Genomic DNA, 57,671 nt, shown 5'->3' on the forward strand with positions numbered 1-57,671 from the left:
TGTCTGTAGCTTCTTACCGAATACGATAGCGTAAGACCCACCCGCTTTGATGAATTCCATCTTTTGTGGTGTGAAAGACTTCGTAAGGTCGATAAGCTCTTTATCTCCGTTATATAATTTCTTTTCTTTTGTATTAATTGTTAAAACAGTTCCTGTAGCTACTGAATAAGCTTCTTCAAGAACTACATCACCATTTTCGTTACGAATAGGGTTTCCGTTTTCGTCTACTTTCTTCACCCAGTTTTTAAGATCGATACCAATACCTCCGGTAACGTCAACTGTTGTAAGAAAAATTGGAGAAATACCATTTGTTCCTGCTACAATTGGAGCAATGTTTACAAAAGGTACATATGGGCTTGCCTGCTTACCTGTCCAAAGAGCAACATTATTTACTCCTGACATTCTAGAAGAACCTACTCCCATTGTTCCTTTTTCTGCGATAAGCATTACGCTTGCATCAGGATGCTGTGCCTGTAAAGCTTTAATTTCTTCCTGAGCCTGAGGCGTAATCATACATTTACCGTGAAGTTCACGGTCAGAACGGGAGTGAGCCTGGTTACCCGGAGAAAGTAAATCGGTTGAGATATCTCCTTCACCAGCGATAAAAGTAACTACTTTTATTTCTTCTGCAGCTTCTGGCAGTTTTGTGAAAAATTCAGCCTGTGCATAGCTTTCAAGAATTTCTTTTGCGATTTCATTACCGCTTTCGAATGCTTCTTTCAAACGGGTAGTGTCTGCCTCATAAAGGAAAACCTGTGTCTTAAGGACATTTGCTGCTTCTTTTGAAGTAGCAGGATTGTTACCCAAAGCTAGATCAAGCAATACTTCAATGGAAGGACCTCCTTTCATGTGAGATAATAACTCAAATGCATAAGCCGGAGAGATTTCTTCTACTACGGATTCACCAAGGATGATTTCCTTTAAAAATTTAGCTTTTACCCCCGCAGCACTTGTCGTTCCAGGCAGTGTATTGTAAATAAAAAAGTTAAGAGAATCTGCTCGATATTCGTTACCTGAATCTTTAATTTGCGTAATGATTTCGCTTAGTAATTCAGCACCATCGATTGGCTTTGGATGAAGCCCTTGGGTTTTTCTTTCTTCAATTTCTTTGATGTAATCCTTATAAATATTCATAATAGAAGTCTTTCAATATTAAAGGTAGATTAAAATATTTGTTTATAAGGTGACTTCTTTACCGGCTTGTATAAAAAATACAATAATAACATTTTGATTTCTTGCATCTTAATGGGCAACATGAACCGGGGCTAAAGTCAAAATAATCTACGCTTTTTTAAAAGTTTTAAAATTATTAAACAATTCAAAATGTTCCCCAAAATTACGAAATTTTACTATTTTATAAGAATGAAATTATTTAGATTCTTTATAAATATGAATTTTATAATATCTATTTTTGGGCGTATTTTTGTAAACGATATGGTGAATATGAAAAATATCCTGAATGTTTTGTGCTTTTTTGTTTCGGTTTTCGTTTTCTCACAGGCCAAATCTGTGAAGAAAACACCCGTGGGAAAAGGGACTAAGACCACGATGAAAAAAGGGATTACAACGAATAAACCTAATCCTGATTTGGTAATTATCAATAAAGATATCCCTGTTTTGATTCCTAAAAAGAAAGGGGTTAGTTTTGGATATGTGAATCAAAATGGAAAATTTATCATTCAGCCGGAATATCATATTGCTGTATTTTTTTATGAAGACTGCAATCTTTTGAACTCTCCAAATGAAAAAATCAGAAAATTTGGGACAAAAGACTATGCGACAGTAGAAAAAGAGATGATCTCTTACCGTGTAGATCAATCAGGAAAGAGAGTTTACCAGTTCAAAGAAGCAGATTTTGGAAAATGTAAATTTGAAGAATATAAACAGCAGTTATTTCAGGCCTATATTCTGAATGGCTTTTATGGGATCATTGAAAAGTCAAAGTTTGTCAATGCTGCAGATTACAGACAGTTTCAGATCTATCCTCAATATCAGTACCTGTTCATACTGGAAGGGGATGATGTATCCAATCCAATGATTATCGCTTCCAATAATGATAAATTTGGAGTGATTGATGTTCATAATAAAGTCATTATTCCTTTTGAATATGCCAATATTAAAAGAAATTTCAGCTGGAAACTGGGTAAAATGTTTGAAGTGACAAAAGATGGGTCAAATTACTACTACATTGATGCAAATAACAAAACCTACTAAAGAATTATAAATGATGAATGATGAATGATGAATGATTCATTTGATAACTCCTATTTTCCAGAATGTTTTTCAGTCTCAGAAACCCAATATCACCAAGCTGACAGCCTGAATCTTATCGTTGATATCCATTCGTCCATATCTCATATATTTTTTGTAATTTTGCGGCTGAAATAAAGGGGTGCTTTAACAGGCTGAGATTATACCCAATGAACCTGGAACAGGTAATGCTGTTTAGGGACGTAGACTTTACTAAAGGTCTAATCTGTATAATATCTTATTGATCCCCTTTTATTCATTAAATGTTAAAGATTTATAGAATGAAAGGATTATTTTTTTTAGGGCTCACTGTAGGCTCTGTAGCCTTTATACAGGCTCAACAAAAGGACTCCCTGAAAATCAGGGAAATTGAAGCGGTCAGTTTTACCAAGAGACTTCCTGTTGCTAAGGAAATTATCAATGTTCAGAAAGATTTAGATGGAAGAAACTTGGGGCAGGATCTTCCTATCCTTTTAAAAAATCAAACTTCCATCATTTCCACTTCAGATGCGGGAAATGGAGTAGGATATACTGGTTTTAGAATTCGTGGAGTATCAGGATCAGCAATTAATGTAATGATGAACGGTGTTCCTTACAATGATTCTGAAAGCCAGGGAACGTTTTTCGTCAATGTTCCGGACTTAACAAGTTCTGCATCACAGATTGTTATTCAAAGAGGAGTAGGGACTTCCAATAATGGGGTTTCTGCCTTTGGGGCAAGTATCAATGTGATTTCAAGAGAGCCGGAAGAAAAGTTTTATTTTAAAACTGATGATAGCTATGGTTCTTTTAATACCTATAAATATTCAGCAGAGGCGGGTTCTGGTAAATTCTGGAAGAATCGTCTTTCTGTAATGGGAAGATATACCCGTATTCACTCTGATGGATATATAGACAGAGCTTCATCAGATTTGCATTCTTATAATTTTACAGCTTTGTTTGAAGAAGGGAAAACGAAATTACGTTTAATGGCTTTTGGAGGAAAAGAAAAAACCTATCAGGCCTGGAACGGGATCAGTAGAGAAGTCTGGGAAACAAATCCAAGATTCAACAATTCTGGGGCAATTAAGGATATCAATGGGAACGTTACAGGTTTCTATGATAACGAAACAGATAACTACAGACAGAATCATTATCAGTTGCTTTGGGAACAAAAATTTGATGACCGTTGGAACTTAGAAACTACTTTTCATTACACCAAAGGAAAAGGATATTACGAAAATTACAAACAGAGAAGTTCTTTCTCAAAATATAATCTGCCTGACATTATAGAGGGCGGGCAGACCATTAAAAAATCAGATTTTATCAGAAAAAAATGGCTGAATAATGATTTTTACGGTGTTGTTTCAACGCTTTACGGTAAGTTTGAAAACCTTGATTTAAACTTTGGAGCAGTTGCTAATCAGTACTATGGAAGGCATTACGGAAACGTTACCGGAGTGTTTTATCCGCAGATTGACGAAAGTGAATATTACAGAAATCGTTCTGTGAAGAATGAAGTTTCTGGTTTTGCTAAAGCGTTGTTCAGAATGGAAAATTTTGAATTCTTCGGTGATGTACAGCTTAGAAGCATCAATTATAACACTAAGATTCTAATGGCAGGAGATGGGGAAGGAGCCGATTTGGATAAAAACTGGCTGTTCTTTAATCCAAAAGCTGGGGTGAATTATAAAATCAACGGTGGAAAGATATTCTTATCCTATGCCCATGCCCATAGAGAACCAAACAGAGATGACATCATGGCCAACAATGATGTTAAGCCCGAAAAGCTTCATGATTTTGAAGCCGGTCTGGAAAAACAGTTTGGATTTTTATCCTTAACAGCGAATGTCTATTATATGTACTATGCTAATCAATTGGTTTTGAATGGCCAACTTAATAATGTGGGGGCATTTATCAGGACCAATTCAGGAAAGAGCTACAGAAGAGGAGTTGAAATAGGAGCACTGGCAAAACTATCCAAACAATGGGAAGTTTCAGGAAATCTAACGGTAAGCCAGAACAGAAATCAGGATTTTAATATCGAAGTTGGGGATGCACCGGTAAGTTTGGGAAATACTCAGATTTCATTTTCTCCGAATATGATTGCTAATTTGGGCGTGAAGTTTAATCCAACCCGAAATTTCCAGTTTGCTTTAATGAACCAATATGTTGGAAAACAGTATATAGATAATACGGAAGATAAAAACTTAGAGCTTAAAGATTATTTTCTTACCGACTTTAATGCGCAGTACCAGTTTAAAATTGGTAACAATGATATTGCATTAAAATTGTTGGTGAATAACCTGTTCAATAAAAAATATGTGAACAATGGTTCTATTAATGATGAAGGGAATCCTTTATACTTTTCACAGGCAGGAACTAACTTTATGTTCGGAATAAGCTGGAAAATTCAATAGTATTTCATGAAATTTTTAACTTGTTTTTTTAAAATAATGATATATAATAAATTGAAGACCACAAATGTGGTCTTTTTTTTCATTATGTAGAGATTTATGTTTTGATCTGATCTCCAAAATAATATATTTGTAGACTTAATATTAAAAAAACAAGATGAAAAAAATTTATTCATTGGTAGTGCTATTTCTTTTTACCACTATCGTCATGGCGCAGGTACAGGTTACTGTAGAAAGTCCGGGAGTTTGCAAAATAACATACGGAAGTACAAATGATTTTTCCCTGTACGATCCGGGATTTGGAACTCCTACGTTTTACGTCCATTTATGGGTTGATCAGAATAATAATTCACAGAACATTTTATTTGAAGACTCGTGGAGCAATTCAAATGTGACTATGAATTGGGATTCTTCAGCTAATGCTTATGTAGGATTTGTAAACCTTAATAACAAACTGTTTACAAATACCAATAATGTGATGGCGCCGGGAACAACAGTGTCTCAGATCAGTTTTGTCTTTAAAGACCAGCAAAACGGTGCTACAAAGCAATCTGGTAATACCTCAGTATTTGTCAATACAACAACTCTGGGAACGCTTGCAGTTTTAGATGCTAAAGCTGATAAGATAAAATCTTTCGTTGCAGAAGGGAAATTATATACTTCTGAAAAAGGAAATCTTCAGCTCATTATTTATGACTTTAGTGGTAAACTTATTAAAAAAGAGAATGTAAGGTCTTATGGAAGTCCAATAGATTTGAGTATTTTCCAGAAAGGGAATTATATTTTACATCTTTCTGATATCAATGTGAAAGAGATAATTAAGTTCAAATACTAAATCATTAATAACTCAAAAAATTAAGACTGCTCCGGCAGTCTTTTTTATATCCGTTAAATATCTTAAAAAGTCATGAAAAAGTTATAAATTTGCTGCCAAATGAATATTTCAGCATACATTTTAGAATATTTAAAACAATTTGGAACTGCCACGGTTCCAGGCTTTGGGGTATTTTCACTGAAAAATTCTAAGGCAATTATCAATTCCGAAAATGGGAGTATCCTACCTCCAGCCAGTCAGATTGAATTGACAATAGACTACGAAGTACAGACTGAAGATCTTACTGCCTTTATTGCAGAACAAAAACAGATGTCCCTGGAAGCTTCCAGAAGTGACCTGAAAATTCAGACAGATTTTTGGAAGAAAAAACTTCAGGCTGAGCAGGTTCTTGAAATTCAAAACCTCGGGACAGTCTTCATTGAAGAAGGACATACCCATTTCAAAGGAAAAAGGATAGAATCCGGACACCCGGACTTCTATGGATTGGAAGAAATTAGATTTTCAGATATCAATAACGGGGAAAAGGTAAATACTTCCGTCAACCGCGAAAAAGATTTTAAGTTCAAGAAAACGATTCTATGGATTTTCCTTCTGATAATTCCGGTTCTGGGAATTCTATATCTGGCATTTACCCAGCAGGAACTTCTTTTTGGGAAGAAATCTTTCGATAAGGTTTCTGTGCAGACTTCTACCCACAGAATTGTAAAAGATACCATTAAGATAATGGCTCATACTCCTGAAGCACCTGTTTCAGATTCTTTGAAAAAAGATTCACTTGTAAAACCTGCCGCAAAAGCAATACAATCTGCTCCGGCTGTTCCAAACAACACTAAGACTAAATGGCAAAAATAAAAAAAGCGTCAGAATCTCTGACCATTATGACCAATATCGTTCTTCCGAACGAAACCAATTCTTTAAGAAATCTTTTTGGTGGTGAGCTTTTAGCAAAAATGGACCGTTGTGCGTCTATTTCTGCAGCAAGACACTGCGAAAGAAGAGTAGTAACAGCATCTGTAAACCACGTATCTTTCAACCATCCGATTCCTGAAGGAGGAGTAGTGGTGTTGGAATCCAAAGTTTCCAGAGCATTCTCTACTTCTATGGAAGTGTATGTAGATGTATGGTTGGATGACCCAATCAATCAGAAGAAAATTCATACCAATGCCGGTATTTATACTTTCGTGGCTGTAGATGAATTCAACCGTCCAATTCCTATTCCAGAAATGATTCCTGAAACAGAAGAGGAAAAAGAAAGATTTGCTGCGGCATTCCGTAGAAAAGAACTTTCATTGATTCTTTCCGGAAGAATGAAACCTCTGGAATCTGTAGAGCTTAAGAAATTATTCCAGGAGCCACAGGAGTCTAAGAAAGACAAGAAATAAGAATCTTGTAAACACAAAAAACACAAATGTTTGGCACGAATTTTCACAAATGGTTTCTGCCACATAAAATGAAAAAATAATTAAATGGATATTTCAGAAAATGATATATCAAAAATTGTTTATGAATCAGGATATTTGGTTCATAAAGTTTTAGGGCCGGGACTTTTGGAAAGTGCTTATGAAGAATGCCTGTTTTATGAATTAAATAAGCATGATCTTCTTGTAGAAAGGCAAAAGCCAATGCCATTAATCTATGATGAGGTGAAGTTAGATGTTGGTTATAGGCTTGACTTTCTGATTGATAAAAAATTTGTACTGGAAATAAAATCTGTGGAGTCATTACATGATATTCACCTGGCACAAATACTTACCTATCTCCGCTTAAGCCATTGTAAGCTTGGAATGTTGATCAACTTCAATACAATTCAATTTAAAAATGGTGTAAAAAGAGTTATCAATGGAATATTATAACTTGTGTTATTTGTGAAATAAATTAGTGTCATTTGTGTTTGAACTATGAAAATACTTCTTTTAGATAAAAATCATCCTCTTATTACCGAGCAGCTTTTGGCTCAAAATTTTATTTTGGAAGAGGATTTTACTTCGTCCTATGATGAGGTTTGTGGTAAAATTGAGAATTACGATGGGATTATCATCAGAAGCCGTATTCCATTAGACAAAAACTTTCTGGAAAAAGGGAAGAACCTGAAGTTTATTGCAAGAGTAGGCGCCGGTATGGAAAATATTGATATTCCTGTTGCTGAAAAGCTGGGCATCCAATTGATCAATTCTCCGGAAGGAAACAGAGATTCCGTGGCAGAACATGTGGTAGGAATGCTGCTTGTCATCATGAACAGGCTTTTTATTGCTTCTCAGGAAGTGAAAAATGGTATCTGGCAGCGTGAAGAAAACAGGGGAGATGAGTTACTGGGAAAAACAATAGGATTGATAGGATATGGAAATATGGGGAAAGCAACTGCCAAAAGACTTTCCGGATTCGGATGTAAAGTGGTCTTCCATGATATACTTCCCGGTCTTTCAGATGAATATGGAACACAGGTTTCTCTGGAGGAGCTGAAGCAGTCTGCAGAGGTTATAAGTTTGCATATTCCTTTGACTTCGGAAACTCATTATCTTATTGATGAAACATTCATCGCAGAAATGAAAAACGACTTTTATTTTGTGAATACAGCAAGAGGAAAGAATGTGAAAACTAAAAGTTTAGTAGAAGCATTGAAATCAGGAAAAGTAAAAGGCACCTGTCTGGATGTATTGGAATACGAAAAGTCTTCTTTCGAGAATATTGAAGTAGAAAATGAAGACTTAAAATACCTTCTTGAATCTGAAAAAGCAATCGTAACGCCTCATATTGCTGGCTGGACTCATCAGAGTAAAGAAAAGCTGGCTCAGTTTATTGTAGACAAAATTGTAGCTTCATATTGTTAGACTAACGAGCTAAGAAAGCTGAGGAGGTAAATTGGTAAGTTTACTTATTTGCTTCCTTTGCCCTCTTTTTTATTTCACATTTTAGCCGTTTCACCTTTTCAAAATTTTACTTTTCCGCTTATTTATGTTAAATAATTCATAATGTCCCTCTCTTATTTATTATTTATTTTCGAGTTTTATTAAATTGCCGCTCATTTTGAATCTCATGACGACGCGTAATTTTATACTTATCTTAACTGTTCTTTTATCAATATTTTCTTGTAAAAAAAAGACTGAAGCTAAAGATGTTTCAGCTGAAAATACGACCAATCTTCCTAACTATGGAGATGTGGACCTCGGAAGTGTTTTCACAAAAGGCGATGGCCAGCTTTTGAATAGACAGACAACAGTAAATTATATAGATCAGTATTATAAGAAAATTTGGGAAGGAAGCGACCTTAGCGGTGGAATTCTTGTGGCTAAAGGAGATGAAATTCTCTATGAAAATTACAGAGGTTTCGGAAGAGAAGGAAACCAGATGCCGATTGATAAAAATACCCCTTTGCACGTAGCGTCAGTTTCAAAAACTTTGACGGCAATGGCGATGATGAAGCTGGTAGAGGCTGGAAAAATAAAACTTACCGATCACCTTACCCAGTTTTTTCCAGGATTCCCTTATCCGAATGTTACCGTTCAGACTTTACTGGATCAAAGAAGCGGTCTTCCGAAATACGAATATTTTATTACTAAAATACAGCCTGCTCCGGCAGAAATATCCAAGCCGTTTATTACCAATCAGGATGTATTGGACATGATTATCAAATATAAACCTGATCTGGCGAGAGATACAGATACAGGATTTATGTATTGCAATACAAACTTTGCTTTATTGGCTTTGTTGATTGAAAAAGTGACCAAAACTCCTTTTCCGCAAGCGATGAAAGAAATGGTTTTCACTCCGTTGAAAATGACTCATACTTACATCTTCCAGGAAAAAGATATTCCTACGGCTTCGCAGTCTTTCTACTATGGAGCAAACAAGCTTTACCCTCTGGATAGACTTGATCTTATTTATGGTGATAAAAATGTATACACAACACCAAGAGACTTATATAATTTTTCAAAAGCAATGTTTTCAAAAAACTTCCTGAAACCCGAATTGATGCAGATGGTATTTACCCCTTATAGCAATGAAAAGATGGGAATGAATAATTATGGACTCGGATTCAGAATGAAAATATTTGATAACGGAGAAAAGCTGACGTATCACAATGGATGGTGGCATGGGACCAACTCGGTATTTGCCCACCTTTTAAAATCGAAAGTGACCATTGTTGCGATTGGAAATAAATATTCAAACAAAGTATATACAGCCCTTGCATTGTCAGGATTATTCGAGGATTTCCCTTTACAAAAGGAGAAGCTTCATACAGTTATGAACGACAATAAAGATACTTTGAATTCCGGACAGGAAGTTTTTGGAGAATAATGTTTACTTTTGCTTAAACATTTTCATGAAAAGGTTTCTTTTATTATTCGTTATCTGTTTTCTTGTACACTCATGTGCAAGAGTAGGATCTCCTGTCGGAGGGCCTAAAGATACTCTGGCACCCAAATTTTTAAGCGCAAACATTGATACCACAAGAATTAATGTTAAAAAAGATATTCACGAACTCCGTCTGGATTTTGATGAGTATGTGACATTGAAGGATATCAATAAAAACCTGATTATTTCGCCGCCTATTAAAAATATAACAAGGATTCTTCCTTCCAATATTGCCAATAAATTTGTACTGATCCAATGGACAGATACGCTTCAGGCCAATACAACTTATAATTTCAATTTCGGAAATTCAATTGTAGATAATAACGAGTCGAACATATTGAGGTATTTCAATTTTGCTTTTTCTACAGGAGATAAACTGGATGATCTTTATATCAGCGGTGAGGTAAGAGATGCGTTCGATATCAAAAAGAAGACGACAACAACAACTGAAAATAAGCTGGTAGTTGGGCTGTATCAGGTAAAAGATACGATGGATTATAAGAAAAAGCCTTACTATATCACCAAGGTAGATGAAGATGGATATTATGAATTAAACTATCTGACCCCTGGAAAGTATAAAATCATAGCTTTTGATGACGAGAACGGGAATTCTATGTATGATCCTGGAAAAGAAAAGGTTGGATTTCAAAAAGATCCTGTAGATATTGAAAAGTCTATTTCTGGGTTGAACTTAAAGGTATATCCTTCCAAAAAGCCTGTGAAGTATGCAGAGATGAAAGAAATTGCAGGAGGTATTTTAATGACATTTGAAGGTCATCCGGATGAAGTAAAAGTTCAGTCGTTGAATGAAAAATTAAAGGACATCAAAATAATGCACAATCCAAAATCCGACTCTGTGAGAATATGGTTTGATGCGGTAAAAGATGATGTGGGGCAGACAGCCAACGAAAAACTCACATTTACTCATAATAAAGGGATAAAAAAAGACAGTGCCTACAGCGTTTCTTTATTTTACAAATACAATAAGAAAAATGCGATGGATGTCTTTAGTGATAACGACGGAACTTCACTGGCTCCAAAAGCAGACTTAAAAATTGCATCAAACTATATCGTAGATAAAATTGATCCTTCAAAATGGACATTAAAAATTAAAGGAGACAGCTTAACAACGTTACCATTCACCGCTAAAATTTCAGAAACTAACCCTTACCAAATCCATGTTCAATCGGATTTTGTGATGGGGAAAAGTTATGAACTTACTGTTCCTAAGGAAACCGTATCTTCATTCTACGCAAAAAATACCCAATCAAAACGTTTCGATTTTGATATTGCTAAAGTAGATCAGTTTGGAAGTGTTGAATTCACTATTCAGAATGCTCCGGCTACCAGTTACTGGATCCAGCTGGTAGATTCTTCCGATAAAATAGCATATCAGAAATACTTAAAAGGAAATAATGTAAAGTTTGATATTCTAAAACCGGGAGAATACATTGTAAGAATACTGGTTGATAACAATGAAAACAAATATTGGGACGAAGCTGATTTTGCGAATGATATTTTCGCCGAAGATGCATATATTTTCTATAAAAAATTAATCGTCAGAGGATTGTGGGAAACAAGAGAAGATTGGGATTTGAAGGATACCAGAACTCTTGATAGTCCTAAAGGAACAACAACCAATTCAGCACCGTCTTCTACTTCTACTTCAGTGCCAGAAACTTCTGTACCTGCTGCGCCTGCTGAAGTGAAGCAACCGCTGAAAAAAGAATTTAAATCCGGTAATGCCGTTCTAACTCCGGCAAAGTAAGCAAAAAAGATGGCTAAGAAAATCATATTTTGGATATTGGTGGGCTTTGCCCTTATTCAGTTTGTTCCTATTGACAGGACTAATCAACCTGTTGATTCTGCCAAGAACTTCGTCGTTGCAAAGAAAACCCCCGAAAAGATAGCAACACTGCTTAAAAATGCATGCTATGACTGTCATTCCAATGAAACAGTCTATCCGAAATATGCTTTTATTGCCCCTGTGTCATGGTCGGTAAAAAGCCATGTGAATGAAGGCCGCGAACATATTAATTTTTCTACCTGGGAAACATATAATAAGGATTTAAAGGAAAGTATGCTTACTAAGGTTGTTCAGACTATCCAAAACAAGACTATGCCAATGCCGGGATATATTGTCTATCATAAAGAAGCCAACCTTTCAGAGGCGGAAAGAGCATTGCTGATTCAGTATTTTGAAGAAATGCTGAAGAATAAAACCTATTAATTTACATCATAAAAAAACTCTCGCAGATTTTACAGATCCAGCAGATGATTGTGTTTTCCAATCTGCTCAATTTGCAAAATCTACGAGAGAATATATTACAAAAATTATTTCTTTAAATACCTCTCAAAAAATCTCTTCTGAGAATCAAAAGCAATATCTTCAAGATTGAGATCCTGTAAAGGAATCCAAACCGCTTCTGAGATCTCAGAGAGCTCAAGATTTACCTCAAACTTTTCCGAAACAGTATACTCATAAAAGAGATCGATTGTATTGTAGTCAATTTCTTTGTATTCATAAATATTCGGAAGGCTGGTAAGGTATTTCAGTTTTGAAATATCAATATCAAGCTGAAGTTCTTCAAAAAGTTCTCTTTTACAGGTTTCTTCTGCACTTTCTTTAGGGTCAACAAATCCTCCGGCAAGATCAAGTTTCCCCTTCTTAGGGTCTCTGTTTCTTCTGGTAAGATAAATTTCGTCACCACATCTGATGACAACCGCTACAGCGCCTGCCACGTTGTTATACAGGGTAAAACCACATTCCGGACAGCTCCATTTTTTTTCGCCGTCCCAATGTAGAGTTTCTTTGCCACAGCTTGGACAATATTTCAATAGTTTCATTGAGCAATATTAATATTTCTCGGGTGATAACTTAAAATAACATCCCTTAATTCTTCTGTTTTCAGATGCGTATAGATTTCCGTTGTGGTAATACTGGAATGTCCCAGCATTTCCTGAATATAACGTAAATCTGCCCCATTCTGTAATAAATGGGTGGCAAAAGAATGTCTGAAGGTGTGTGGAGATATTTTTTGTTAACCCCAGCTTTATCTGTAAGTTCTTTAATAATAAGAAATACGATTACTCTGGACATCGATGTTCCACGGCTGTTCAAAAACAGGGTGTCTTCATATTTCTTATTGATTTTACCTTTTGAACGTACCTCCTTGATATAATTTTCAAGCAAATCAGCGGTATAATCGGCCAAAGGAACAAAACGGGTTTTGTTTCCTTTTCCGTGTACCTTGATGTATTGCTCTTTAAAGTTGATATTGGAGATCTTCAGATCAATCAGTTCGGAAACACGAAGCCCGCAGCCATATAGAACCTCTATAATGGAGTGGTTTCTTTTTCCGAGATCGGTATTCATCTCAATAGCAGCAATAATTTTGTTGATATCAGTAAGGCTTAAGGTATCAGGTAGATATAGTCCCAATTTAGGACCTTCAAGTAGCGTTGCAGGGTTGTCTTCTCGATACTCATCCTCTAGCAGAAATTTGAAAAACGCTTTGATGGAAGATATCCATCTTGCTTGCGATCTCTCACTGAATTTCTGTTTGGAAAGATTGAAAATGTATTCCTGCAGGTTCTCGTAACCGATAGAATCTGGACCGACGTTTGCCAGATCTTCTTCTGCGTAATCTTTTAATTTCTTAATGTCCCGAACATAGGCGTCGAGTGTGTTTTCTGAAAAATTTCTTTCGAAACGAAGAAATATTTCAAAATCTTTGATCTTTTCATCCCAAGTCATTTGTGCTTATTTTTTTAGTTCACAGTCAGATATTTGTTCTATTTCAATATTATGGTTTCTCAGGAACGATATTCCATCGTCATCCGAATACTCATTTATATACACCAGTCTCGCAATTCCTGCCTGCAGAATCAGTTTACTACATTCTTTGCAGGGAGACAGCGTCAGATATAACGTTGCCCCTTTTGCAGATTGAGTAGAAGCGGCCAGCTTTAATATAGCGTTCGCTTCAGCATGCAATACGTACCAGTGTGTTCTCCCTTCTCCATCTTCACAGCAGTTTTCGAATCCCGAAGGAGTCCCGTTGTAACCATCTGAAATAATCATCCTATCTTTTACGATAAGAGCTCCCACCTGTTTTCTCTTACAGTAGGAGAGTTTTGCCCATTCCTGAGCCATTTTTAGATAAGCTTTATCAAACTTATTCATACCGCAGCATTGTTTTTTTTTCGAAATAATTTGGATTAAAATCTTTTGAAAGATTAAAAGTTAGGCTTTCTCTTCTCTAGAAACGCAGTAACTCCTTCTTTCTTATCTTCCATTTCAAAAAGTTCTCCGAAATATTTGATTTCAGTTTCAAAACCTTTATCCGTATCAGATAAATTTACGGCATTTATAGCCTTAGATATTGCCATAGGTGAATTGTGGGCAATGGTGTTCGCTAATTCTTTCGTTTTAGTTAATAATTCTTCGATAGGGTATACTTCGTTTACCAGTCCGATTTCTTTTGCTTTTTGAGCAGGAATCATTTTGGCAGAGAAGATCATTTCGTTGGCAATACCTTTTCCGACAAGCTTTGGAAGCCTTTGTGTTCCTCCATATCCCGGAATTAATCCAAGAGTTACTTCAGGAAGCCCTAGTCTGGCGTTTTCCGATGCATATCTGATGTGGCATGCCATGGCAAGCTCTAAACCTCCCCCTAATGCAAATCCGTTTACGGCTGCAATGACAGGTTTGGACATGTTTTCAATTTTATTGAACAATATATTTTGTCCGTTTCTCGCTAATTCTTCAGCTTTTTCCTGTCCGAAATCACTGAATTCCTTGATGTCAGCTCCGGCAACGAAAGACTTTTCTCCACTTCCGGTAAGAATAATTACCCTGCAGGAAGTATCAGCATTAAGCTCATCCATTGCGGCACTGATTTCCTGAATTGTTTTTGCATTTAAAGCATTTAAACTTTCAGGTCTATTTATGGTAATAATAGATAATTTATCTTCTTTTTTTAATAATATATTTTCGTAACTCATTTTTCCACTTTAAAATATCATCCTTTGCAAATTATGAATTTTTTACAAAAAAAGGAAAAATCTTATTTTTTTTCCTTTTTTTTAATTTATTGTTCAATATGATTATTTGGAATGATTCATCATATTTGCATCAATATTGACGTTTAGTTGAGAAGCTACTTTCATGCCAAGCTCAATATTGGCACGGAAAAAGTGACATAATTGTCGGTTAATGATCTCATCTTTTTTAAGTCCGCTTATTCCCTTCATGCTCCCTATGATATTTTTGATCAGATGATCTCTGTCTTCTGCATTCATTGCTTTTGAATAAAGAAGTCCCGGCTGAGTATAATGATCACTGTCGTTATCATTTCTGTTATAACTTGCAACATGAGCACTATCCAGCTCATATTCGTAGTTTTTATAATCAGAATCCGGTTGGATGTCATCAAAGCTGTTAGGATGGTAATTCGGTTTATCCTGATATTGGCTTGAGTCTGCCATATAGCCGTCTCTCTGGTAATTGTTGACTTCAAAAGGACATCTGTTTACCTCCAGCTGATGCGAATTCACTCCAACTCTGTATCGGTGTGCATCAGGATAAGAGAACAATCTTCCCTGCAGCATTTTGTCTGGTGAGAAGCTGATTCCGTTAATCAGGCTACTTGGTGAGAAAGTAGATTGCTCCACATGGGCAAAATAATTAACAGGAACTTCATTAAGCTCCATTTCTCCTACTTCGATCAAAGGGAAATCATCATGGAACCATACTTTTGTCACATCAAAAGGATTCCATCTGAAATCTTTTGCCTGTTCCTCAGTCATTACCTGGATGTATAAGGTCCATTTTGGGAAATCTCCATTTTCAATGGCATTGCAAAGATCTTCCTGTGCAAAGTCTGGATTTTCACCAGCCATTTTTCCTGCCTCTTCATCTGTGAAATTTTTTACTCCCTGTTTTGTTTTGAAGTGGAATTTCACCCATACTCTTTCATTTTTATCATTGATCATAGAGAAAGTATGAGATCCGAAGCCATGCATATGTCGGTATCCGTAAGGTGTACCTCTGTCTGACATTAATATAAGGACCTGATGAAGAGATTCAGGATTTAAACTCCAGAAATCCCACATCATGGTGGCGCTTTTCAAATTGGTTTTTGGAAGTCTTTTTTGAGTATGAATAAAATCCGGGAATTTTTTTGCATCCTTAATAAAGAATACCGGCGTATTATTTCCTACAAGATCCCAGTTTCCGTCTTCTGTATAAAATTTTAAGGCAAACCCTCTTGGGTCTCTTGCGGTATCTGCGCTTCCTTTTTCTCCTCCTACAGTAGAAAATCGGGCAAACATTCTGCATGAATTTCCAACTTGTGAGAATAATTTTGCTTTCGTATACTGGCTGATATCATGAGTTACGGTAAAAGTCCCGTATGCTCCGCTTCCTTTGGCATGCACAATCCTTTCAGGAATTCTTTCCCTAACGAAATGGGCAAGATTTTCCTGAAGAATAAAATCTTGCAGCAATACCGGGCCTCTTGGTCCTACCGTCTGTGAATCCTGATGCTCAAAATAAGGTGTGCCGTTGCTTAACGTTAATTTTTTAGAATCCATATCATTGATGATTTGTATAAATGTTTTTTGTTTTTCTAAATCGAAGTGTAAAGGTAATGAATGTCAAATTTACTTGAATTTTTAATTGCTAATAGCAAAAACGTTATATCTTTGTAATAGATAATATTAATCAAATGAACATTCAGCAACTGGAGTATCTTATCGCTGTTGATAAGTATAAACATTTTGGTAAAGCCGCTCAGGCGTGTTTTATTACCCAACCTACGTTAAGTGCCATGATACAGAAATTTGAGGATGAACTGGATGTGAAGGTTTTCGACAGGACTACCCACCCAATTCGTACTACGGATGTAGGGCTGCAGATTATTGATCAGGCTAAGGTTATTATAGAATCTGTCAATGAGCTGAAAAACAAAGCCAATCTTTTGAATAATATTCTGGGCGGAACCATCAACCTGGGAATCATTCCTACTGTTTCATCTTTTATCCTGCCTACGGAAATTTTCAAATTCCTTGAGGATAATCCAAAGATTCAGATGAATGTAAAAGAAATGACTACTGATAATATTATTAAAGCTTTGAAAGCCGGAGAACTGGATGCGGGAATTATCTCTACTCCTTATGATACAGCGGATGAGTTTTATCAGGATTTCTTATTCAATGAAGAACTGATGATCTACAGTTCCAATACTGAAGCCAACAAAAAGAACGCTTACATCATTCCGGAAGATTTGAATGTAGAAAAAGTTTGGTTGCTTGAAGAAGGAAACTGTCTTAGAAATCAGTTTGAAAATATCTGTCATCTGAAAGAAAATACGCTGAAACCTAAAAATTTAGACTTCCTGGCTTCCAATATCCAGACTTTGGTACATATGGTAGATAAAGTAGGAGGGATCAGTATACTGCCGGAACTTGCATTGAGCCAGCTTTCTGAAGAGCAGAAGAAAAATGTCTTCAGATTTAAAAAGCCTTTCCCATACAGAGAAATCAGTATTATTTACTACAAGCCTACCTTTAAGCAAAAAATTATTGATGAATTGTCACATTCTATCAAAACTGCTTTGGAACTTAAGCTGAATTATCATGCAAGTCCTAAAGAATTTGTAAGCATAAAGCCTCAGTAGTGAAAATGCTTTAAAGTGATAGAAATCATTAATTTAAATAATATCATAATTAATAAACAAAATTTTTGAGTATTACGAAAATAGTACTTAACTTTGCTGACGTTTATTACGAGGAAAAATTTGACCTGATTGCAACCTCTATAAAAAAATGCTAAAACAGTATAGTATTCTTTTTTCTGGGCAATTTTATTTCATATTTTTCTACAAAATTATTTTTTTTAAATCTTTAAAAACAAAAGAATTATATGTCTTATTTATTTACATCTGAATCAGTTTCAGAAGGACATCCGGATAAAATCGCCGATCAAATTTCCGATGCACTTATCGATCATTTTTTAGCATACGATAAAAATTCTAAAGTAGCATGTGAAACTCTTGTAACTACCGGACAGGTGGTATTGGCAGGAGAAGTAAAATCTGATGCTTACCTTGATGTACAGACGATTGCCAGAGAAGTAATTAATGGAATAGGGTATACAAAAGGAGAATATATGTTCAATGGAGATTCATGTGGGGTTATTTCCGCAATCCATGAGCAGTCACCTGATATCAACCAGGGAGTTGACAGAGTAGTAAGTGACGAATCTTTCGAAGCTAAAGCAAATGCACAGGGAGCAGGAGACCAAGGAATGATGTTCGGGTATGCTACCAATGAAACGGCAAACTATATGCCTCTTGCATTGGATCTTGCCCATACAATCCTTAAAGAGCTTTCTGCAATAAGAAGAGAAAATAAGGAAATCACTTATCTTCGTCCGGATGCAAAGAGCCAGGTAACGATTGAGTATTCTGATGATCACAAACCTGTTAGAATTGATTCTATCGTGGTTTCTACTCAGCATGATGACTTCGGAAATGAAGAAGAAATGTTGAACAAGATCCGTGAAGACATTAAAAATATTTTGGTTCCTAGAGTAGTTGCACAACAAACTGAGGAAATCAAGGCTTTATTCAACGATCAAATCAAATATCACATCAACCCTACAGGTAAATTCGTTATTGGAGGACCTCACGGAGATACTGGTCTTACAGGTAGAAAAATCATTGTTGATACCTATGGAGGTAAAGGAGCTCACGGTGGTGGTGCTTTCTCTGGAAAAGATCCTTCTAAAGTAGACAGAAGTGCTGCTTATGCAACAAGACATATTGCTAAAAACTTAGTGGCAGCAGGAATTGCTGATGAAGTTTTGGTACAGGTTTCTTATGCAATCGGTGTAGCTGAGCCTTGTGGTTTATACATCAATACTTACGGAACGGCAAAAGTAGATCTTCATGATGGTGATATCGCTAAAAAAGTTTCTACAATTTTCGATTTAAGACCTTATGCTATTGAGCAGAACTTAAAATTAAGAAATCCTATTTATCAGGAAACAGCTTCTTACGGACATATGGGTAAAGAGCACTATATAGCTGATAAAACGTTCAATAAAGGACATAAAAAGAACTTACATTGAAAGATCTTGAGTTCTTTACTTGGGAAAAACTAGACAAAGTAGAGGAAATTAAAACCGCTTTCGGAATTTAATTTTCCCTTTAGAGAATAATAAATAAGCTGCTTTATCTTTGGGTAAGGCAGTTTTTTTTAATTTTACACCTTAATAATATAGAAAGATGATGAATTTTCGAACTGTAATTGCTGTTCTGTCCCTATTTTTACTAAGTACACTGGTAAAAGCACAATACACCATGCATAAGATGATCAGTGTGGGATATACTTACCAGAATCAAAGTTTTGGTGAAGTAGGAGGTAAATTGCTTTTCCTTAAAAATGATGATGTGGTTTACAGATTAGGAGGATCTGCCATGATGGGAGTTGCAGACTCTAAGTTTGCGATTATGCCCAAATTACAAGCTGACATTCTCCTTAATTTTGCAAAAAATGTAGACTTTTATCACTCTTATTACTTTTTAGCAGGTGCTGAAGGAACCAATAAATACATTGCTCCCAAAATAGGAGTAACCCTATTCGGGATGCTGGACCTTACAGGAGGCTATGCTTTTCCTATCGGAGATGCCCGATTGAACGGAAAAGAGATGAAAGGGCTAAATATTAATTTTACATTAAATATCCCTACTGTATTCATTCATGACATGTTTAAGTGATTTTTTTTAAATTTTTCTTTTGAAAATTTAATAATAGGTTAACAGTTATTAAAAAATTATTATATTTACATCATAATAATTGTACTACCGCCTATAGAAGAGACTCTACTCTACACTGTTTTGTTTATGCAGCAAAGGCCAGATAAAATATCTGGAGGAATGTCTGTCTGCAAATATTTATATTGAGAAGAGTTATGAAATCAGAATCGGATAGTTTACTAATTTCCCTTTACCAGAAAGGAGACGAGGAGGCGTTGTCAATCCTCATTCACCGACACCAGAGAGAACTGTTTACATTCATTTTTTACAAAATTAATGATGAAGATTTGGCCAACGATATCTTTCAGGATACATTCATGAAGATCATTGTCATGCTGAAAGAAGGGCGCTATAACGAAGAAGGTAAATTTATTCTTTGGGCGAAAAGAATTTCCCACAACCTAATTATCGATCATTTCAGATCAAAAGCGAAAAACATTAAAGTTTCAGAAACTACTTTTGAAACCGATGAGTATTCTATTTTTGATTTGATCAGAGAGCCTTCGGAAAATATTGAAGATCAGCTTGTCACCAACCAGATTCAGGAAGACCTGTTGAGGATGTTACTGTTTTTACCGCAAAACCAGCAGGAGGTAATCAAACTGAGGTTTTTTGATGGTCTGAGTTTCAAGGAAATTGCGGACCACACGGATATGAGCATTAATACTACTCTGGGAAGAGTACGGTATGCGCTGATAAACCTGAGAAAAATCATGGATGAAAACAACATAATATTAACCAGATAAATAATATTTCGGAAAATTTCACGTTTTAAGGAAAACATACTTCGCTTATGAAAAAAAATGACTCCTTAAAAGTGAAAACTTTGAAACCTAAGAAACAAACCATTGATTTTTTGCTTAATTTTTCCAAAGGTCTTGAAATTGTGAAAAGCAAGAGCAAAAATTACCCTATTTTAAAAAATTAAAATGACTAACTTTGTGCTGTATGAAAATGCAGCATGTTTTTTTTGACCTGGATAATACACTCTGGGATCACCGCAGGAATGCCTATCTTACCATCAAAGACCTTTTTGAAAAACAGGAAATTACTTCAAAGTATCATATTGACTTTGAAGAGTTTCATTCTGTTTACCACGATATCAACGAAGAGTTGTGGGAAAAGATCAGAGACGGAATTATTGGCAAAGAGTATTTGAGAGAACACCGTTTTTATGATTCATTTAAACATTTTGGAATAGATAATAAAGAGCTTGCCCTTTATTTTGAAGAAAATTTCCTTGACAATATTGTGGGTTATAACGAATTGGTGGAGGGAGCAGAAGATGTCCTGGAATATCTGAAAGCTAAGAATTATACATTACACATTATTTCCAATGGATTTCAGGATGTAACGGAAAGAAAATGTACGCTGTCCGGGATCGCTCCTTATTTTAAGACGATTACCAGTGCAGATGCAGTGGGGGTGAGAAAACCCAACCCAAGGATTTTTGAATACTCTCTAGGGCTTTCTGAAGCTAAAAAAGAAGAAAGTATCCTCATTGGAGATGACTGGATCGCTGATGCTATGGGAGCAACAGACTTTGGAATGGATGCCATCTTTTTTGATGTCTATAAAGAAGACAAGAAGAAAGAAGGTTTAAAAGCCATTACCCATCTTCAGCAAATTAAAGAATACTTGTAAAATATCAATACAGTATATACAAGCCATTAAGTTCATCTTAATGGCTTTTTCGTTTTTAAAAGACGTAATACAAAATACAAACTCTGTGATAAGCCCATTTTTTTGCTGAAATCATTTTTCCTAATTCTTTCCTAAATTGATTATGACCTTTGCTTTATAATAATGACAATAAAACTTAATGTTATGAAAAATGTAAAGAAAATCACAGGAGTATTGATGATCATGTTTTTATTAATGGGAGGATTAATTTCCGCACAGGACAGAGCAATCAATGCCAATCAGTTACCCAAAACAGCCAAAACCTTTCTTGCTTCCCATTTTAAAGGAATAGCCGTAAGCTCAGCAATAGAAGACAGAGAAATCTATGGAGTAGACGAGTACAAAGTATATCTGACCAATGGAATGAAAATAGAGTTCGACAGCAATGGAAACTGGAAAGAAATTGATGGTAAACATCAGAAAGTACCTTATGGCTTCATTCCTGTATCGATCAGAAATTACAGTACGAAGAATTTCCCGAATACTTATATCGTTAAGATCGAAAAGAAAAGATGGTCTTATAAAACAGAACTTTCCAACGGGCTTGAACTTGAATTTGACAGAAACGGGAATTTTAAAAGAATTGACGATTAAATCAGAATTAAAAATTAACACTAAATCTTAATAGTATGGTCAACTGGAATTTAATAAACAGCAGCGGAAGAAAGATTTCTTCTACACAGATTAGAAAAAATATGGTTTCATTTATGACAAGGAATCATCCTTGCAGTGTGATAGATTGTATTGAAAGAAAGTATAATGCTTATAAAATTCACCTGATGAACGGTTTATGTCTCGTTTTTGATGCTGACGGCCGTTATGTGAAATCGAATTAATTATTGATGAAAATGAACATGAGAGAAGAGAGCAGAGATTATTGGTGTATGCTGGATATAGTATCAGTGATATATCATAGTACACTTATATTGGTAATCCTTTCGTAGGCTTTCGAAGTCGGCTTCCCTCCTTATAATTTCATATATTTGATATACCTTAATGATGCAGCAGAATATATAGATCCAGAAAGTATGAAGATTTTAATAGTAGAAGATGAGCCGGAATTGAAAGATACTGTACAGAAATTTCTGGAAGCAGAACATTTCATTGTAGAATATGCGGAAAATTACAGTGATGGGCTGGAGAAAATTATTTCTTATGAATACGACTGTATTTTGCTTGATATTATGCTGCCTGACGGAAACGGTATAGATCTGCTGAGGGAAATCAAAAAAATGCATAAGAAAGATCCGGTGATCATTCTTTCTGCCAAAGATTCAGTAGATGATAAGGTAACCGGATTGGAAATAGGAGCTGATGATTATCTTGCAAAACCTTTTCACCTTGCTGAACTGATGGCAAGGATCAGATCTGTCATAAGGAGAAAGAACCAGGATGGTGAGAATATCATCAGATATAAAAATATAAGCATTGATCCGGAAAATAGAATCGTAAAAATAGGCAACGAAGAGCTGGTGCTTAATCGGAAAGAATATGATCTTTTATATTATTTTGTCATTCATCCGGAAAAGACCTTACAGAAAACGACATTAGCAGAAGCGATCTGGGGAGATTATATAGATCAGGCAGACAGTCTGGATTTTATTTATTCACAGATTAAAAACCTTCGCAAAAAACTGAAAACCCTCCATGCGGACGCTGATTTCCAGGCTGTCTATGGTATAGGATATAAATTTATCTGATGAAAAGTTCATTAAAATACTACACCATAAAATACCTTATCATGGTCCTTCTGCTCATTATCGCAGTGTGGGCAGGGCTGTTTTATGCGTATATCCTGGATGAAGTACATGATAATGTGGATGATGGACTGAGGAACCGTAAAATACAGATTATCAAGGCTGTTTATCTTAATCCTCAGCTGTTGAATAATAATGACTTCGGATTCAATGAATTTAAAATCAATGCCATTAAAGCTGAAGAGTATCAAAATAAAAGCAGACTCTACAATAAGATGTACTACATGGAGTATGATGATAAAGACCAGCCTTACAGAGTTCTTGAGGCGGATTTTATCGATCAGTTCAAAAATCAGCAGAGGCTTGTCATCAGAACCTCTACTGTAGAAGAAGACGAGCTGATTTACGATCTTACGACTGCCTTGATCGTGCTTTATATCCTTTTGGTAGTAAGTATTGTGGCGGTGAACGGATATCTACTTAACAAAGCCATGAGGCCGTTCTACTTAATCCTGGATAAACTTAAAAGATATCAGTTTGGAATTCCTTTTTCTCAGGAAGAACAAAACTACAAGATCACTGAATTTGAAGAACTGAATGTGGAAATCAATGAAATGATTGAGCGTAATGAACTTGTTTTCTACCAGCAGAAACAGTTTATAGAAAATGCTTCCCATGAACTTCAGACTCCCTTGGCTATTGTTATCAATAAAATTGATCTTCTGATCCAGAATGATGATCTTGATAAAAAGAATCTTACTTTTCTTACTGAGGTTAAAAATGATCTGAGAAGAATGGTAGGCTTAAACAAATCTTTATTAATGCTGTCCAAAATTGAAAACAGCCAGTTTAATAAAACATCAGATGTTGATTTTAATCATCTGATTAGTCAATTGGTTCAGAATTACGAAGATTTTATTGCCTTTAAAAAAGTAGAAGTCAGCATTATTGAGAAAGGACGATTTATTGCAGATTTTAATCAGGATCTTGCTGATATTCTATTGTCTAACCTTCTTAAAAATGCAGTTAAATATAACAATGAAGAAAGAACTTTGAATATCATCGTTGAAAATAATAGAATAACATTCCAAAACAGTGGATCATCTTTACCTTTGGATAAATCCAGGATCTTCAACCGTTTCTATAAACAAGGATCAGATCATACTTCCTCCGGATTGGGACTGTCTATCATTAAAACCATTATAAAGCAATATCCAGGCTGGGATATTACTTATGAATACGGAGACAAGATGCATTATTTTATCCTTACAAAGAATAACAACAACTTTAATAAATAGAAAAAGCCTTTCAGATGAAAGGCTTTCTTATGTTGATCACTCAGAATTAAAATCCTAAGCTTGTTCTTACTCTTTTAAGAGTTTCCAGAGCAATAGGTCTGGTTTTCTCAGCACCTTGCTGTAGTTTTGCTTCCAGTTCGTCAAGATTGCTCATGTAATAAGCGAACGTTTCTCTTTCTTTGGCAAAACGAGCCAGGATAAGATCAAGCAATTCTTTTTTAGCATGTCCGTATCCGAAGTTTCCGGCAAGATATTTTGCTCTCAACTCTTCAGTTTGCTCAGGAGTTGCAATAAGCTCATAAATCTGGAAGGTTTTATCCGTTTCAGGATCCTTAGGTTCTTCCAAAGATTTAGAATCAGACTCAATACTCATGATCTGTTTTTTCAGCTCTTTTTCAGGTAAGAAAATATTAATGATATTTCCCATCGATTTAGACATTTTGCGCCCATCGGTTCCGGGAACATATTTGGTGTCCTGCTGAAGTTCTGCCTGAGGTAATACAAGAATCTCACCCATCTGGTTATTAAACCTCGAAGCAACATCTCTTGCGATTTCCAAATGCTGAAGCTGGTCTTTTCCTACAGGAACAATCTCAGCACCATACAGCAAAATATCCGCAGCCATCAAAATAGGGTAGGTAAACAAACCTGCATTCACATCCTGAAGACGATCAGCTTTATCCTTGAATGAATGGGCTAATGTTAATCTTTGATAAGGAAAAAAACATGATAAATGCCAAGATAGTTCACAGGTTTCAGCGATATCACTTTGTCTGTAGAAGAATGTTTTTTCAGTATCTAATCCACAAGCAAGCCAAGCCGCAGCAATCTCGTAGGTATTCTGTCTTAAAATCTGCGCATCTTTAATCTGCGTAAGCGTATGAAGATTCGCGATAAATAAAAATGATTCATTTCCTTCCTGCTTGGATAGTTCAATAGCAGGAATAATTGCACCCAATAAATTTCCAAGATGGGGTGTTCCGGTGGCTTGTATGCCGGTAAGAATTCTTGACATTTGTTTAAAATTTATATTTAAAAATTAATGAATAGCAAATTTACGAGGTTTGCCGGGAATAATGAATTAAAAAAGATAAAAGATATTGTCATTTAAAATTCAATAGCGGTGAGCTTTAGCCCAGCCAGATTAAATGAATAACCCATCCATTGGCTTTAGCCAAAACCTATCAACTCACCAACCTTCTGTAAAAACTTGTGTAATCTGTGTTTAAAAACAATTAAGGAATTACAATCTTTTCTCCTCCGAATTTCGGTTCTACTCCGAAAAGAAGATCCCAGTATGCTTTAGCTTTGGCAAGATACTCTCTCATATTAGTCTTTAAGCCTGCGTATTTATTCACGTCGGCTGCATTATACCCAAAGGCTTCCATCCCATTTTTTCTGGCAAGGAAAACGGCTCTTTCATTATGGAATTTTTGAGAAATAATGATCACTTTTGTCTGGCTGAAAATATCTTTTGCCCTTACCACAGAATCCAGCGTTCGGAATCCGGCATGATCCATAATGATTTTATCCTGTGGAACTCCACTATCTATTAATGCCAGCTGCATATCTTCAGGTTCATTATAATCTTTGGTGCTGTTGTCACCACTGACGATGATGTACTGTATTTTTCCGCTTTTAAATAAGTCTGCAGCAGCTTTAATTCTGTTGTAGAAATAAGCGTTTGGTGTTCCGTTGCTTAATGTTTTTCCAGTGCCCAGTAACAGTCCGGTTTTTGCTTCCGGTACATCAGCAATAGTATAAGAAACGAAGGATTCGCTATCCTTTTTAATGCTGTAATTGGCCCAGGCAATAAAAATAATTCCTGCAACCAGAAGAAGCAGGAAAATTTTAAAAATATTTTTGATTATTTTTTTCATCCGAAAATAGATCTTTTAAAACTCAAGCCCATTCGGGAATGCTTTTTTTCTGAAGATTAATAGGAATGCTGCTCCTACAGTAATAGCAGAATCTGCTACATTGAAAATATATTTGAAGAATTCAAAATGCTTTCCTCCTATTAGCGGCCAGCTTTCAGGAACAGTCCAATCTACCAATGGGAAGTGAAGCATATCTACCACACAGCCTTTCATAAAAGTAGAATATCCATGTCCGAAAGGAGCCATCTTAGAAATCCCGCCATAGCCTATCCATCGGTCAATGCTTGGATCATAAAGGGTTCCGCTGTCGAAGATCATTCCGTAGAACATTCCGTCGATAAGGTTTCCGATAGCTCCTGCAAAGATGATAGCCATGGGAATCAAAAGATAATTGGAAGCTCCTTCTTTTAACCATTTTTTAAACATGTACACCATTCCTCCGATAAGGAAAACTCTTAGGATAACCAGGAAATATTTTCCGATAATTCCTCCAAAGTGAAATCCATAGGCCATTCCCGGGTTTTCCACAAAGGTTAGCTTAAAGCCTGGTAAAACAGTTACACTATCATCCAGATTAAAATGGGTTTTAATGTAAATTTTTGAAGCCTGGTCAATTAACAACACTAAAAATGTTATCGCTAATATCTTTTTCATTACTGTTGTCCTTTAGGTTTTGAAGGTTTTACAGCAGCAGGTTTTACATTTTTATTATCGCTTGCTTTCTTGATCACTTTCTGTCCGTTATACGAACTTTTGACGTGAGCTTTTTCAAACTTAATGTTCATTTCTTTCAGAACAGTTTTCAGTGCGCTAAGCTCCATTGCATTTTTTGGATGTACTATAATAGATTCCATTTCTTATATTTAATTTTTACATTTTGGACAATTCGTCGAGCCGTTTTCTTTCTTTTTCTGACAAATCATTGACTCCGTTTTTGCCCATTTTGCTCAAAAGTTTGTCGATTTCTCTTTCCCTGTCACGCTTATCAGAATTGAATTGATCATCAATAGTATAGTTCTTCTTCTGATCAGGGAAGAATCTGTTTTTGATCCATTCTCTGTTGAAAAACAACAATACTACTGCAACAATAGCTCCCAAAATTAATAATCCGCTCATGGGTATACATTAAAAATTAGGTCTATAAAGTATCCGTGAATACAATATAAACCCAATATTATTTTACAAACCTTACGGCTATTTCTGCATATTTTTCGCTTCGATGCTCAGCGTAGCGTGAGGAACGGCTAAAAGTCTTTCCTTTGGAATCAATTTTCCTGTTACTCTGCAAACACCATACGTTTTGTTTTCGATTCTGATCAAAGCATTTTTAAGGTCACGCACGAATTTTTCCTGTCTTCCTGCCAAAATAGAGTTTTGCTCTTTGCTCAGCGTTTCTGCTCCTTCTTCAAAAGCTTTGAAGGTAGGAGAGGTATCATCAGTTCCATTATTCTGGTCATTGATGAAACTTTCTCTGATAAGCTGAAGATCTTTTTCTGCTTTTTCTATTTTTTCTTTTATGATCCCTTTAAATTCCTGTAAATCAGCATCGCTGTATCTAACTCTTTCGTCTGACATATTCTTTCTCTTTTTTAATAAAATTATGAAATGGAATTTGAAATATAATAACTATATGTTAATTTTTTTCAACATTTATCTTAAAATTAACCTCATCTATTTCTATTTCGTTAAAATTTGAAAGTGAAGATACAATTTCTATTTTATTTGACAAGACTTCAGAAGAAATATATTCCTCATTTTTCTTAATATCATCAAGGAATGGAGAGTTTTCTTCAATGGAGATATTAATCCTGTCTGTCAGTTCAAAGTCCTTATCTTTTCGCAGATTTTGAATTCTATTAATGAACTCCCTTGCGATCCCTTCAGATTTTAATTCATCGGTTAACGTCAAATCTAATGCCACAGTTGTTTTTCCGTCGGAAGTAACTGTCCATCCCGGGATGTCTTTAGTTGAGATTTCCACATCATCAAGAGTGATCTCATATCCCTGAATATCAAGTTTTCCTTCTTTTTCAAGACCGGCAATCTGTTCTGTGCTAAGATTGGCAATCTCTGCACCTACTACCTTCATGTCTTTTCCTAATTTAGGACCAAGAGCTTTGAAGTTAGGCTTTATCTGTTTTACAATTAAGTGAGATGCTTCTTCAGCATTGATTAACTGTAGTTCTTTTACATTCACTTCCTGTTTGATCAGATCAGCTACAGCAAGAATCTGCTCTTCTGTTTTCTTATCCAATACAGGAACCAATACTTTTTGTAATGGCTGACGAACTTTTACATTTTCTTTCTTTCTCAATGAGAAAACCATACTGGTAATATTCTGAGCCAAATGCGTTTTTTCAACCAGATCCTGATCTATTAAGCTTTCATCAGCTATTGGGAAGTCCGTTAAGTGTATTGATTCAAAACTTTCTTTTCCAGTTACTTTATTTAAATCCTGGTATAATTGATCCATAAAGAACGGAGCAATAGGAGCAGATAGCTTTGCAACTGTCTCAAGACAAGTGTATAAAGTCTGGTAAGCAGAGATCTTGTCATCAGAATAATCTCCTTTCCAGAAACGTCTTCTGCATAATCTTACATACCAGTTACTTAGATTGTCATTCACGAAGTTACTGATCGCTCTTGCTACTCTTGTAGGCTCATAATCTTCATAGAATGCTTTCACATCCTTGATCAAAAGATTCAGTTCGGAAAGAACCCATCTGTCGATTTCAGGGCGGTTTTCCACCTCTTTTTCTGAATAGTTGAAGCCGTCCACATTCGCATACAAAGCAAAGAATGAATAGGTGTTATAAAGTGTTCCGAAGAACTTTCTTCTTACCTCGTCAATTCCTTCAATATCAAACTTCAGGTTTTCCCATGGGTTCGCATTGGAGATCATATACCAACGTGTAGCATCCGGTCCGTATACAGAAAGTGTTTCGAACGGATCTACTGCATTTCCTAAACGTTTTGACATCTTTTGTCCGTTCTTATCCAGAACAAGACCGTTACTCATTACATTTTTATAAGCAACAGAATCAAAAACAGCCGTTCCGATTGCGTGAAGCGTATAGAACCACCCACGAGTCTGGTCAACACCTTCTGCGATGAAATCAGCAGGGAATGCTTTATTGTTATCAATTAATTCCTTGTTTTCAAAAGGATAGTGCAATTGAGCATAAGGCATAGAACCTGAATCGAACCAAACGTCGATCAAGTCGCTCTCACGTCTCATTGCTTTTCCTGAATCGGAAACCAATACTATTTTGTCTACTACATTTTTGTGAAGATCCACAAGATCATAGTTAGATTCAGCCATATTTCCGATGATGAAACCTTTGAACGGGTTTTCCGTCATCAATCCAGCTGCAATTGATTTTTCAATTTCGTTGTAAAGTTCTTCTACAGAACCGATGATCTTTTCTTCTTTCAGGTCATCTGTTCTCCAGATTGGCAACGGAATACCCCAATATCTTGAACGGGAAAGGTTCCAGTCGTTTACATTTTCCAACCAGTTGGCAAAACGTCCCTCTCCGGTAGCTTTCGGCTTCCAGTTGATTTCTTTGTTTAAATTAACCAGTCTGTCTTTTACAGCAGTCATTTTCACAAACCATGAATCCAACGGATAGTACAATACCGGTTTGTCTGTTCTCCAGCAATGTGGATAAGAGTGGACATATTTCTCTACTTTGAAAGCCTTGTTTTCTGTTTTCAGCAGGATCGCAAGTTCTACATCCCAAGATTTCTCAGGAGCAGTTCCTTCATCGTAATATTCGTTTTTGATATAAGTCCCGGAGAATATCTCAGGAACATTTTCTCCTTTGATGAATTTACCTTGTAAATCTACCAATGGTACAAGATTGTCATTTTCATCTTTTACCAACATTGGCGGGATCTCAGGCTGAGCCATTTTAGCAACTCTCGCATCATCAGCACCGAAAGTAGGCGCTGTGTGAACGATACCTGTACCGTCCTCAGTTGTTACGAAATCTCCCAAGATTACTCTGAATGCATTCTCAGGATTGTCATTAGGTGTAAACCAAGGAACCAATTGCTCATACCTTGTGTCAACAAGTTTTTCTCCTGTAAATTCTTTTACTATCTTGAAAGGAATTACTTTAGTCTCCGGAGTATAATTCGCAAAATCCTCATCTGTACCTTCTGTAAACTTTTTACCGAAAACCTTAGGTAAAAGAACGCTCGATAAAACAACCGTTACAGGTTCAAATGTATATTGATTGAAGGTTTTCACTACAACATATTCAATATCTCTACCTACGGTAAGAGCGGTATTGGATGGCAGCGTCCAAGGAGTCGTCGTCCATGCAAGGATATGTACATCTCCCTCAACATCATTGAATAATGCTGAAGAGTCTTTCTTCACTTTAAACTGGGCCACAACCGTTGTGTCTGAAACATCACGATAGGTCCCGGGCTGATTCAGCTCGTGAGAAGAAAGTCCTGTTCCTGCTTTTGGAGAGTAAGGCTGGATTGTGTAGCCTTTGTACAACAAGTCTTTGCTATACAACTGCTTCAATAACCACCAAACGGTTTCCATATATTTTGACTTGTACGTGATGTATGGATCATCAAGGTCTACCCAATACCCGATTTTCTCGGTAAGGGTATTCCATACATCCGTATAACGCATTACTGCTTCACGGCAAGCTTTGTTATAATCTTCAATAGAAATTTTTTTGCCAATATCTTCTTTAGTGATTCCTAATTCTTTTTCTACGCCTAGCTCTACAGGAAGTCCGTGTGTATCCCAACCCGCTTTACGGAAAACCTGTTTCCCGTTTTGGGTCTGATAACGACAGAAAATATCCTTTAATGCTCTAGCCATAACGTGGTGAATTCCGGGCATACCGTTTGCTGAAGGTGGACCTTCATAAAAAACAAACTCAGGATTTCCCTGACGAATCTCAACACTCTTATTGAAAGTTTTATTTTGTTTCCAAAATTCCGCTACATTCTCTGCTACGTCAATAAGGTTGAGGTTTTTGTATTCTTTAAATTGGCTCATTGTAAATATCTCAATATCGTTGATTAATTAAGTCTGCAAATTTACTAAAATTTGTCGGTTTATAATATATGTTTTATTTAGGTAATTTCTATTAAAAAGTTCAATCTCAGAAATATAAATGAAGAAAGTGTTGAAAAGTGAATGATGAGTAGCGAATAAGTAAGTTTTTTTGGTGTTTTTAGATGAACTTTAGGGTGTTTGATTCAATAGAAGCGGGCTTTAGCTTGTTTAAAAATAAGATCATAATCCATTGGCTTTAGCCCAAACTTGAAAATAACTTGTCACCACTATTTCATTCAGGCTCATCTGTGAGAATTTGCAGGAAAAAATAAAAGCTAATACTTAAAAATTCGTATATTTAAGTAGACGTAAACCCAAATGCTGTATGAAAATCTTTTATCAAGTGATGCTTTTTGTTTGTTGTATCAACATCAGCATTATACAAGCTCAAAATAATTATCCTCAGAATTATTTTCGAAACCCTTTAAACATCCCCATGCAGCTGGCAGCTAACTTCGGAGCTGTCCGAACCAATCACTTTCATATGGGACTGGATCTGAGAACCAACAGTCAGGAAAATTTACCGGTTCTTGCTGCGGCAGAAGGCTATGTAAGCAGAATAAAAGTGGAACGATATGGTTTTGGAAATGCCGTGTACATTACGCATCCTAACGGGTATACCACAGTGTATGCCCATTTGAACAAATACTTTGACAAGCTTGATGAATATGTGAAAGAAAGACAGTATAAAGACGAAAAGTGGGAACAGGATATCAATTTTCAGTCCGGGCAGTTTCCTGTAGAAAAAGGGCAACAAATTGCTTTGAGTGGAAATACCGGAGGCTCGGCAGGGCCACATCTACATTTTGAGATAAGAGATACAAAAACAGAAGAATGCCTTAACCCGTTACTTTTTGGCTTTATTATTCCCGATACGATAGCACCTGTTATCAGCGGGCTTTACTGGTATGACAGACGTTTCAGTACTTATGAACCAGGAGCAAATGGAATTGCAGTGAAAAAAGCGGGGAATGTTTATACTTCTAATCTTGTACAGGTTAATTCTCCGGAAATAAGTTTTGCCATTAAAGCAGTAGATAAAGCCAATCAAGGGTTTAATCTAGGCATTTATAATGCAGAACTATTGATGGATGGCAAGCTGATTTACAGCTTTAAAATTAATAAGATACACTATGATGATACCCGATACATCAACGGTTGTATAGATTATACGAAATTCATCAGGGATAAAATGGGAATTCAGCATTTATCTGATTTGCCGGGAATGAAGCTTCAGAATTACAGTCTTCCAAATTTAACAGGCATTATCAATCTTCAGGATGAGAATGTTCATACTATTGAAATTATTCTGAAAGATGTCAAAGGAAACACGAGCCGTTTAACAACAAAACTTCAGTTCAATAGATCCTCAGAAAAAATATCTTCTACAGGAAAAACTGTAATGCCTAACGAAGGAAAAACAGTTGCTACCGAAAATGCAGAAATTAATTTCAGCAAAAATGCAGTTTATGATGCTGTAAATTTCAACGCCTATGAAAAAGCGGATACTGATCTGAGTGCCGTTTCAAATAGTATTGTTTTACATAGCCCATACATTCCCGTTCAGGATGAATATACTTTAAAGATAAAAGCTAATCGAAAATTGTCCAGTACAGAAAAAGATAAAGCTGTTATTCTCCTTGATTATGGCAGTGATAATAATGTTGTCAAGGTAAAATGGAATGGTGATTGGGCAGAAGGAAAATTCAATAGATTAGGTACTGCAAAATTGTTGATTGACAATAACCTGCCATCAGTTTCATCAGGCTGGGCTGAAGGGGCTTTGGTCAACAGCAGTTCTTTACGGCTAAGAGGAACAACGAAGATAGGAGATATTATTTCATTCCGTGCCGAACTGGATGGGAAATGGCTGCGCTTTGCTCGTATAAAAGATGATTTTGTTTACACATTTGATGAAAAATGCCCCAAAGGATCAGGCTCTCATAATTTAAAAGTGACAACTATTAATACCGCTGGAAATACCAATACGCAAACTTTTACGTTTCAGAGATAAATAGCCCCTTAATACTTTAATCTTTTAATTTTAATTAAATAAATTTGCTCTTTAAAAATTAAAATCATTGGAATTTCATCCGTCAATCGAGAAAGCAGATATTCAGGAAATAAAAAAGTTTCAGGAAGGAAAACTTCATGAGCTTTTGGCTTATCTTGAAAATCATTCACCCTTTTATCAGAAACTGTTCAAAGAAAATACTATCAATATTGCTGACATTCGTACGTTGGAAGATCTTCAGAAGATCCCTACCACCACAAAGAATGATCTCCAGCAGTATAATCATGATTTTTTCTGCATAACACCGGATAAAATTGTTGATTACAGTACCACTTCCGGAACCTTAGGAGATCCGGTTACTTTCGGGCTTTCTGACGGTGACCTTGAAAGACTTGCTTACAATGAAGCGATCTCTTTTGCCTGTGCGGGAATTCAGAAAGGAGACGTTGTTCAGATGATTACCACCATAGACAAGCGGTTTATGGCGGGTCTTGCTTATTTTTTAGGCTTAAGAAAAATGGGGGCAAGTGTGGTGAGAATGGGTCCCGGAATTCCTGAGCTGCAATGGGATTCTATTTTCAGATACAAACCTAAATACTTGATTACCGTTCCTTCTTTTCTGCTGAAAATGATTGATTATGCTGAAAAACATGGATTGGATTATAAAAATTCAAGTGTTTATGGGGCAGTATGCATTGGGGAAAGTATCAAAAACCAGGATTTTACAGATAATATTCTTTCGCAGAAGATCAAAGAAAAGTGGAGTATAAAGCTATTTTCAACCTATGCTTCTACGGAAATGAGTACCGCTTTTACAGAATGTGAATTTCAGATCGGAGGACACCATCACCCGGAATTAATCATTACGGAAATTCTGGATGATAACGGCAATCCGGTGAAAGAAGGAGAAAGCGGTGAACTGACGATTACTACTTTAGGAGTGGAAGCGATTCCTCTGTTAAGATTTAAAACCGGAGATATTGTAAAAGCCCACTATGAGCCGTGCGCGTGTGGAAGAAATACGATGAGGTTAGGTCCTGTAGTAGGAAGGAAACAGCAGATGATCAAATACAAAGGGACAACCTTGTATCCGCCTGCCATGAATGATATTTTGAATGATTTCAACACTATTCTGTGCTATCAGATTGTCATTCAGGCTAATGAAATTGGACTTGACGAAATTATTATTAAACTGAGTACAAACGAAGAACACGATAGTTTTGTAAGTGAGGTCAGAGATCACTTCAGAGCAAAATTAAGGGTAAGCCCTAAAATTGAAATCATTGATTTTGATATCTTGTCTAAAACTGTTTTTAATCCAAACAGCAGAAAACCCATTACTTTTATTGATTTAAGATAAAATTAAATATAAAAGATATGTAAAAACGTCCTTTTTAAATATCTTTGGCCACTTAAATAGTAAAACTAATACACTATGAAAAAATTATTATTGCTGCTTTTCGCAGTAATTGCAACAACAACATTTGCACAAGATAAAATCAACTTTGAACAGGGAAATTTTGACTTTTTAAAAGATCAGAAAGAAGTGAATGTTAAGTTTGTATTTGACAATGTAGCCTTTCACGAAAAGAATCTTACAGAAGCTCAGTATCTCGAAAACAGAAAAGCAGACATCACTGCTAAAAAAGGTCAGAATACCTGGGATAGCTGGAATACTCAATGGGAAAAATATAAAGCATCAGAATTTCTGGATTTCTTTATTAAAGGAATCAACGGAAAATCAAAAAAGGTATACTTCAGAAGTGATGTAAAAACGAAATATACTTTAATTATTGATACAAAATGGCTATATGCAGGCTGGTATGGTGGATTTATGGGAACTCAGCCAGCAAAATTAACTGCAAATCTGATATTTGTAGAAACAGATAATCCTTCAAATGTAGTAATGAAGCTAATCGCAGATAAAATAGAAGGGAATAAAGGAAATGATGATCTTAACTGGGAATACGGAAGAATGGGTGCAGCCTACGAAATTACCGGGAAAAAATTAGCAAAAGAAATTAACACAGTTGTAAAATAAAATAAAAACGGTCTGAAAGTTCAGACCGTTTTTTTATGCTTGATTTTGCTGTTCCTGTTTTTCTAATTTGATCAGGTTGGCAAGATTTTTAATCACTGTATCATGCTTTTTCACAAAAGGATTGTCTTTGTTCCAGACATAGCCTGCTAAAACAGCACAGATCTTTTTCTTTACGTCTGGGTTTTCCGGCTGATGGAAAAATAATTCCTGAAGATTTCCGGTATACCATTCTTTTACATATGTGGTAAAAACATCTACTCCGTATAAAATATAATCCGAGTATTCTGTTTGCCAGTCGATTTTTTCTCCGTTTAGCTGTCTTAACGCAAGTTTTGCAGCCAGCATTCCGGATTCTGTGGCAAAAGCCATTCCTGAAGAAAATACCGGATCAAGGAATTCTGAAGCATTCCCCGTTAAAGCAAATCCGTCCCCGAATAAACTTTTAACCGAACATGAGTAATCTTTCAGATGTTTGGGTTCAAAAAGAAAATCTACATCCCCAAAACGCTTTACATAATAATCAGAAAGAGAAATCGCTTTTTTCAACGCTTCAGCGGTATCTCCGTTTTCAGATAATTTATCAATATATTCAGTAGGACCTACAATTCCCACACTCGTATTTCCGTTGGAAAAAGGAATTACCCAAAGCCATACTTCTGTTTCAATGATGTCGAAAGAAATTAAAGTACCTTCTTCTCCCGGCTCTCTGTTAATATCGTTTACATGAGAGAAAATGGCAGAGTGAGGAGATAATTTTGAAGGCTTTTCAAGATCGAGAAGACGAGGCAGTACCCTTCCGTAACCGCTGGAATCAATAACAAACTTAGCATGGATCTCTTTTGTTTCCCCATCCTTATTTCTTACTGTAGTCACAGAATTTGTCCCATCAAATTGTATGTCAATAACTTCGGTCTCAAATTCAAGATCAATACCTTTGCTAATGACCTCCTGAGCAAGAGTATTATCAAAATCAGCTCTCGGAACCTGCCAGGTCCAGTCCCAGCCTTCCCCAAATTTGTTGCTGAAATCAAAGATGCAGACTTCGTCGCCGCGAAGGAAGCGTGCTCCCAGCTTTTTTTCAAAGCCCATTTTGTCTAATGCAGGGAAAAGTCCGGCCTCCTCAAAGTGGTCCATTACCCTTGGAATTAAGCTTTCTCCGACTACCAATCTTGGGAATTGTGTCTTTTCGACCACTTTTACGCTGACGTTATTGTTCTTCAGGTAAGAAGAAGAGACGCATCCGGAAGGTCCAGCTCCGATTACAAGAACGTCAACAAATTCTTTGCTCATCTTTGATTTTTTATTTTAATAATAACTTTTATCTTTGCCGCAAAATTAGTGACAAATAATTAATATTTTACAAAATTATCAACTATTACTTTTAATTGATGAAAATAAATAACTTTTTAGAACTGAAAGACTTTCAAAAAATTATCATTGAGAATGAAAAAATAGAACTGGATGAATCACTTTTATCAAGAGTGGATAAGAGTTTTCAGTTTTTAAAGGAATTTTCGAAAAATAAAGTAATATATGGTGTAAACACCGGTTTTGGGCCTATGGCTCAGTTTAAAATCAGTGACGAAGATACCCACCAGCTACAATATAACCTGATACGAAGCCATTCTTCAGGAATAGGAAATCCTTTACCCGCAGACGAAGTGAAAGCATGTATGCTGGCAAGACTGAATACCTTATCATTAGGAAATTCAGGAGTACACCAGTCTGTTGTTTATCTTCTTCAGGAGCTTATCAACAGAGATATTACCCCATTGATATTTGAACATGGAGGAGTAGGAGCAAGCGGCGACCTTGTTCAGTTGGCTCACCTTGCTTTGGTGCTGATAGGAGAAGGAGAAGTCTTTTATAAAGGAGAAAGAAAATCTACAAAAGAAGTTTTTGAAATTGAAGGCTTAGAACCGATAAAGGTTGAGATCCGTGAAGGTCTTGCTTTGATGAACGGAACTTCCGTGATGTCAGGAATCGGTATTGTGAATGCCTATAAAGCCAATCAGCTTACAGATATCTCTCTTAGACTTTCTTGTGCCATCAATGAAATTGTACAGGCTTATGATGACCATTTATCAGAAGCTCTTAATGGAACGAAAAAACATTACGGTCAGCAGAAAGTGGCAGAAAGAATGCGTGCCCATCTGGCAGACAGTAAACTGATCAGAAAAAGAGAAGATCACCTTTATACCCATTTTGAAGAACAGGAAAAAGTATTCAAGGAAAAAGTTCAGGAATATTATTCATTGAGATGTGTTCCTCAGATTTTAGGTCCGGTATTGGATACTTTGGAATATACAGAGAAAGTTCTTGAAAATGAGATCAATTCCGCCAATGATAACCCGATTATCAATGTTGAAGATCAACACGTTTATCACGGAGGAAACTTCCACGGAGACTATATCTCTCTGGAAATGGACAAACTTAAAATTGTTGTAACCAAATTGACGATGCTTGCAGAAAGACAGTTGAACTATCTTCTGAATGCTAAAATCAATGAAATTTTACCTCCTTTTGTAAATTTAGGTAAATTAGGTTTCAATTTCGGGATGCAGGGCGTGCAGTTTACGGCGACTTCTACTACCGCAGAAAGCCAAATGCTGTCGAATTCTATGTATGTTCACAGTATTCCAAACAATAATGATAACCAGGATATCGTTAGCATGGGAACCAATGCTGCGGTGATCTGCAGAAAAGTCATTGAAAATGCTTTTGAAGTATTGGCCATTGAAGCCATTACAATTATTCAGGCTGTTGAATATCTTGGGTTCCAGGATAAAGTTTCATCCTCTACAAAAGAATTGTATGATGACATCAGAAAAATAATTCCTGCTTTCTCAGATGATATGGTCATGTATCCGTATCTGGAGGAAGTAAAGAAATATCTGAAAGGAATGTAACTATTCACGGTTATGAATTGTCTTTAAAGAAAGACATGATACTCAACTTAAAAAAACTAAAAACGATATAAACACTAACGCATGAAATGTGCAATTGTAACAGGTGGCTCCAGAGGAATCGGGAGGGCAATCTGTATAAAACTGGCTGAAGAGAAAAACTATCACATCCTCATCAACTACGCTTCAAATGAAACGGCAGCAAAAGAAACATTGGCTAAAGTGAAAGAATTGGGTGCTACAGGAGAAATTCTTAAATTTGATGTAGGAAATACCGAAGAGACACAATCTGTTTTAACGGATTGGCAGGAGAGAAACCCTGATGCATTGGTAGAAGTTATTGTCAATAATGCCGGAATCACGAGGGATGGTCTTTTTATGTGGATGCAGAAAGAAGACTGGAATAGTGTGATCAATACAAGTCTGGATGGATTTTTCAATGTAACCAATTTCTTTATCCAAAAGCTGCTTCGTAACAAATACGGACGAATCATCAATATGGTTTCTGTATCCGGAGTAAAAGGAACAGCTGGTCAGACGAATTATTCTGCTGCAAAAGGAGCTTTGATAGGAGCTACAAAGGCTCTTGCTCAGGAAGTTGCCAAAAGAAATGTCACTGTAAATGCAGTAGCTCCAGGTTTCATCAGAACTGATATGACCCAGGAATTCAATGAAGAAGAATTAAAAGCAATGATTCCTGCCAACAGATTCGGGGAAGCAGAAGAAGTGGCTGATCTTGTCGCATTTTTAGCATCTAAAAAATCTTCCTACATTACAGGAGAAGTGATTAATATTAACGGAGGAATTTATTCATAATATGGAAAATAGGGTTGTAATTACCGGAATGGGAATTTATTCCTGCATCGGGACGTCTTTAGAAGAGGTCAGGGAATCCCTATATCAAGGAAAATCCGGTATTGTTTTAGATCAGGACAGAAAAGAATTTGGCTTCAGATCAGGTCTTACAGGCGTTGTTCCGAAACCGGATCTGAAAAATCTCTTAAATAGACGCCAACGTATCAGTATGGGTGAAGAAAGCGAATATGCTTATCTTGCTACCATAGATGCACTGAAGCAGGCAAATCTGGATGAAGAGTTCTTAGATTCTCATGAAGTGGGAATCTTATATGGAAATGACAGTGTTTCTCAGGCAGTCGTAGAATCTATCGATATTGCAAGAGAAAAGAAAGATACAACATTGATGGGGTCGGGAGCGATCTTCAAATCAATGAACTCTACAGTAACCATGAACCTTTCCACAATCTTTAAGCTGAAAGGGATCAACCTTACCATAAGTGCAGCATGCGCAAGCGGCTCACACTCATTGGGACTGGCTTATGTGATGATCAAGAATGGTTTTCAGGATATGATTATTTGTGGAGGAGCTCAGGAAACCAACAAATATTCTATGGCGAGCTTTGACGGATTGGGCGTTTTCTCAGCAAGAGAAGATGAACCTACAAAAGCATCCAGACCTTTCGATGCAGAAAGAGACGGATTAATTCCAAGTGGAGGTGCCGCTACTTTGATCGTGGAAAGCTTAGAATCTGCCCAAAAAAGAGGAGCGCCTATTATTGCTGAAATTATCGGATATGGTTTCTCTTCAAACGGAGGACATATTTCAACTCCGAATGTGGATGGACCGGCTCTTGCGATGGGAAGAGCTTTAAAACAGTCAGGATTAAAAGCTTCAGATATTGATTATATCAATGCTCATGCGACTTCTACTCCGATTGGGGATGCCAATGAAGCAAAAGCAATTTATGAGATTTTCGGCAGTGAAGTTCCTGTAAGTTCTACCAAATCTATGACCGGACACGAGTGCTGGATGGCAGGCGCAAGTGAAGTTATCTACTCAATTTTGATGATGCAGAACGATTTCGTTGCTCCAAATATTAATCTGGAAAACCCTGATAATGAAGCACAAAGGATAAATTTGGTCGCAAAAACAAAAAATCAAAAAATTGATGTATTTTTGTCGAATTCTTTTGGGTTTGGGGGAACCAATTCTGCACTAATAGTTAAAAAATTTGATTAAAAACATGGAAAGGGAAAAAATTGTTGCCATTGTTAATGATTTTCTGATAAATGAATTCGAGGTAGACGGAGACGAAATCAGTAACGATGCCAACCTTAAAAATACACTGGGCCTAGACAGCCTGGATTATATCGACATGGTAGTCGTGATCGAATCCAATTTCGGAGTGAAATTAGGAGAAGCAGATTTCAAGAAAATGATAACATTTGACGATTTCTATACAACGATTGAACATAAGATTGCTGAAAAAAACGCTTAGTTATTGAGTAAATCTTTATTCTATAAAATGTGCCAATGTAATAATATCACAGTGTTTCGGTAACGATCACTTTTAAAAAAGGTATTATTACATTGGTTTTCTGTTATATTAAATTCTATCTATGAACAAGTGGAAAGGTAAATCTAAAGGAACAGTACTCGGATACAGAATATTCGTCTGGTGTATTAGAAATATCGGAATCAGAAGTTCATATGGTGTGCTTTACTTTGTGGCAGCTTATTACTCGCTGTTTCAGAAGAAAAGTAACCAGTATATTCTTTATTATTTCCAAAAAAGACTGAACTACGGATACTGGAAATCCAAAGTATCTATATTTAAAAGCTATTTTACGTTCGGAAAAGTTCTGATTGATAAAACTGCTATTTCTGCCGGGCTCAGAGGGAAATACACCTATGAATTTGATGGGATTGAAAACCTCAGAAATCTTTTAGCCGCTAAAAAAGGAGGAGTCCTGATTAGCGCTCATATCGGTAATTTTGAAATTGCAGAGCATTTTTTTGCCGATATCGACTTCGACTGCCAGATCAATCTGGTGACTACAGATCAGGAAGTGACCGTGATTAAGGAGTATCTGGAAAGCGTTGCTGTAAAAGAGAGTAATATCAAATTCATTTATGTAAAAGAAGACATGTCCCATATCTTCGAGATCAACAAAGCTTTGTCAGACAATGAATTGATCTGCTTTACCGGAGACCGCTATTTTGAAGGATCCAAATATCTGGAAGCAGAACTCTTAGGAAAAAGTGCAAAATTTCCGGCGGGTCCGTTTTTGATCGCCTCAAGACTGGGAGTTCCCGTTGTCTATGTATATGTGATGAAGGAGAATAATCTTCATTATCATCTGTATGCAAGAGTAGCCCAGAATATCAAAAACCGTGATTCACAAGGACTTTTACAATCTTATGTCCAGAATCTTGAAACAATGGTCAAAAAATATCCGCTTCAGTGGTTTAATTATTTCGATTTTTGGGACGATGTTGATTAATTTTTCTATTTTTATCCCTTAAAACTAACAAAAAAACTAACAACCATTAAGATTTACCGAGATTTAAGATTGTCAAATAACAGTATCGAAATAGAATTTCTTTGCTTACTGTACCAAAGTAAGCTTTAATTATCTTAAATTCCCTGTTTCTTAATTATTAAAAGCACATTCTCTTTTGAAGAAAGAATACGACATACTTGTAATCGGAAGCGGATTGGGAGGTCTTGTTTCAGCTCTTGTTTTGGCGAAAGAAGGCCTGAAAGTATGCGTTCTGGAGAAGAATAACCAATACGGAGGAAATCTGCAGACTTTTTCACGGGAAAAACTGATTTTTGATACAGGAGTGCATTATTTGGGTGGTCTCACGAAAGGGCAGAACCTGAACCAATTCTTTTCCTATCTGGAAATTATGGATGATCTTGAGCTTCAGCTGATGGATGAAGATGGATATGACAGGATCAGTTTTGGAGATGATGAAATAGAATATCCACACGCGCAGGGCTACCAGAATTTCGTTGAACAGCTTTCTAAATATTTTCCGGAAGAAAAAGGAAACCTTGAAAACTACTGCGAAGAGATTCAATATGTCTGCAGCCAGTTTCCAAGATATCATGTAGTGGGAAAAGACAATTACAACGAGGAAATCCTGCATCTCAATACCAAAAGATTTATAGAATCTGTTACCCAAAATAAAAAGCTTCAGGCTGTTTTACTAGGGTCCAACTTTTTATATGCCGGAGATTCTGAAAATGTGCCTTTTTATGTACATGCTTTAACGGTAAATTCTTATATTCAAAGTGCTTACAAATGCGTGAACGGAGGAAGCCAGATCTCTAAACTTCTTATCCGGAAACTTCGGGAATATGGAGCAGAGGTCCACAAGCGTTCAGAAGTTTCTGAATTTATTTTTAATGAAAATAATGTCTTGTCATCTGTAAAAACGAAAGAAGGAAGAGAGTATGCTGCAAAACAGTTTATTTCAAATATAGAGATTCGTTCCACCATTAAGCTGGTAGGAGAGGAAAAGCTTAAGAAATCTTTTCTGAACAGAGTTTTAAGCTGGAAGCCGGTTTCATCATGCTTTAGTATTTATCTGGTTTTAAAACCTCAAAGCCTGCCGAACTTTAATTACAACAAATATCACTATTCATCAGAAGAGCAGGTTTGGAATGCATTCCGTTACCGGAAAGAAGCATGGCCGGAAACTTTTATGCTTTCATCCACCCCTTCAAAGCATCATCCTGAATTTGCAGAAAGCCTTACAGCCATTTCCTATATGGATTTTGATGAGGTTAAAGAATGGGAGAATACATTCAATACGGTAGCATATGAAGATGAAAGAGGGGAAGCTTATGAAAAATTTAAGCTTGAGAAAATCGAGAAAATGCTGGATGCCCTGGAAAAGAAAATTCCTAATGTAAGGCATGCTATCAAAACCATTTATACTTCTTCTCCATTGTCTTACAGGGACTATATCGGAAATTATGAAGGGAATATGTACGGATACATGAAAAGTTCGGAGAATCCTCTTAAAACAATGGTTTCTCCCCGTACCAAAATAGATAATCTTTTTCTGACAGGGCAATCGGTCAATATGCATGGGATTTTGGGAGTTACCATCGGTGCTTTTAATACCTGCGCTGAGATTTTGGGAAAGGAAACGATCGACATGCGGTTGACACAAATGATTAATAAAAACTAAAAGTGAAAAAGACTAATACTATTTATCCATCTTATAAAAGGGCTCTTCTTTATTTCACTTTTTGCTTTTTTCTGGCTTCCTGTGGGATCTCAAAGTCACTCCATCATATTCCTGAGATAAAACAGTATTCACTGGAAATTCCAAAAGTAGCCAAGATGAATGACAGTACTTTCCGTTATAATCAAAACTACCTCACAAAAAATAAACAGCAGCTCTGGGAACTTTATATCAAAGGGAATCCTTTGCAGCTGGGATATAATAATGGGGCATTGACGCAAAGCTTAATGCAGAAACAGGAAGGAATCTTCTTTTCAAAAGTTGAAGGATTTGTACCCTCAAAATTCAAACAGAGACTGCTAAGAGGTTTTCTAAAATGGTACAACAGAAAAATGTACCTCAACGTAAGAGAAGACTACCAGGCAGAATTATATGGGTTGTCACAATACTCATCTAATCAGTACGATTTTATTGCTCCGAAATATTTAAGAAACCTTTATCTGCACGGGGCTCATGATATTGGGCATGCCATGCAGGATCTGGCGATGGTAGGCTGTACTTCCCTTGCGGTATGGAACGAAAATACAGAAGATGGAGACCTGCTGATCGGAAGAAATTTTGATTTTTATGTTGGTGATGATTTTGCAAAAAACAAGCTGGTAGAATTTGTTCAGCCGGAAGAGGGAATTCCCTACATGTCAGTAAGCTGGCCGGGAATGATTGGGGTGGTTTCCGGAATGAATAAAGAAGGAATTACCGTAACGATCAACGCAGGAAAATCAAAAATTCCTTTGACGGCAAAAACCCCTATCTCCCTTGTTACAAGAGAGATTTTGCAGTATGCTAAAAATATTGATGAAGCGATTGCGATTGCTAAGAAAAGAAAAGTTTTTGTATCAGAATCCATTCTGGTGGGGAGTGCTGCAGATAAAAATGCTGTAATCATTGAAGTGTCACCTGAAAATTTCGGTGTGTATAAAGTAAAGAATACCAGCAGGGTTCTTTGTACCAACCATTTCCAGTCAGATGCCTATAAAAATGATAAAAGAAATCAGAAACATATCGAAGAAAGCCACTCAGAATACCGGTATGAAAGACTTCAGGAGCTTTTGAAGGAAGAGAAAAAGATGACTCCGGAAAAGATAGCTACTGTATTAAGAGACAGATCCGGTTTGAAAGGTGAAAAGATCGGTTATGGCAATGAAAAAGCACTCAATCAGCTTCTGGCGCACCATGCCATTATATTTTCACCTCAGAAAAAATTGGTTTGGGTTTCTTCAAATCCTTATCAGCTGGGAGAATTTGTATGTTATGATCTGAACGAAATCTTCTCAGACAAAGGGCTGCAGCCTGATGACTTTTCAAAATCAACATTGAATATTGCCCGTGATCCCTTCGCAGACTCTGAAGAATTCGAAAAATATGAGCAGTCTAAAATGTTGAGTAAAGAACTCAATGCGGCAGCGGACAGTAAAGACATATTATTGACAGATGACCTTATCCCTTATTACCAGTCCATGAACCCGGATTTTTGGCTGGTGTATTATCAATCAGGGAAATATTATTTCAACAAAAAAGAATATTCAAAGGCAAAAACTGAGTTTGAAAAAGCTTTAACGAAAGAAATTACAACCGTTCCGGACAGAAAAAATGTAGAAAAATATCTGAAGAAAACTTTAAACAAACTGAAATGATCCCTAAATATATAAAATTGCTGTTCTGCATTCCTTTTGTCATTATTATCTGCTATTCGGTGTATCTGTGTACGGTATACAGTTCCATCCCTGACGTCATACCCATTCACGGCTATGGAAATATGAAAGATAATTATGGAAGTAAAATATTTGTTGTGTTCCCGGTACTCATGAATCTGGCCGTTCTTATATTTATCTGGTTGATTATAAGAAGACCGGATAAGATAAAATTTACTTTCGAAATAAATGAAAACGAAAGAGAAAAAATATACCATATAACACAGTTGGCCCTTGTAATTATTGCGATATTTGTCACCATCATGATGACGCCATTAGCATTTTCTGATATTGTTTATAAATAATTGATTATGAAAAAACTTTTAACCCTTTTCCTTACCACATGGTTTCTATTATCATTTTCTCAGGACAGAAAAGAAATAGGAAAAACTTTTATCAAAACTTTATTAGTCGATAAAAACATAGAAAAAGCACATTCTTATTTTGATCCTTCTATAGCGGGACAGATCCCGGTAGATCAGCTTAAAGCCATTACAGAACAACTTCAGGGGCAGATTGGAAGTTTTAAAAATATTCTTGAAGTAAACAACGAAGGAAATATTTACTATTACTATACTGAATTTGAAAAGACCAAGCTGGATGTTCAGCTTACCTTTGGAGATAACAATAAAATGCTGGGCTTCTTTTTAGTTCCCCACAAAACAGTGGAAAAGCCGGACGAAAAAACTACCTTAAAAATAAAAAGTGATGCCATTGAATTGGATGGAACGCTGCTGGTTCCTCCTTCGAATGACAAAAAGAAACTGGTTATTTTTGTTCATGGCTCCGGAGCTCATGACAGAGACGAAACGATTGGCGAAAACAAACCGTTTAAAGATATTGCAGAATATCTTCTCAACAACGAAATTGCTTCTTACCGATATGATAAAAGAACCTATTCTTACCCTGAAACATTCACTGAGAAATCTACTGTAGAAGAGGAGACTATCAATGATGCAGTAAACGCAGCTTTATATTTTAAAAACAACGCAGACTATAAAGGATATCAGATCATTATCCTGGGACACAGTCAGGGAGCTTATATGATGCCTAAAATTGCAGAAAGGGCTCAGGTTTCAAAATATATTTTTATGGCTGGAAATGCAAGACCGCTACAGGATCTGCTGGTGGAGCAGTATGAATATCTTCATTCTTTAGATGCAGCTAAAGTTCCTGCTGAAGCTGTTGAAGAGGTGAAAAAACAGGTTGCATTTTTAAACTCATCTCAATTCAACTTAAATTCACCGGCATCAGAACTTCCTTTGGGACAATCTGCTCCGTATTGGAAGTATTTAAAGGATTATAACCAACTTAATGAGGTTAAAAAAATAAAAGCTCCGATGTTTTTTGCACAGGGAGGAAGAGATTACCAGGTAACGGAGAAAGATTTCAATCTTTGGAAAGGAACATTGAAAAATGATAAAACAGCTGAATTTAAATTTTACCCAACATTAAGTCACTTATTCATGGCTGGTTCCGGAAAACCATCTCCAAAAGATTATGAAACAAAAGGAAAGGTTGATGAACAGTTTTTAAAAGATCTTACCCAGTTTATTCTGAAATAATTTTCATTCTTTTTTTTTGCGAAATTGATATCAAATGAATCATTTCGTTTGGTATAATTTATTTTTTTAAATAAATATTATTCAATTGTGTAACATTTTAGATTATTCCCTACTAACTGAAATATTCACGTATTAATATTATTTAAAAGTAATCTAAATGAAAAAAATTCGACTTAGTGTTAAACTGTTGTTGTTTTGTTCCCTTTTCGGTGCAGGTATAGTATCTGCTCAAAAATATGAACAAACAATTAAGAATTACGTTAATTCCGCTCAGGGATCATTTCAGAGAGTTAATCCGGAACTGAAAGCATTTAAAATTATTAATGTAGACCATTCAAATAGCTTAAATGGAGAGGTTGTAGGGATACAACAAACAATTAATGGGATTCCGGTTTTTGGAAGTTCTGCCAATGTTTTAATCAGAGATGGTAAAGTTTTAAACTTTGCAGATTCTTTTATTAAGAACTATCCTTCTGCCATTAAAGGAAAAGAAACTGGTGGAAAAGAGGCTTTAGTAGCAAGCACAATTCAAAAACTGAACGGATTGCCTTCTGTAAAGAATATCGAGGGGAAACAACAGCCAATACCAGTTAATACTGTCTATTTTGCAAAAGGAGGAGAATTGACATTGGGGTATCAGTTTTATGTTGAAGAAAAAGGAACAGGTAATGTATGGAACACTATCGTTAGTACAGATGATGGTACTATTTTGTATCAGGAAAATACAACACTCTCTTGTAGTTTCCATGATGAAGCCTATGATCATCACTCCGGATCGTTTGTACAAAATATTCCAATCTCTTTACCCGCAAATATAGCCGCTGCAAACCTACAGAATCCCGCAAATTTTGTTTTAGCACCTGACAATGCTTCTTATAACGTATTTGCATTCCCTACGGAAGCGCCTACATTTGGCGCAAGAACATTGCTTACAAATCCATGGGATTTAACGGCTTCACCGGAAGGCTGGCATTCTGACGGGACAAATCATTACACAATAACAAGGGGAAATAATGCATTTGCCTATACAGATGAGAATGCTACCGATACACCACAATTCTCTCCTGATGGTGGTGCAGGCAGAGCCTTTGACTTTCCTTTAGATTTAGCTGCAGCCCAGACAACTTATACTTCTGCAGCAGTAACCAATTTATTCTACACAACGAATAAAATGCATGATGTGTTTTATAAATTCGGATTTACAGAATCTGCAAGAAATTATCAGACAAACAATTTTGGAAACGGTGGAACGGGAAATGATCCTGTTCTGGCTGAGTCAAGAGATGGAAGCGGGCTTAACAATGCTAACTTTAATCCGGGTGTTGACGGAACAAGCGGAAGAATGCAGATGTTTCTTTTCGTACCTAACGGAGCACGTTACTTATATTATAATGCACCATCAAATTATGTTGCAAGAATACCCGCAACCGCAACCGCTAATTTTGGGCCGTCAATTATTGGAAATCCTCCTGTAACGGGAGACCTGGCTCTTCCAATACCGGCAGATGCATGTACCACAGTTGCTGCGGGCAGTCTTACAGGAAAAATCGCTGTAGTAACTGCAGCTACGTGTGGTTTTGCTGTTAAAACAAAGAATTTGCAAAATGCTGGTGCCATTGGCGTTATACAATACCATCCGGCAAGTGATACACCAGTAGGAATGGGAGGAACGGATGCTACTATTACTATTCCCACAGTGATGGTAGGAAAATCAGAAGGTGAATTCTTAGTGAATGATTTGACCAATGGTATTGTAGGAAATGCTTCATTGAAAACAGATGCCGTTTATAAAGATGCAAGTTTGGACAATGGAATTATCAGCCATGAATATGGACACGGAATTTCTAACCGTCTTACAGGAACCGGCAGTTCTTGCTTGTCATATACTACATCGAATGAGCAAATGGGAGAAGGGTGGTCTGATTTCTTTGCATTGATGATGACAACAAGGCCTGGAGATACCTCTTCCATTGCGAGAGGAATTGGGACCTTCACTTCAGGAGAAACAACAACTGGTGCAGGGATAAGACCATCGAGATATTCACCTGATTTTGCAGTTAATGACTATACTTACGGACGTACTAACGGTATGAAGGTGAACAGCAGTATTTTTGGTATTGCGATTACAGTACCGGATGTTCACAGTATTGGGTTTATCTGGGCAACAATGCTATGGGATCTTAACTGGAAATATGTAGATAAGTATGGATACAACAGCAACGTCTTAGCAGACCCAAACAGCGGAAGTGCAAAAGTGTTGCAGCTAGTAATGGATGCACTCAAGCTGCAACCATGTAATCCTACATTTGTACAGGGAAGAGATGCAATTTTGGCTGCTGACCAGGCATCTACAGGAGGACAAAACAAGTGCATGATCTGGACTACGTTCGCCAAAAGAGGACTTGGTGTCAACGCTGTTTCAGGAGGACTTAGCGGATTATATATTGGAGCTAACAATGCCGCTCCGGATTTAAGTGATCAGGTGGAAGACTTTACAGTTCCTGCAGAATGTTTGGCATTAGCGGTAAAAGAAGTCAATAATTCTAAAGGAATATCGATTTATCCAAACCCTGTAAGAAATGAATTCACGATAAAAACTCCTTCTGATGCCAACCTATCAGGAATTACCATGGTTTCTATTTTTGATTTTACAGGAAAGCTGATCTCCAAAGAAAGTATCAATCTTAACAAACAGAATACCATCAGCGCAGAAAAACTAATCAATGGTGCTTATATTGTAAAAGTGAGCAATGACTCAATTGATTATTCTCAAAAGATTATCGTTTCTAAATAGGAAATTATAATAACTAATTGTGTTGAGCCTGGAATTTTATTCCGGGCTTTTTTAATTGTTTTCCGGACTTACTTTATTCAAAAATAAAAAGACAGCTACTCCAGACAAAGCCGAAAGTGTAGTGCTTAAAATAAAACTGCCAATGATATATTGCAGCAGATTGTTTTTGATCAGTTCAAAATTTAAATCCTGGCTTAAAATATCGCTGTCACCACCTACAAATGGAGCTCCGAGAAATAAGGAGGCTGCAATGATAAAAGGAATAAAAGGAGGAAGGCTCACATTGGAAGCTACGAACGCAAGTACTTTATTGAGTTTAAAAAGGACCGATAAGCTGATGACTAAAAGCGTCTGGAATCCCCAGAAAGGAGAAAACCCGATAAAGACTCCCAGCGCTATGGAAAATGCTTTTGTACGGTTGCTTCCGTCACTTTCTAAGACATCTTCCTGGATGAATTTCTTAAAGCTTTTTTTTTTGAAATTATTCACGAAGTTTCTCGGAATAATATAAAGTAAAGTGATCGTTACCAGAATCGTATTCAGAATGCTGATCCTTGTAAAATCTTTGAAAGGTCTGAAATGCGAAACACGTTCTGCCGGATCATACAAAACCTTGATTGGGATGTTTTTTACCGGAACATGCCTCCATGCAGTTCTTACAATGATTTCGATTTCAAACTCAAACTTAGGCGTAAAATATTTCTTTGGAATTTTATGTAAAGGATAAAGCCTGTAGCCGGACTGTGTATCCTCCAGCTTGATGCCCGTTTCAAACCAGAACCAAAAATTGGAAAACCTGTTTCCGAAACTGCTTTTCTTAGGAATACCATCCTGAGACATATTTCTGTTTCCGATCAGAAGAACTTCCTCTTTTTCCTGAAGAAGAGCATCTACAAATACGGGAATGTCATCCGGATAATGCTGTCCGTCTGAATCTATCGTAATGGCATAATCATACCCAGATTCCTTTGCTTTTCTAAAACCTGTTTTAAGACCATTTCCTTTCCCTTTGTTCTCCGGTAAGGATATGACTGTGATCTGAGGGTACTGAGCAAGAATCTGAGGCGTAGAATCAGTGGAGCCATCATTGACCACAATAATACTTTCGGTGTAGTTGAGAACACCGTCAATAACCCTCTTCAGGGTTTTTTCATTATTGTAGGTAGGTATTAAAACGCATATCTTCTTTTCAGAAATTGCATTTTGTACTTCAGCAAGGGACATTCTTTTATTTTAAAGTGGCTCTTTCCGCCTCTGTAATAGTTTTAGACTGCATAGCAAACCTTTTGATATAACCTTTTAATGCGGTATTCTGTTTGCTGTAATTACTTAATAGGAATGCTTTGTCATCTTTCAGACTTCCGCGATATCCTACAATTTTAGGGATATTTTCCTGAACACTTAATCTGATCAGACGAAGTTCAGCATTGCTTGGGTTGCTTTTGATAATACCTTCAAGACTTGTAGCCCCTGTTTTTACCAGTGATTTTCTGTTGCTTTTGGTAATTTTTGCCTCCATAATCTTTGCCGCTGCCTTATATCCAAGAGTTACTGCATCAGAACCGGATTGTTTTTCCGCAGTTTCAATGAATGCAGCTGTATTGGCATTGGATTCGTTGGCTTTAGCGTAGCTGTTTCTCAGTGTTTCAAGATCAGACTGAAAGAAAAAAATAAATGCTGTTACGAATGATAAGATAAGTTTCATGACGGTATTTTTTTATAGCTTACAGACAATTTCAATGCAATAGTCTCGCCAAAAGAAGTTATATTTTTTACTTTAACATCCTCCTCGTTTTCGTTAATATCCAGCTGAAGATGTAAATCCGGAGTCTCAAAAGGATTGATGATCGCCATGAATTTTACATTCGATGCTGTTTTTAAGAATAATTTCGAACCTGTAAATTCCTCAGTAAGTTCTTTGATGATCTGCATCATGCAAACACCGGGCGTTACCGGATTTCCTGGGAAATGTCCCTTGAAAATATCATGATCTTTATTGAGGTTGATGTAGGCAGTAAACTTTCCGTCCTCTGTCTTCTCGTATGATGTTAACGTATAAAAGTCTGTAAGAATGGTTTGCATGATCTTATTTTTTTAAGATTAAATGTACAATACACTTCGGTTTGAAAATGACACTCGTAGGTTGTACAGTTTTTCCTGTTGGAAATTATTCCGTTTCGGTTATTTGAAATAGTTTTATATTGATCTTAAAATCCTTGTGCTGTAGATGTAAGCTATCCGCGAAGATATGCTTTTTTGCATCAAAAGTAAAATCGATTTTCTCCTTGTTATTTTTCGTATAAATGATCTGTTTCAGCAAATTATTTTCTTTGTTGAAGAATAAATAATAGCTCTTATTCTCCATTTTTGAAAGGTAAATTTTAGCATTTTCATTCTCAAAACTTTCACTTACCGGATATTTTCTTTTCAGAAGCTGCTGAAAGTCGTTTTTCAGGAAATTGATGACTATTTTTTTATCCAGATCAGGAAGTACATAATTCAGTTTGAAGTCATTCTCAGAAACCTCAAAATCAATCAGTTTATTCCCAAAATCTGAGGTTAAAGCGACACGATGTGTTGTTTCATTCAGTTTTTTGATGATCAGAATACCGCTCACATGGTTTTTATAAATATCCATCTGGCATTTGTATACATAATCTTCGCCGGTAGAGAAATATAAATTTTCTACCATTTTTTCAGAGGCAGAAACCGGCTTGACACCAGTCAGCTGATAGCTTTTACAGGAAACAGCCAGAATCAGGATAAGGCTATAAAGTAAACTCTGACGCAGGAATTGAAGCATTGATCTTGGTATTTTTGAAAACAATATTAGTAGTATCTCCGGATGCCTCGGTCATATTAACCTGGGAAACCGTCGACTGATTCTTTGGGAAATACAGTTCGATCTGTTTGATATATTTCAATAGCTGAGAAGTTTTAGGAATAAACTTCGCGACATTGTAATTTCCGTTCTTAAAATACGTTACCGTAAATTCAGGATCATTGAACATCGTTCCATTTGAACTTCCTACAATCAGCTTATTGATTTTTTCAAATGTTTTGCTCTTGGCATCTACAGAAGACTTTTTCCCCTGATCATTGATGAAGATTTTATTGCTTTTAAAAACAATACTGTACTGATAAGGCTTGGTATACTTCCAGCTCAGCATATTAGGAGTCTGCAATGACATCCTTCCATAGGTAACAATGCTTTTATCCAGAAAGTCCATCTTTTTGGTCTGGGTAAAATCACTTTGTAAAGTTTTGATCTCCTTCGTATCAGCAGAAACCTTCGATACAAATGCTTTGGCCTCAGCTCCTGACATGGACGTATTTTGGGCAAAAAAGAATCCTGAGATCAGTAAGAATGCTCCGAGAGCTATATTTTTAATCATTTTTCTTTGAATTTATAACTGTATCAACAGTAAAGGTTGAATATTTTTTATCCTTCAAAAATACTAATAAATCTACCAGAACGCGATAGGTCTTTTCCGACGTATCATGAAGGAGAATAATACTCCCTTTTTTCAAATCTTTGGTAACTCTGCTGTAGATTTTCTTTTCATCATCAATGATGGTGTCTAAAGACCGGACATTCCATCCGATGCTTTCTTTATGAGTCCTTTTGATCGCTTTGGCAATATTGGGATTCGTTACCCCAAAAGGAGGTCTGTAAAGATGGGTTTTTATATTTCCCGTATTTTTCATGATTTCATCACACTTTTCAATCTCCTCAATCATTTTTGAAGTCGATAAAAAACCAGTAGAATTGGAATGTGATAACGTATGATTTCCGATAGTATGACCTTCTGCAATGATTCTCTGAAAGGTTTCAGGATATTTTTCAATCTGTTTCCCGATACAGAAAAAGGTTGCTTTTACCTGATGTTCTTTAAGTAAGTCTAAAAATTTTGGAGTAAACTCAGTAGGGCCGTCGTCAAAAGTAAGAGCTACTTCTTTGATTCTGGTGCGTTTATGGGTAATGCTGTTGACAAAATATCCCAGTTCAATATCAAATGAACCCCAGACTACTACTGCAGAAAAAGCAAAAAAACAAAACAGATATACCCAAAAACTTCCATGAAACGCATAAATAAAAACGTTGCAGAAAAGATAGAACAGGATGAAGGGATAATGTTTCATTGCTGATTACTTTTATATTGTTAAACTTTCTGGATGTATACTCATTTTTGTCATTCTGAAGATAACGAAGCTAAATGAAGAATCTATCATGTAAAAGTAGAGATTCTTTCTTCGTCAGAATGACAACAATACTGCTTTACTTGTAGGGTAAACGCTATTGACTTTTTGCCAATTAAGCCCTTTCCAATAATACCAGACTGTGATCACTACCCGCCAGATGATTGTAAAGAAGTATATACTTCACACTTTCCTTTTTCTCTTCATTGATCATCATCACTTCCGGAATTTGCTGTTCCTTAAGAATATGACAGGCTATAAAGGTGGAAAAACCACTGGATGTATTGAATTCTCCACTCAAATGTTTATAATATAACTGCGATGAAGCTGTGAACATATCTGCAGCTTTCGTATAATAAACATCAGAATCTGCATCTCCGCTGAATCCTAGAATAACAGCATCAATATCATGATGGGAAAGATTGTTTTGAGCTAAGAAATTTTGGATAAAATCCTGAACTTCACTCAATTCAACTTTGTTACTGATCTGAATGTTTTTAAGTTTTGCATAAGAATGTTTAGTCTTATCCTTTCCTACAACAAAAAAGCTGGCACCTTCACCCCAGATCACTCCATCAGTAGATGAATTCAAATAATCGGCAGGAAGATCTTCTTCTTTTTTATGATATTATTTAAACAATAAAGTTCCATTGTTCTGTCAGTCTGTTCATCTGTAGAGCCTACAAGAACATTTTCTGCATCTCCGTCGTTGATCTGAAGCTGAGCATCCAATAATGAAAACTCCAGAGAAGAAGAGGTATTCACATACGTGAAGTTATAAGCATGGCATTGCAATGCAAGAGCAATCTGTCCCGCTACCGTGTTGTGGGTAGACTGGATAAAGAAGGTTGGAGTAAGGAACTCTTCATGATTATCGATTACATTTTTCAGGAATTTTTCAGAATCCTGAGAGCAGCCCATTCCGGTCCCTACAATAATGGCATCCGGTTGTTCAATACCTGCTTCTTTTAAAGCATTTTTTGATGCTACAGAACTCATTTTTACCGTTTTGGACATTCTTCTGATCATGGCAGGCGGAATGAACTCTTTGTAATGAGGTTCTATTGCTTTGATGATGTTTGAAGAATTTTTCGGTATAAGATTCTGAAGGATATTTTTGTTTAAAGTGTCCTGAACAGAGATACAGGATGCACTGTTGATGTATACTGCACTCATGATTTTGAGAAAATTAAGGTGGAACAGTTTCCTCCAAACCCAAATGAATTGGAAAGAACATGATTAATGCTTTTCTCTTTCAATTCGGTAACAGGAGTAAGATCAAACTCTTCCATTTTTGTTTTGAAATTCAGGTTCGGGAAAATAATGCTGTTCTGCATGGCTAAAATTGAAAATACGGCTTCAATTCCGGCCGCAGCGGCCAAAGTGTGTCCTGTAAATGCTTTTGTAGAGCTGAATTCAGGGACCTGATTTTCGCCAAAGATTCTGATCATAGCAATTCCCTCTGATAAATCATTATTGGGGGTAGCCGTTCCGTGAACGTTGATATAATCTATGTTTTCTTTAGTTAATCCAGAGATTTTCAGAGCTTGCTGCATTGCTAAAAATGCTCCCTGTCCGTTTTCAGAAGAAGCGGTCTGATGGTGTGCATCATTAGCATTTCCGTACCCGGAAAGATAAGCCAGAACCTTTTTATTTTCTTTTTTGACTACTTCTTCGGACTCAAGAACTAAGAAAGCGGCTGCTTCCCCAAGGTTCAGTCCTTTTCTGTTGTTGTCAAAAGGAGTATTGTAAGAATCCGTAAGAATCATCAGGGTATTGAATCCATTCAAAGTAAACTTTGAAAGAGAATCTGTTCCCCCAACAATGACACGGTCTAAAACTCCGTTTTTGATCAGTTTGGCCCCCATCATAATAGCATTAGCTGCCGATGAGCAGGCTGTGCTGATGGTGGAAACCATGCCTTTTAATCCCAAATAATCAGCAATTGCCAATGAGGAACTTCCGGCATCGTGAGCGTCAATATACTTTTGCTTTTCAGGGAAATCTTCGTAAGAATAGAAGTATTTTTCAGTGATATCCATCCCGCCTACACTGGTAGAAGAGATCAGCCCGGTTCTGTAACCATTGATATCTGAAATTCCGGCACTTTCTAAAGCTTCTTTCGCAGCAATCATTCCCAATAGAGACGTTCTTGTTACGTTGTTGTCTTCATCAAGCTGAAGTTTCTGTACAAGTTCTTCGTTGGATAATTTTATTTCACCCGTTTTAATGATTCCGGCGTGACGGGTTTCAAACATTTTGATGTCTGAAATTCCATGTTTTCCGGATTGTAATGAAATAAAATTTTCCTCCACATTGTTTCCGATGGAGGAAATGATGCCCATTCCCGTTATGGCAATTTTTTGACTCATTGTATTAAATAATGTAACAATATACCAATCTAACAATATTGGTATATTGCTAGATTGAATGAATTATTTTGTTCTGTTTTCTTCGATGAATTTAGCCATCGTATCGATAGATTGAAAAATTTCCTTTCCTTTTTTAGGATCAGCTAATTTTATTCCGTAGTCTTTATCAAGAAGAACGATCAGCTCCAAAGCATCAATAGAGTCTAGTCCCAATCCTCCTCCGAATAAAGGATCAGTATCTTTGATTTCTTCTATAGATACGTCTTCAAGATTAAGAACTTCAATAATTTTGTGTTTCAATTCTGTTTTTAAGTTTTCCATAATTAAGTTAATTTTCCAGAGTATCAAGGCATCAGCTTATCAACTAAGCCCGAAGCATTGCTACACTGTTATATTATTACATTTTTATAAGGTTAGCAAATATACAAAAGCTTTATAATTTTCCTGATACAATTCTACCCAGCCACATAATACTTTGTCAGCCTTTCCGGACTGCAGAATTTGTTCAGAATAATCATTTAAAAAATTTTCATCAAATTCGTCCAAAACGAAAAAAGCATTTTCTGTCTGCATTTTGTGTTTAATGCTGATTTCGCCTACACAGATATTGGGTAAGGTGTAGACAAAAACTGCAGGACTTGGATAGAAGTTATCCTGATCATTGATGCTCTCCTGATATTTGAAATCGGTATCCAGACTGGATGCTCTGTTGGCAAAAACGATAGCCGTTCTGCTGTGGTCTTCATTTTTCAAAATGGTTTCAGCAGAAAGAAAAGCCAGCTTACTCAGGTTATCCATTTTATGAAACTTTGGATAGCTGAGGTCCAAACTTTTATACGCTTCTTTAGCAAATTCCTGAAAGGTTTCGCTCTGACTTTCAAAAACGATATTTCCGTCAACGGTTATTTTTGAATGTTCTATGGTACAGCTGTTTATTTTCTTCATCACGTTCATTTTAACATTTTTCCAAAACAACTGCTGCATTGCAACCGCCAAAACCTGAAGCTGTTTTCAGAATATATTGTACTGCTGCAGATTGGTTTTCTTTGATAATATTCAACGGTTGGGATACTCCATTGTCTTCAAAATTCTTGGACGGGAGCAGCGTACTGTGAATAGCACTTTCCATAGAAATAATGCTTTCAAGAAGTCCGGATGCACCCAGACAATGTCCGTAATATCCTTTCATGCTGTTCAAAGGAACATTCTGAAGCTCCATTCTGTTGAAGGCAATGGCTTCCATTTCGTCATTGTATAAAGTTGCCGTTCCGTGGGCAGAAATAAAATCAATTTGTTCTGCAGAAACTTGCGCTTCGGTCATTGCATTTTTAATACTGGCAAATAAACCGTCTCCGGTTCTTGAAGGTCCGGAAATATGGTTGGCGTCATTCACGGCAGAGTCTCCCAAAACTTTAAATCTGAATTTTTCATTTTCGGAGATTTTTCCTTCGTCAGAATGACGGCTAGTCATATAGATAGCTGCAGCAGCTTCACCGATATTGATTCCGTCTCTGTTTTTATCATAAGGCTTGCACGGTCCTGATCCTATAGCCTGGAATGAATTGAATCCTGAAATAACAAATTCAGAAAGCTCATCACCGGCAATCACAAAGGCATCTTTATATTTTCCTGCCTGGATCATATTCTTGGCAACTGCAATCGCCATTACCCCGGAAACACAGGCGTTAGAAACCACAATAGGTTTTGTTTTGAATCCAAAA

56 protein-coding genes and 2 pseudogenes (2 of these 58 running past the window's edge) are annotated in these 57,671 nt (G+C 36.4%); 32 read left to right on the top strand and 26 right to left on the bottom strand.

The genetic code is table 11. The annotated features are described in order from the left end of the window. Positions 1 to 1,134, bottom strand: the 5' end (the start) of a protein-coding gene (locus LF886_RS02935; protein ID WP_236852657.1) for a bifunctional aconitate hydratase 2/2-methylisocitrate dehydratase. 1,650 nt of this gene lie to the left of the window's left edge; 1,134 of the gene's 2,784 nt are visible here — the first part of the coding sequence; its start codon is at positions 1,132 to 1,134; the stop codon falls past the left edge of the window. A 255-nt stretch (positions 1,135 to 1,389) separates the two neighbouring features. Here LF886_RS02935 and LF886_RS02940 point away from each other — a divergent pair, with 255 nt between their 5' ends. The 10 genes from LF886_RS02940 to LF886_RS02985 all read left to right on the top strand — a co-directional run bounded on the left by LF886_RS02940 (position 1,390) and on the right by LF886_RS02985 (position 12,064). Next, positions 1,390 to 2,214, top strand: coding sequence for a WG repeat-containing protein (locus LF886_RS02940; RefSeq protein WP_236852658.1), 825 nt, complete (start codon positions 1,390 to 1,392; stop codon positions 2,212 to 2,214). A gap of 317 nt (positions 2,215 to 2,531) precedes the next feature. Beyond that, complete coding sequence (locus LF886_RS02945) at positions 2,532 to 4,649, top strand: TonB-dependent receptor (protein ID WP_236852659.1); 2,118 nt, start codon at positions 2,532 to 2,534, stop codon at positions 4,647 to 4,649. 154 nt (positions 4,650 to 4,803) lie between these two features. Beyond that, positions 4,804 to 5,481: a T9SS type A sorting domain-containing protein gene (locus tag LF886_RS02950; RefSeq protein ID WP_236852660.1), complete on the top strand. Its 678-nt coding sequence runs from the start codon at positions 4,804 to 4,806 to the stop codon at positions 5,479 to 5,481. A 99-nt stretch (positions 5,482 to 5,580) separates the two neighbouring features. Then, a complete protein-coding gene (locus LF886_RS02955) occupies positions 5,581 to 6,333 on the top strand; it encodes a hypothetical protein (RefSeq protein ID WP_236852661.1) in 753 nt (250 codons plus the stop codon). Beyond that, a complete protein-coding gene (locus LF886_RS02960) occupies positions 6,321 to 6,863 on the top strand; it encodes an acyl-CoA thioesterase (protein ID WP_034692538.1) in 543 nt (180 codons plus the stop codon). The genes LF886_RS02955 and LF886_RS02960 overlap by 13 nt, the downstream gene beginning before the upstream one ends. Positions 6,864 to 6,953: 90 nt before the next feature. Beyond that, the gene (locus LF886_RS02965; RefSeq protein ID WP_236854286.1) at positions 6,954 to 7,334 is read left to right on the top strand and encodes a GxxExxY protein; all 381 of its coding nucleotides are present in this window, start codon (positions 6,954 to 6,956) and stop codon (positions 7,332 to 7,334) included. A gap of 45 nt (positions 7,335 to 7,379) precedes the next feature. Continuing rightward, complete coding sequence (locus LF886_RS02970) at positions 7,380 to 8,309, top strand: 2-hydroxyacid dehydrogenase (RefSeq protein ID WP_236852662.1); 930 nt, start codon at positions 7,380 to 7,382, stop codon at positions 8,307 to 8,309. A gap of 205 nt (positions 8,310 to 8,514) precedes the next feature. Beyond that, positions 8,515 to 9,777, top strand: a complete 1,263-nt coding sequence (locus LF886_RS02975; RefSeq protein WP_236852663.1) for a serine hydrolase domain-containing protein — start codon at positions 8,515 to 8,517, stop codon at positions 9,775 to 9,777. 25 nt (positions 9,778 to 9,802) lie between these two features. Then, the gene (locus LF886_RS02980; protein WP_236852664.1) at positions 9,803 to 11,602 is read left to right on the top strand and encodes an Ig-like domain-containing protein; all 1,800 of its coding nucleotides are present in this window, start codon (positions 9,803 to 9,805) and stop codon (positions 11,600 to 11,602) included. Positions 11,603 to 11,611: 9 nt separating this feature from the next. Further along, entirely contained in the window at positions 11,612 to 12,064 is a 453-nt protein-coding gene (locus LF886_RS02985; RefSeq protein WP_124535761.1) for a heme-binding domain-containing protein, read from the top strand. A gap of 104 nt (positions 12,065 to 12,168) precedes the next feature. Here the strand turns inward: LF886_RS02985 and LF886_RS02990 are convergent, their stop codons facing one another. From LF886_RS02990 to LF886_RS03010, 5 genes and pseudogenes are all read right to left on the bottom strand, one after another. Further along, on the bottom strand, positions 12,169 to 12,681 hold the full coding sequence (locus LF886_RS02990; RefSeq protein WP_152290480.1) for an NUDIX hydrolase: 513 nt from the start codon (positions 12,679 to 12,681) through the stop codon (positions 12,169 to 12,171). Beyond that, positions 12,678 to 13,591: pseudogene (gene xerD / locus LF886_RS02995) on the bottom strand (site-specific tyrosine recombinase XerD). Before xerD ends, LF886_RS02990 begins: the two are co-directional and overlap by 4 nt. Before the next feature lie 6 nt (positions 13,592 to 13,597). Next, positions 13,598 to 14,020, bottom strand: a complete 423-nt coding sequence (locus LF886_RS03000; RefSeq protein ID WP_124535757.1) for a deoxycytidylate deaminase — start codon at positions 14,018 to 14,020, stop codon at positions 13,598 to 13,600. A gap of 53 nt (positions 14,021 to 14,073) precedes the next feature. Continuing rightward, positions 14,074 to 14,841: an enoyl-CoA hydratase/isomerase family protein gene (locus LF886_RS03005; RefSeq protein ID WP_103232639.1), complete on the bottom strand. Its 768-nt coding sequence runs from the start codon at positions 14,839 to 14,841 to the stop codon at positions 14,074 to 14,076. A gap of 102 nt (positions 14,842 to 14,943) precedes the next feature. Next, a complete protein-coding gene (locus tag LF886_RS03010; RefSeq protein WP_236852665.1) occupies positions 14,944 to 16,431 on the bottom strand; it encodes a catalase in 1,488 nt (495 codons plus the stop codon). 134 nt (positions 16,432 to 16,565) lie between these two features. On the opposite strand from LF886_RS03010, the gene LF886_RS03015 reads away from it, so the two are divergent. From LF886_RS03015 to LF886_RS03055, 9 genes and pseudogenes are all read left to right on the top strand, one after another. Next, positions 16,566 to 17,516, top strand: coding sequence for a LysR substrate-binding domain-containing protein (locus tag LF886_RS03015; RefSeq protein ID WP_236852666.1), 951 nt, complete (start codon positions 16,566 to 16,568; stop codon positions 17,514 to 17,516). A gap of 245 nt (positions 17,517 to 17,761) precedes the next feature. Next, positions 17,762 to 19,041: pseudogene (metK, locus tag LF886_RS03020) on the top strand (methionine adenosyltransferase). 86 nt (positions 19,042 to 19,127) lie between these two features. After that, a complete protein-coding gene (locus LF886_RS03025; protein ID WP_236852667.1) occupies positions 19,128 to 19,619 on the top strand; it encodes a hypothetical protein in 492 nt (163 codons plus the stop codon). A gap of 194 nt (positions 19,620 to 19,813) precedes the next feature. Further along, entirely contained in the window at positions 19,814 to 20,404 is a 591-nt protein-coding gene (locus tag LF886_RS03030) for an RNA polymerase sigma factor (protein WP_236852668.1), read from the top strand. Between the two features lie 202 nt (positions 20,405 to 20,606). Beyond that, positions 20,607 to 21,302: a YjjG family noncanonical pyrimidine nucleotidase gene (locus LF886_RS03035; protein WP_236852669.1), complete on the top strand. Its 696-nt coding sequence runs from the start codon at positions 20,607 to 20,609 to the stop codon at positions 21,300 to 21,302. A 183-nt stretch (positions 21,303 to 21,485) separates the two neighbouring features. Continuing rightward, entirely contained in the window at positions 21,486 to 21,935 is a 450-nt protein-coding gene (locus tag LF886_RS03040) for a PepSY-like domain-containing protein (protein ID WP_236852670.1), read from the top strand. A 35-nt stretch (positions 21,936 to 21,970) separates the two neighbouring features. After that, positions 21,971 to 22,177: a PepSY-like domain-containing protein gene (locus tag LF886_RS03045; protein WP_236852671.1), complete on the top strand. Its 207-nt coding sequence runs from the start codon at positions 21,971 to 21,973 to the stop codon at positions 22,175 to 22,177. 192 nt (positions 22,178 to 22,369) lie between these two features. Further along, positions 22,370 to 23,041: a response regulator transcription factor gene (locus LF886_RS03050; protein ID WP_124535743.1), complete on the top strand. Its 672-nt coding sequence runs from the start codon at positions 22,370 to 22,372 to the stop codon at positions 23,039 to 23,041. Beyond that, on the top strand, positions 23,041 to 24,336 hold the full coding sequence (locus LF886_RS03055) for a sensor histidine kinase (protein ID WP_236852672.1): 1,296 nt from the start codon (positions 23,041 to 23,043) through the stop codon (positions 24,334 to 24,336). Before LF886_RS03050 ends, LF886_RS03055 begins: the two co-directional genes overlap by 1 nt. A gap of 46 nt (positions 24,337 to 24,382) precedes the next feature. Here LF886_RS03055 and trpS read toward each other — a convergent pair whose 3' ends face one another. The 7 genes from trpS to ileS all read right to left on the bottom strand — a co-directional run bounded on the left by trpS (position 24,383) and on the right by ileS (position 31,245). Then, the gene (trpS, locus tag LF886_RS03060) at positions 24,383 to 25,351 is read right to left on the bottom strand and encodes a tryptophan--tRNA ligase (RefSeq protein ID WP_152290484.1); all 969 of its coding nucleotides are present in this window, start codon (positions 25,349 to 25,351) and stop codon (positions 24,383 to 24,385) included. Between the two features lie 220 nt (positions 25,352 to 25,571). Beyond that, on the bottom strand, positions 25,572 to 26,216 hold the full coding sequence (locus LF886_RS03065; protein WP_236852673.1) for a vancomycin high temperature exclusion protein: 645 nt from the start codon (positions 26,214 to 26,216) through the stop codon (positions 25,572 to 25,574). A gap of 15 nt (positions 26,217 to 26,231) precedes the next feature. Next, complete coding sequence (locus LF886_RS03070) at positions 26,232 to 26,870, bottom strand: lipoprotein signal peptidase (protein WP_103234273.1); 639 nt, start codon at positions 26,868 to 26,870, stop codon at positions 26,232 to 26,234. Beyond that, on the bottom strand, positions 26,870 to 27,070 hold the full coding sequence (locus LF886_RS03075) for a DUF2683 family protein (RefSeq protein ID WP_236852674.1): 201 nt from the start codon (positions 27,068 to 27,070) through the stop codon (positions 26,870 to 26,872). Before LF886_RS03075 ends, LF886_RS03070 begins: the two co-directional genes overlap by 1 nt. Positions 27,071 to 27,086: 16 nt before the next feature. After that, on the bottom strand, positions 27,087 to 27,332 hold the full coding sequence (locus LF886_RS03080; RefSeq protein WP_103234271.1) for a DUF6576 domain-containing protein: 246 nt from the start codon (positions 27,330 to 27,332) through the stop codon (positions 27,087 to 27,089). Positions 27,333 to 27,410: 78 nt separating this feature from the next. Further along, the gene (locus LF886_RS03085) at positions 27,411 to 27,791 is read right to left on the bottom strand and encodes a TraR/DksA family transcriptional regulator (protein WP_236852675.1); all 381 of its coding nucleotides are present in this window, start codon (positions 27,789 to 27,791) and stop codon (positions 27,411 to 27,413) included. Positions 27,792 to 27,849: 58 nt separating this feature from the next. Continuing rightward, a complete protein-coding gene (gene ileS, locus LF886_RS03090) occupies positions 27,850 to 31,245 on the bottom strand; it encodes an isoleucine--tRNA ligase (protein ID WP_236852676.1) in 3,396 nt (1,131 codons plus the stop codon). A gap of 385 nt (positions 31,246 to 31,630) precedes the next feature. Here ileS and LF886_RS03095 point away from each other — a divergent pair, with 385 nt between their 5' ends. The 3 genes from LF886_RS03095 to LF886_RS03105 all read left to right on the top strand — a co-directional run bounded on the left by LF886_RS03095 (position 31,631) and on the right by LF886_RS03105 (position 35,360). Continuing rightward, positions 31,631 to 33,319: a M23 family metallopeptidase gene (locus LF886_RS03095; protein WP_236852677.1), complete on the top strand. Its 1,689-nt coding sequence runs from the start codon at positions 31,631 to 31,633 to the stop codon at positions 33,317 to 33,319. 67 nt (positions 33,320 to 33,386) lie between these two features. Continuing rightward, the gene (locus tag LF886_RS03100) at positions 33,387 to 34,679 is read left to right on the top strand and encodes a phenylacetate--CoA ligase family protein (protein ID WP_236852678.1); all 1,293 of its coding nucleotides are present in this window, start codon (positions 33,387 to 33,389) and stop codon (positions 34,677 to 34,679) included. Between the two features lie 75 nt (positions 34,680 to 34,754). Continuing rightward, positions 34,755 to 35,360 carry a hypothetical protein gene (locus LF886_RS03105; RefSeq protein ID WP_236852679.1) on the top strand — a complete coding sequence of 202 codons (606 nt, stop codon included), beginning with the start codon at positions 34,755 to 34,757 and terminating at the stop codon, positions 35,358 to 35,360. 33 nt (positions 35,361 to 35,393) lie between these two features. On the opposite strand, the gene LF886_RS03110 is transcribed toward LF886_RS03105, so the two are convergent. Further along, positions 35,394 to 36,650, bottom strand: coding sequence for an NAD(P)/FAD-dependent oxidoreductase (locus tag LF886_RS03110; RefSeq protein WP_236852680.1), 1,257 nt, complete (start codon positions 36,648 to 36,650; stop codon positions 35,394 to 35,396). A 98-nt stretch (positions 36,651 to 36,748) separates the two neighbouring features. On the opposite strand from LF886_RS03110, the gene hutH reads away from it, so the two are divergent. The 10 genes from hutH to LF886_RS03160 all read left to right on the top strand — a co-directional run bounded on the left by hutH (position 36,749) and on the right by LF886_RS03160 (position 49,378). Beyond that, entirely contained in the window at positions 36,749 to 38,269 is a 1,521-nt protein-coding gene (hutH, locus tag LF886_RS03115) for a histidine ammonia-lyase (RefSeq protein ID WP_236852681.1), read from the top strand. Positions 38,270 to 38,350: 81 nt separating this feature from the next. Further along, entirely contained in the window at positions 38,351 to 39,082 is a 732-nt protein-coding gene (gene fabG / locus LF886_RS03120) for a 3-oxoacyl-ACP reductase FabG (RefSeq protein WP_236852682.1), read from the top strand. A 1-nt stretch (position 39,083) separates the two neighbouring features. Continuing rightward, a complete protein-coding gene (locus LF886_RS03125) occupies positions 39,084 to 40,304 on the top strand; it encodes a beta-ketoacyl-[acyl-carrier-protein] synthase family protein (RefSeq protein WP_236852683.1) in 1,221 nt (406 codons plus the stop codon). 4 nt (positions 40,305 to 40,308) lie between these two features. Further along, positions 40,309 to 40,563 carry an acyl carrier protein gene (locus LF886_RS03130; RefSeq protein WP_236852684.1) on the top strand — a complete coding sequence of 85 codons (255 nt, stop codon included), beginning with the start codon at positions 40,309 to 40,311 and terminating at the stop codon, positions 40,561 to 40,563. A 121-nt stretch (positions 40,564 to 40,684) separates the two neighbouring features. After that, positions 40,685 to 41,569 carry a lipid A biosynthesis acyltransferase gene (locus tag LF886_RS03135; protein WP_103232885.1) on the top strand — a complete coding sequence of 295 codons (885 nt, stop codon included), beginning with the start codon at positions 40,685 to 40,687 and terminating at the stop codon, positions 41,567 to 41,569. 175 nt (positions 41,570 to 41,744) lie between these two features. Continuing rightward, positions 41,745 to 43,271: a phytoene desaturase family protein gene (locus LF886_RS03140; RefSeq protein ID WP_236852685.1), complete on the top strand. Its 1,527-nt coding sequence runs from the start codon at positions 41,745 to 41,747 to the stop codon at positions 43,269 to 43,271. A 2-nt stretch (positions 43,272 to 43,273) separates the two neighbouring features. Continuing rightward, positions 43,274 to 44,962, top strand: a complete 1,689-nt coding sequence (locus LF886_RS03145) for a C45 family autoproteolytic acyltransferase/hydolase (RefSeq protein WP_410685376.1) — start codon at positions 43,274 to 43,276, stop codon at positions 44,960 to 44,962. Beyond that, positions 44,959 to 45,324: a hypothetical protein gene (locus tag LF886_RS03150; RefSeq protein ID WP_236852686.1), complete on the top strand. Its 366-nt coding sequence runs from the start codon at positions 44,959 to 44,961 to the stop codon at positions 45,322 to 45,324. Before LF886_RS03145 ends, LF886_RS03150 begins: the two co-directional genes overlap by 4 nt. A 6-nt stretch (positions 45,325 to 45,330) precedes the next feature. Then, on the top strand, positions 45,331 to 46,584 hold the full coding sequence (locus LF886_RS03155) for a DUF3887 domain-containing protein (RefSeq protein ID WP_236852687.1): 1,254 nt from the start codon (positions 45,331 to 45,333) through the stop codon (positions 46,582 to 46,584). A gap of 157 nt (positions 46,585 to 46,741) precedes the next feature. Further along, on the top strand, positions 46,742 to 49,378 hold the full coding sequence (locus LF886_RS03160) for a T9SS-dependent M36 family metallopeptidase (RefSeq protein WP_236852688.1): 2,637 nt from the start codon (positions 46,742 to 46,744) through the stop codon (positions 49,376 to 49,378). A 51-nt stretch (positions 49,379 to 49,429) separates the two neighbouring features. Here LF886_RS03160 and LF886_RS03165 read toward each other — a convergent pair whose 3' ends face one another. The 12 genes from LF886_RS03165 to LF886_RS03220 all read right to left on the bottom strand — a co-directional run. Beyond that, positions 49,430 to 50,602 (bottom strand): DUF2062 domain-containing protein, encoded by a 1,173-nt coding sequence (locus tag LF886_RS03165; RefSeq protein ID WP_236852689.1) that lies wholly within the window; start codon positions 50,600 to 50,602, stop codon positions 49,430 to 49,432. A 4-nt stretch (positions 50,603 to 50,606) separates the two neighbouring features. Further along, positions 50,607 to 51,083 carry a hypothetical protein gene (locus LF886_RS03170; protein ID WP_236852690.1) on the bottom strand — a complete coding sequence of 159 codons (477 nt, stop codon included), beginning with the start codon at positions 51,081 to 51,083 and terminating at the stop codon, positions 50,607 to 50,609. Next, a complete protein-coding gene (locus LF886_RS03175; protein ID WP_152290502.1) occupies positions 51,080 to 51,460 on the bottom strand; it encodes a 3-hydroxyacyl-ACP dehydratase in 381 nt (126 codons plus the stop codon). Before LF886_RS03175 ends, LF886_RS03170 begins: the two co-directional genes overlap by 4 nt. Positions 51,461 to 51,545: 85 nt before the next feature. Further along, positions 51,546 to 52,181: a hypothetical protein gene (locus LF886_RS03180; RefSeq protein ID WP_236852691.1), complete on the bottom strand. Its 636-nt coding sequence runs from the start codon at positions 52,179 to 52,181 to the stop codon at positions 51,546 to 51,548. After that, positions 52,147 to 52,773 carry a LolA family protein gene (locus LF886_RS03185; protein WP_236852692.1) on the bottom strand — a complete coding sequence of 209 codons (627 nt, stop codon included), beginning with the start codon at positions 52,771 to 52,773 and terminating at the stop codon, positions 52,147 to 52,149. The genes LF886_RS03180 and LF886_RS03185 overlap by 35 nt, the downstream gene beginning before the upstream one ends. Beyond that, positions 52,766 to 53,521 carry a polysaccharide deacetylase family protein gene (locus tag LF886_RS03190; RefSeq protein WP_236852693.1) on the bottom strand — a complete coding sequence of 252 codons (756 nt, stop codon included), beginning with the start codon at positions 53,519 to 53,521 and terminating at the stop codon, positions 52,766 to 52,768. Before LF886_RS03190 ends, LF886_RS03185 begins: the two co-directional genes overlap by 8 nt. A gap of 172 nt (positions 53,522 to 53,693) precedes the next feature. After that, positions 53,694 to 54,170, bottom strand: a complete 477-nt coding sequence (locus tag LF886_RS03195) for a hypothetical protein (protein ID WP_236852694.1) — start codon at positions 54,168 to 54,170, stop codon at positions 53,694 to 53,696. Next, entirely contained in the window at positions 54,167 to 54,754 is a 588-nt protein-coding gene (locus LF886_RS03200; protein WP_236852695.1) for a beta-ketoacyl synthase N-terminal-like domain-containing protein, read from the bottom strand. The genes LF886_RS03195 and LF886_RS03200 overlap by 4 nt, the downstream gene beginning before the upstream one ends. Next, on the bottom strand, positions 54,751 to 55,950 hold the full coding sequence (locus tag LF886_RS03205; RefSeq protein ID WP_236852696.1) for a beta-ketoacyl-[acyl-carrier-protein] synthase family protein: 1,200 nt from the start codon (positions 55,948 to 55,950) through the stop codon (positions 54,751 to 54,753). The genes LF886_RS03200 and LF886_RS03205 overlap by 4 nt, the downstream gene beginning before the upstream one ends. Positions 55,951 to 56,013: 63 nt before the next feature. Next, complete coding sequence (locus LF886_RS03210) at positions 56,014 to 56,271, bottom strand: phosphopantetheine-binding protein (protein ID WP_103231426.1); 258 nt, start codon at positions 56,269 to 56,271, stop codon at positions 56,014 to 56,016. An 84-nt stretch (positions 56,272 to 56,355) separates the two neighbouring features. Continuing rightward, the gene (locus LF886_RS03215; protein ID WP_236852697.1) at positions 56,356 to 56,895 is read right to left on the bottom strand and encodes a 3-oxoacyl-ACP synthase; all 540 of its coding nucleotides are present in this window, start codon (positions 56,893 to 56,895) and stop codon (positions 56,356 to 56,358) included. Positions 56,896 to 56,905: 10 nt separating this feature from the next. After that, a protein-coding gene (locus LF886_RS03220; protein ID WP_236852698.1) for a beta-ketoacyl synthase N-terminal-like domain-containing protein crosses the window boundary here: on the bottom strand, positions 56,906 to 57,671 show its 3' portion. Its footprint extends 392 nt past the window's final position; only the last 766 of its 1,158 coding nucleotides appear in the window; its start codon lies off the right edge, out of view; its stop codon occupies positions 56,906 to 56,908.

Origin of the sequence: Chryseobacterium sp. MEBOG07 (genome assembly GCF_021869745.1) — a bacterium.
Taxonomy (GTDB): domain Bacteria; phylum Bacteroidota; class Bacteroidia; order Flavobacteriales; family Weeksellaceae; genus Chryseobacterium; species Chryseobacterium viscerum.

Coding starts and splice junctions, on each gene's coding strand:
- LF886_RS02940 (WP_236852658.1), top strand. CDS start 1,390: ATGAATTTTATAATATCTATTTTTGGGCGTATTTTTGTAAACGATATG.
- LF886_RS02945 (WP_236852659.1), top strand. CDS start 2,532: ATGAAAGGATTATTTTTTTTAGGGCTCACTGTAGGCTCTGTAGCCTTT.
- LF886_RS02950 (WP_236852660.1), top strand. CDS start 4,804: ATGAAAAAAATTTATTCATTGGTAGTGCTATTTCTTTTTACCACTATC.
- LF886_RS02955 (WP_236852661.1), top strand. CDS start 5,581: ATGAATATTTCAGCATACATTTTAGAATATTTAAAACAATTTGGAACT.
- LF886_RS02960 (WP_034692538.1), top strand. CDS start 6,321: ATGGCAAAAATAAAAAAAGCGTCAGAATCTCTGACCATTATGACCAAT.
- LF886_RS02970 (WP_236852662.1), top strand. CDS start 7,380: ATGAAAATACTTCTTTTAGATAAAAATCATCCTCTTATTACCGAGCAG.
- LF886_RS02975 (WP_236852663.1), top strand. CDS start 8,515: ATGACGACGCGTAATTTTATACTTATCTTAACTGTTCTTTTATCAATA.
- LF886_RS02980 (WP_236852664.1), top strand. CDS start 9,803: ATGAAAAGGTTTCTTTTATTATTCGTTATCTGTTTTCTTGTACACTCA.
- LF886_RS02985 (WP_124535761.1), top strand. CDS start 11,612: ATGGCTAAGAAAATCATATTTTGGATATTGGTGGGCTTTGCCCTTATT.
- LF886_RS02990 (WP_152290480.1), bottom strand. CDS start 12,681: ATGAAACTATTGAAATATTGTCCAAGCTGTGGCAAAGAAACTCTACAT.
- LF886_RS03000 (WP_124535757.1), bottom strand. CDS start 14,020: ATGAATAAGTTTGATAAAGCTTATCTAAAAATGGCTCAGGAATGGGCA.
- LF886_RS03005 (WP_103232639.1), bottom strand. CDS start 14,841: ATGAGTTACGAAAATATATTATTAAAAAAAGAAGATAAATTATCTATT.
- LF886_RS03010 (WP_236852665.1), bottom strand. CDS start 16,431: ATGGATTCTAAAAAATTAACGTTAAGCAACGGCACACCTTATTTTGAG.
- LF886_RS03015 (WP_236852666.1), top strand. CDS start 16,566: ATGAACATTCAGCAACTGGAGTATCTTATCGCTGTTGATAAGTATAAA.
- LF886_RS03025 (WP_236852667.1), top strand. CDS start 19,128: ATGATGAATTTTCGAACTGTAATTGCTGTTCTGTCCCTATTTTTACTA.
- LF886_RS03030 (WP_236852668.1), top strand. CDS start 19,814: ATGAAATCAGAATCGGATAGTTTACTAATTTCCCTTTACCAGAAAGGA.
- LF886_RS03035 (WP_236852669.1), top strand. CDS start 20,607: ATGAAAATGCAGCATGTTTTTTTTGACCTGGATAATACACTCTGGGAT.
- LF886_RS03040 (WP_236852670.1), top strand. CDS start 21,486: ATGAAAAATGTAAAGAAAATCACAGGAGTATTGATGATCATGTTTTTA.
- LF886_RS03045 (WP_236852671.1), top strand. CDS start 21,971: ATGGTCAACTGGAATTTAATAAACAGCAGCGGAAGAAAGATTTCTTCT.
- LF886_RS03050 (WP_124535743.1), top strand. CDS start 22,370: ATGAAGATTTTAATAGTAGAAGATGAGCCGGAATTGAAAGATACTGTA.
- LF886_RS03055 (WP_236852672.1), top strand. CDS start 23,041: ATGAAAAGTTCATTAAAATACTACACCATAAAATACCTTATCATGGTC.
- trpS (WP_152290484.1), bottom strand. CDS start 25,351: ATGTCAAGAATTCTTACCGGCATACAAGCCACCGGAACACCCCATCTT.
- LF886_RS03065 (WP_236852673.1), bottom strand. CDS start 26,216: ATGAAAAAAATAATCAAAAATATTTTTAAAATTTTCCTGCTTCTTCTG.
- LF886_RS03070 (WP_103234273.1), bottom strand. CDS start 26,870: ATGAAAAAGATATTAGCGATAACATTTTTAGTGTTGTTAATTGACCAG.
- LF886_RS03075 (WP_236852674.1), bottom strand. CDS start 27,070: ATGGAATCTATTATAGTACATCCAAAAAATGCAATGGAGCTTAGCGCA.
- LF886_RS03080 (WP_103234271.1), bottom strand. CDS start 27,332: ATGAGCGGATTATTAATTTTGGGAGCTATTGTTGCAGTAGTATTGTTG.
- LF886_RS03085 (WP_236852675.1), bottom strand. CDS start 27,791: ATGTCAGACGAAAGAGTTAGATACAGCGATGCTGATTTACAGGAATTT.
- ileS (WP_236852676.1), bottom strand. CDS start 31,245: ATGAGCCAATTTAAAGAATACAAAAACCTCAACCTTATTGACGTAGCA.
- LF886_RS03095 (WP_236852677.1), top strand. CDS start 31,631: ATGAAAATCTTTTATCAAGTGATGCTTTTTGTTTGTTGTATCAACATC.
- LF886_RS03105 (WP_236852679.1), top strand. CDS start 34,755: ATGAAAAAATTATTATTGCTGCTTTTCGCAGTAATTGCAACAACAACA.
- LF886_RS03110 (WP_236852680.1), bottom strand. CDS start 36,650: ATGAGCAAAGAATTTGTTGACGTTCTTGTAATCGGAGCTGGACCTTCC.
- hutH (WP_236852681.1), top strand. CDS start 36,749: ATGAAAATAAATAACTTTTTAGAACTGAAAGACTTTCAAAAAATTATC.
- fabG (WP_236852682.1), top strand. CDS start 38,351: ATGAAATGTGCAATTGTAACAGGTGGCTCCAGAGGAATCGGGAGGGCA.
- LF886_RS03125 (WP_236852683.1), top strand. CDS start 39,084: ATGGAAAATAGGGTTGTAATTACCGGAATGGGAATTTATTCCTGCATC.
- LF886_RS03130 (WP_236852684.1), top strand. CDS start 40,309: ATGGAAAGGGAAAAAATTGTTGCCATTGTTAATGATTTTCTGATAAAT.
- LF886_RS03135 (WP_103232885.1), top strand. CDS start 40,685: ATGAACAAGTGGAAAGGTAAATCTAAAGGAACAGTACTCGGATACAGA.
- LF886_RS03150 (WP_236852686.1), top strand. CDS start 44,959: ATGATCCCTAAATATATAAAATTGCTGTTCTGCATTCCTTTTGTCATT.
- LF886_RS03155 (WP_236852687.1), top strand. CDS start 45,331: ATGAAAAAACTTTTAACCCTTTTCCTTACCACATGGTTTCTATTATCA.
- LF886_RS03160 (WP_236852688.1), top strand. CDS start 46,742: ATGAAAAAAATTCGACTTAGTGTTAAACTGTTGTTGTTTTGTTCCCTT.
- LF886_RS03165 (WP_236852689.1), bottom strand. CDS start 50,602: ATGTCCCTTGCTGAAGTACAAAATGCAATTTCTGAAAAGAAGATATGC.
- LF886_RS03170 (WP_236852690.1), bottom strand. CDS start 51,083: ATGAAACTTATCTTATCATTCGTAACAGCATTTATTTTTTTCTTTCAG.
- LF886_RS03175 (WP_152290502.1), bottom strand. CDS start 51,460: ATGCAAACCATTCTTACAGACTTTTATACGTTAACATCATACGAGAAG.
- LF886_RS03180 (WP_236852691.1), bottom strand. CDS start 52,181: ATGCTTCAATTCCTGCGTCAGAGTTTACTTTATAGCCTTATCCTGATT.
- LF886_RS03185 (WP_236852692.1), bottom strand. CDS start 52,773: ATGATTAAAAATATAGCTCTCGGAGCATTCTTACTGATCTCAGGATTC.
- LF886_RS03190 (WP_236852693.1), bottom strand. CDS start 53,521: ATGAAACATTATCCCTTCATCCTGTTCTATCTTTTCTGCAACGTTTTT.
- LF886_RS03200 (WP_236852695.1), bottom strand. CDS start 54,754: ATGAGTGCAGTATACATCAACAGTGCATCCTGTATCTCTGTTCAGGAC.
- LF886_RS03205 (WP_236852696.1), bottom strand. CDS start 55,950: ATGAGTCAAAAAATTGCCATAACGGGAATGGGCATCATTTCCTCCATC.
- LF886_RS03210 (WP_103231426.1), bottom strand. CDS start 56,271: ATGGAAAACTTAAAAACAGAATTGAAACACAAAATTATTGAAGTTCTT.
- LF886_RS03215 (WP_236852697.1), bottom strand. CDS start 56,895: ATGAAGAAAATAAACAGCTGTACCATAGAACATTCAAAAATAACCGTT.